A 57,671-nucleotide genomic window follows, 5' to 3' on the forward strand; every position below is an offset into this window, starting at 1 on the left:
GCATATAAGTGTGAAACTGTAGTGCTTTCCTTTTGAATAGTAGTAACTGTGGTATTCACTTGAGTAACTTCATTGAGTTTTGGTTCTTGAACTGTAACAATATCTTTTGTTTTAATAGGCGCTTCTGATTTTACTTCAGCTTGCTCAACTATATCAACAGGTGAGACTGTTTCTATTGACACCTTAGAGGAGCCATTGTACGCATAATCAAATGTTGAGAATGAACTTAAGGCATCATTAATTGCCTCAGCATAACTTGCATTAAATTCTTTTAATTTGCTTGTTCCCTCTTTAGTCCTGTATATTTCAACAGAATTACAATCTTTAAAAACAACAGTTGCTTTAGTTGTAAACATATTAGAATCATCTACTAATTCTGCCACAACAGCTAAACATCTATTAGATTTAATTTCTGAAGGTAATTTATCACTATACACTACATTCATTCCCTTTTCTGAAAGTAGAAATTTTATTAATGTACTGGTTTTATATTGATTAGGAGATTTAAATGCCTCAAATTGCACAGGCACTATAATATATTTGTACTGATTTATTTCTTGTTGCGCATAAATAAAAGAGCAAAACAGTAAGAGTAGTATTGATGATAATTTTCTCATGAGGTAATTTATTAATTCTTACCCCAAGATATAATATTTATTCCAAACTGAAATGATGCATACTTACTATTAGCAAGATTAGTGTATCCAATTAAATTATCCGTCATTAAATACATATTTACAGGTCCTGCCTGAATACTGGCGCCTAGCCCTAAATTGGCAAAAGAATACTTATCAATTGTATAAGTAGATTTAAGCGACATGAAATTTCCCAAACGATGTTGATAAAAAGCAGTTAAGGCTACTTGAGGTCCGCGAGGACGATTAATTGCGTATAATTGTGCTCCATAGCTATTTTTGAAAATACTTCCATTAGAATTTCCACCTACACTACTTGTACAATAACAATCTTTCAGTGAACCTATTTGCTTACCAAAATCTCTGCGCAAAGAGGCATATAACTTTGTGGAACGAAAAGTCACAAAGTTTTTACTCTCCACTTCATAAGGAACCAATGCCTTTAAATCATCAACAAAAGTACGCCATTGACCTGTACCATTAATTATGTCTTCTGGCAAGATTACTTCTAGGCCTTCTGTACTTGCTGATCCTTTAAGTGAGTATGTTCTAACATCTTTACTATGATAAATAAAACCAACATCTAAAACACTTGCAGTTAATACGGTTCTATCGTCAAGGTTGTAGGTAAATCCTAAATCTAAACCAAGACCCAAATTACCGCCAAATAATGCCCTTTTAGTTAAAATACCTGGTACACTTGATCCATTGGATTGGTCATCTATGGCATCTTTAAGTTCAAAAACACCTGATGTTCTAATTTCAATATCTGCATCTAAAGTAGCGTTAAGTAAATTACGATCTCCTTCAGTAGTTACAAAATATCCTTTATTATTTGTTGAATTAAAATTTAGAAAACTAGAATACACTTTACCTCTAAACCCAACTGAAAGTTGATTAGAAACTTGTTTGTTTATTCCAAAATGATATACATTTAAAATTTCCCCTCGGGTTTTCAAATGACTTAAATCGTACTTTTTATTTAATTCATTTGTATTTCCTACATAGGCCAATAAAGCATAGTCTTGAAAATAATAACCAATAGCATCTCCTTCATTATATGCACCAAAAGAATAAAAAACTCTATCATTTTTTTTACTTCTGTACCCTACGTTAATAAGTTCAATTTGATAGGTTCCACTTAATTCATCTTTATAGTCCATTCCGTTGATTATTTTATCTCGGAATTTAGTATTGAAATCAATTCCATCATTAGCAAATAAATCGTTAGAAACAAATCCGCTATTACCTGCTTGAAAAGATACGCCTGATAAAACCGGAACACCTGTATACCATTTAAAATTAGTGGTCATACCTGGGTTCAGCAACAAGGCCTGTGGCACTTCATTAAAATCATACAACAATTGCTTGTTCTGACTTTGACTCATAGTAGCTCCTAGCATTAAAATGCATAATAAAAAATATCTTAATCTCATTCTAAAACTCTTAGCTTAAAACTAGCACTTGATCTAAAAATGAGTTTAGGATCAGGCAAAGATGAAACACTTGTATTGCCGCTATTATTAAGGATACTTATTTGAAAACTTGAAGTGTTTTTTAATATATCGATACTTTTCCCAGATGGTGGTCCATAGAATACCTCGTAATCCGAAATTACTGTTGGCGGAGCCGGATTCAAAGAAAACAATTCAAAATCTAGAGTATTGCCGCCTTCATCTAAAAAATCTATTCTAATATCTAGTTGTTTACTAGTGCTATTTTCTAATTGAAAAATTATGGATCCAGATATTACTCTATCAGCAAATAAATCTACATTAAATCCATTAAAATCTATGTTCTGAGATACTCCTCCGGTTGTATTTATCAAATCTTCTGTGGTCTCTAAATAAACCATAGGACCTGTTGCCTCTGTGATGACTTCTAAATCTTTAGCTTGATCGAAATTCTGAGCATCGGAGCAAGCCAGAATAGTAAGCAACCAAAAAAAGTAAAAAAGATTAGGGGAATTTTTCATTGTAAATAATTCAACTCTTAGTGTGTCAAACTCTTATCAAAATAGAGTTCTTATTAAAACGCTATAAATAAGATTTTATTTCATCTAATTCTGTAATTATATCACAAATATTATGCCTTTCTTCATTATGCGCATTAAAATGTAGTACATGAAAACCTAATGCTTTAGCGCCTAGAATATCTGCCTCTAAACTATCTCCAATCATTAAAGATTTTTCAGGAATTGTGTTTGCTTTATTCAATGCTAATTCAAAAATTACAGGATTCGGTTTTTTAACTCCTGCCATTTCAGAATTTATTACATGGGTAAAAAAGCTATCTATATTGGAATTTCTAATTTTCCTATCTTGAACCTCTTGAAACCCATTAGTAATTATATGTAATTGGTATTTGGGTTTTAAATATTTTAGCACTTCCATAGCATTAGGAAATAGATGATTAAAGCTTGACAAATTAGCTATATATTCTTCGGATAAATGGTTAATAACCGCATCACTGACATTTATTCCTAAACTATCGAATGTTACTTTTAAACGCTGGTATCTTAGATCTATCTTAGAAATTTTATCTTCTCTAAATAATCGCCAAAATATTAAATTATTAGGGACATAAACTTTCAGAAAATCATCCAAGTCCACCGTTACTTGATTCTCTGAAAGTATTTTTTCAAAGGTAAGGGCAGAGTTTTTTTCAAAATCCCAAAGTGTATGGTCTAAATCAAAAAAAACATCGGTTACTATTTTATTATACATGGTATTTTCTTAAAACATTTTCATAAAGTTGTTTCCAGTCGACAACACCTTGTTCGCCTAATAATTCGTTGGAAAAAACGGTATTAAATTTGCCATTTACATTTTTAATTTGTCCATACACAAAATCCAATTTTGCATTAATTTCCTCAATACTCTTAAGTTTACTCAATGCATAATCATGCACAGCAAAAGGGTGTATTTTTATAGGCTGCTGTACTTCTAAATTAATATCATAAAAATAAAACGGGAAGCTAGTACTAGCTCTAAATCCCATTTCATGTGTATATCCCATGGTGTAATCGTCTGTAAATTCAGCTTCTACTAAATTTCTATATGTTAACGGAATATCTACCCTATTATAGCGTAATCGCGAATAATTAATTGGTCTATTAATAACATTAGACAAACTCTTTTTTTCTTTTTTAAGCAAATCTGTATTATGAAAAGAACTATAGGATGCACATAGAGATACAATGCTATAATCTGAAATGGACTTTATTAGAAACTGAAATCGATTATTATTTGTTGATACATTCTTATCAAACGTAGAGTAATCAGCAAATTGAAAAAAGAATAGACTTGTGATATTATATTTTTTATGACAATCTATTAACCAAGAAAAATTATTATATGGATCTTTTTCAGGATTAAACCAAACAGCTATACGCTGTAGAACTCTTTTAAATTTTAACGAGGTTATATCTAAAATAAATCCGGCAAAACTCCGAACTATACCTCTATGTGCATAACAATGAGATGTTGTAACATCTATAATAGAATTATAGGTATACTTATTATCCCTTGATTTTAAATCAGGAAAGCGCTCTTTGAGTTTAATTAATAATTTATTTGCCCAAATATCTACTACTGGCAACTGCAAAAAATTGTTTTTATAGGCTAAACTCTCCAAAGGAGGAAACCTATCATGAATATCTTTTACATGTGGTAAATACTCTTCATACCTACTCAATAAATAAAAGCTGGCGGAGAAAATATCAAAAGGAATTGTACTGCGTTCTCCAGCATTAAAAAAACAAGGCACTCCATCCCAATCATGAACTTTTATTTGAATATCATTAATTCCTTGCTCAAAAAGTAGGTCATTACTTCTTACAAAAAACTCGTTCTGAAGTGGTAATTTAGTATACGTAATCTTGGCGCCAGAATGCTTTATAAAATCTTCTACTTTCGCTGTAAACTGAACATTTATCCCCAATATTCGCTCAAAAATCTGCTTCATTACGAAACTAAACCTTGGCGTTATCTTATGGGTATATATTAGAAGCATACATTTTAAATATCATTATAATAAAACATAACATATTAGGCTACATTATATTTTCATCTGCAAAGCTAAAATATTCTGTCTGAGTGATGATCAAATGATCCAAAACTTTTATATCTAATCCTTCTGCTGCATTTTTTATTTTCAGTGTAATTTGTTTATCTGCCGCGCTAGGTTTAAGCGTGCCAGATGGATGGTTATGCGCAAGAATTATGGCCACCGCTCCTATTTCTAATGCTTCTTTCATAATTAATCGCACATCTACCAAAGTACCGGTAATGCTACCCTTACTCTGTTGCGAACAATGCAGAACTTTATTAGAATTATTTAAGAAAACTACCCAGAACTCTTCGTGTGGTAATTCTCCCATGGAAGGTTGTAACAATTCAAAAACGCTTTTACTACTTGTTATTTTCGTGATTTTTTCTGCATCTTCTCCTCTTCTACGTCGTCCAATTTCTAAGGCAGCAGCAATAGTAACGGCTTTGGCTTCTCCAATACCTTTAAATTGCATTAATTTTTTAACTGATAATTTTCCTAAATCATTTAGATTATTGTTTACTGACGCAAGAATTCTTTTTGAGAGTTCTACTGCGCTTTCATCTCTGCTTCCGGATCCTATCAATATCGCAATTAGTTCTGCATCTGATAATACAGATCGCCCTTTTAGAATTAGTTTTTCTCTAGGCTTATCATCATCTGCCCAGTTTTTAATGGAAAAAGAAGTTGAATTTTCTGGCATTTGATAAAGATAAGGAACTAATTTTTTTATTGTAATTTTCAAGTAGATTTAAAACACACCAATATGAAAAGCATATTTGACGAAAGCATTAAAAACGAACTCATTTCCCGTATAGACAAACTCCAAGAAAATTCTGAAAGAAAATGGGGTAAAATGACAGTTGGACAAATGGCTTGGCATTGCCAATATCCTTTAAAAATAGCTGTAGACAATAAGCCTAGTACTAAAAAAGGTAGCCTATTGGCGAAATTGTTTTTTAAAAAATCTATGTATAACGACAAACCTTGGCGAAAAAATTTACCCACAGCTCCGCAATTAAAAGCAAGAGAACCAAAAAATTTTAACGATGAAGTAAAACTCTTACGCCAACTTACTTTAGAAGCTCATGAAACTAAATCTAGGGATCATTGGAACCCGCATCCAGCTTTTGGAAATTTTACAAAAGAACAATGGGGCCAAATGGAATACAAACATTTAGACCATCATTTAAGACAATTTGGTGTATAGCCTAATAATTTTCTAAATGTATTTTTAAAGCATTTAAATCTAAACCTCCGTAATTACCAGAACTCATAAAAAGCACCACAGAATTATTATAATCTTGTTGGTAAACCAAATCTTTAAAAGTATTTGCATCGGTAACAATTGTTAAATCATTTCGCTCAAATGCCTCTGAAATTTGACTTTCGCTTACAGGGGCTAATTTTTTAATAGCCACCGATTCTGGCAAATAAAACACAACAGGAATATCAGCCGCATCTAAAGCGCCTTTATATTCTTTTAAAAATTCAGGATTAAAACTGCTATAGGTATGTAATTCTAGAAAAGCTATTAATTTACGATCAGGAAATTGTTCTTTTACTGCTTTAGTTGTTGCAGCCACTTTACTTGGGGAATGTGCAAAATCTTTATATGCAACACAGGTTTTACCATTTGCAATTTTCTCTAAGCGTTTAGAAGCACCTTTAAATGTAGCTATAGCTTCATAAAAATCGTCTTCATCAACTCCCATATTTTGACAGATCCATTTAGCACCTGCCAAATTACTTAGATTGTGTTTGCCAAAAACCTCTATTGGCATAGGACCTTCTGGAGTTTCTAAAAGTGTAACTCCATTTTCAACCGTATATTCTGGTGTATGATATGGTAATTTACGAATGGCATTTTCAGAAGCTTCCACTACCTTTCGTACATTTTCATCTTCTTCATTGTACGTAATACTACCACCTTTTACAATGCCATCAACAAAAATTTGAAATTGTTCTACATAGTTTTCAAAAGTGGGGAATACATTTATATGATCCCAGGCAATACCACTTAAAAGTGCAATATTTGGTTTATATAAATGAAATTTTGGTCTTCTATCAATCGGGGAAGACAAATACTCATCACCCTCTAACACTATAAAATCGTTATCTGTTGTTAAATGCACCATTCTATCAAATCCGTCTAATTGCGCACCAACCATATAATCCACATCACGTCCATGGTAATTAAGCACATGTAATATCATTGATGTAATTGTAGTTTTTCCATGACTACCACCAATTACAACTCTTGTTTTATCTTTGGACTGTTCATATAAAAATTCAGGATAAGAATAAATTTCCAATCCTAATTCTTGTGCTTTTAAAAGTTCTGGATTATCAGCTTTTGCATGCATTCCCAATATAACTGCATCTAAATCCGAGGAGATTTTCTCCGGAAACCATCCAAATTCTACAGGTAGCAAGTTTTTCTCGGCTAATCTTGTTTTAGAAGGTTCAAAAATAACATCATCACTCCCGGTTATTTTATATCCTTTATGGTTTAGCGCCAGAGCTAAATTATGCATAGCACTTCCTCCGATAGCAATAAAATGTATTTTCATGAAAAGTAAATTATGGCGTAAAGATAGCAATTGGTATAGCTATTTTCAAACTTGAAAAAGTATCATTCTTTATTTTTATCTTAGAGAAAAAAAACAAATGAATCTTAAACTATCAGAAATTCCCTCAAAAGAAATAATGCCAGGCTATCATGGCAAACTTATCCATACCAATACTATGAGTTTAGCATTTTGGGAGGTAGAAAAAGGCGCTATTGTTCCAGAACATTCTCATGTAAACGAACAAGTAATGCAGGTTTTAGAAGGGAAATTTGAATTTACTTTAAATGGAAAAACTAAGATTTATGAACCTGGCGAATTAGTGGTTATAGGATCTTATATTCCGCATAGTGGTAAGGCTATCACTAATTGTAAATTAATGGATGTTTTTAGTCCTACTAGAGAAGAATACAAATAAAATAGCCATTATGAATATTTCTTTAAAGGGTAAAAAAGCATTAGTTGGTGGTAGTAGCGACGGAATTGGAAAGGCGATAGCCTTGCAATTAGCAAATAGTGGAGCAAGTGTTACACTTGTTTCTCGAAATGAGGACAAATTAAAAAAAATTGTAGCTGCTTTACCTACCTCAGCAGGACAAAAACATCAATATTTAGTTGTAGACTATACCAATTTTAACGATTACAAAGATAAAGTTCAACATTTTTTTAAAATTAACACCATTGATATTCTCGTAAACAATACGCAAGGACCAAGCGCAGGGAATTCGCTTGAAAAAAATATTGATGATTATCAGAGTGCATTTGATTTATTGTTTAAGACCACTGTTTTAACAACGGATCTTGCCTTAAAAAACATGATAAAAAACAAATGGGGACGCGTTATAAATGTTGCCTCTGTTTCGGTAAAAGAACCTCTCTCCTATTTAGCTCTTTCTAATACTATTCGGGCAGCTGTGGTTACCTGGGGGAAATCTTTAGCTGCTGATGTTGGCCCACATCAAATTACGGTAAATAATATTTTAACAGGTTATTTTGATACCAATCGCATTACAAATTTAAATGAAGCTAAAGCCAAACAATTACATATTTCCGTTGATGAAGTACGCAACCAAATGGAAGCTAAGGTATCTTTACAGCGCATTGGCAAACCAGAAGAGTATGGATATCTCGTAACGTTTTTAGCGTCTGATAACGCTGCATATATTACGGGCACAGCAATACCTATTGATGGTGGTTTGTTAAAATCTATGTAAACCAAGTTTTAGTGGCATATTATTTGTTTACGATTTAATAACCTTTACTCACTGTAAACAGGGTTTTACTCAATTACTATTGTGCTTAAATTTACCATGTGGCATATTTGCCCAACAAACAAAAGATTATGAAAACAACAACTGTATTGATATTCATTATATTTTTCTCGCAAATGGCAAATGCCCAACAAAACAATGAATCGTATGAAACATTATGGAAAAAGATTCAGAAATATGAAAACGAGGGACTCACAAAATCTGCTTTAGGAGTTGCTGAAACTATATCTGAAAAAGCGAAAAAAGAAAAAAACAGTCCGCAAATAGTAAAATCCTTATTGTTTATTTCTAAATATGCGTTAACACTAGAAGAAGATGCGCAATTAAAAATTATTTCTGATTTTAAAACAGAAATCGCCAATACTACATCGCCAACCAAAAATTTACTAGAGAGCTACTTGGCTAATTTATATTGGCAGTATTACCAACAAAATAGATATCAATTTTACAATAGAACTGATACAGATGTAAAAGTAGATGCTACAGATTTTAGAACTTGGGATCTAAATACACTTTTTTACGAGATTAGCACCCATTTTGACGCTTCTTTACAGAACAATACAGTATTACAAAAAACACCGGTTTCTGACTATTACGAAATTCTGAACACGCAAAAAGGCTCCTCAAATTACAGACCTACATTGTTTGATTTACTTGCCAATACAGCACTTAATTTTTATAAGACTGATGAAAACAGTATTACAAGACCGGCAGATAAGTTTGAAATAGATTCACCCGAAATTTTATGCGAAGGGTATCAATTTATAAATCAAAAAATTAGCACCAATGACAAAACTTCCTTACAAGCAAAAGCGATAAAGGTCTATCAAGATTTATTAAAATTTCACAGCATAAATAAAGCTTCCGATGCTTATGTTACGGTAGATATTGAACGATTACAGTTTATTAAAAACAATGCCACTTTTGACAATAAAAATGAGTTTTATCAAAACATATTAAGTAATTCTGCAGCGAGTATAAAAGAAAATAAAAATTGGGGGCTTTATCAATACGAAATTGCACAATTATATCATGAATTAGGCAATAGCTACCAACCAAAATCAAATGAAGAATATCGTTGGAAGCAAAAAGAAGCTATCGAATTATGCGATAAAATAATTAGTGCTTTCCCTAAGAGCGATGGCGCTGAAAAGTGCAAGGTTCTAAAGGCTTCAATTTTAGCCAAAAGTGTTGACCTCACCAATGAACATTATATACCTACCAATGCTCCGTCTCGTTTATTAGTAACTTACAAAAACATAGAAAATATTAGTATCACCGCATTCCACTTAAGTAAAAATCAGTTTACAGAACTTCAAAAATTATATCCAGCCGATAAAAAATTGGATTTTATAAAAAAATTGAAGGTTGCAAAAAAATGGAATGCTACTTTAAAAAATGAAAATGATTATCAAAGCCATACCACAGAAATTCTTCTTCCAGAATTAAATAATGGTTATTATTTATTGGTTGCACAACCAGATCTTTTAAACGAAAATTCGTTTTCTTTTAGCCCTATTCAGGTTACCAACCTAGTGCTAACAGAAACTCAGACAAATGAAACACACACTTTTCAAGTAATCGATAGAAATAATGGTAAGCCAATTTCTGATGCTAAAGTAAATCTTAATTACAGAATTGATTACGACAATAATTATTTAAATAAAACCTTTGCTACAGACAAAAATGGGCAAGTTATCATTCAGAAATCAACAAAAAACTGGACTGACATTACGGCTGAAGTTAAAGCGAATAACGAAGTAGCTTTTTTTGGTGAGTTTTACATCAATAGAGATTATTCATCTTATAATCAACAAAAAAATAACATAAGTTATTCTTGTTTTCTATTTACGGATCGAAGTATTTACAGACCTGGGCAACCGCTTTATTTTAAAGGTATTGCCATTTCTAAACAAGAAAATAATAGCAATGTATTACCTAATACGGAAGTTGAAGTGCAATTATTCGATGCCAATTACCAAGAAGTTAGCTCACAGCGCTTAAAAACCAATGAATACGGTTCTTTTTCTGGAGAATTCATGCTTCCTTCTAATGGACTAACAGGAGGATTTAGCTTACAAGTAAAATCTAAACAAGTTGCTATAAACGGCACCACCTATTTTTCAGTCGAAGAATATAAAAGACCCAAATTCGAAGCTAATTTTACCCCTATTACAGAAACGTTTAGAGTAAATGACACCATTACCGTAAGCGGAAAAGCTATTGCATACGCAGGTAGTGCTATTTCTGATGCCAAAGTTAGTTACCGCGTAAAACGTGTGGTTTATTTTCCAAGATGGTACTACTGGTACAGATCTTATTTTAACAGTACTCCACAAGAAATAACTTTTGGCGAAACTACTACGGATGATGCTGGAAATTTTCAAGTAACATTTAATGCTATTCCTGATACCAAAACTTCGGCGAAAGACCTTCCAACTTTTAGTTATGAAGTTTCCGCCGATATAACCGATATTAATGGTGAAACGCATAGCACAACTACCACAGTAAATGTAGGTTACCATACTTTAAACGCAAATATTTCGGCATCAGAATTGATTAATAAAGATGCGAATGAAAATAAATTGCACATTAGCACAACCAACTTAAACGGACAGTTTGTTCCCACCCAAGGGACAATAAAAATTTATAAATTGGTAGCACCAACATTGGTTTTAAGACCACGACCTTGGACTGCTCCAGATTATGATAGTTTTGGTAAGGAAAAATTCAAAGCTCTTTTTCCACATGATGCTTATGGAAGTGAGCATGATGTAAATACATGGGAAAAAGGAAAACTGGTTTGGGAGTCGAATTTCGACACAAAAAAAGAGGATGTTATTTCATTTCCAGACATGAAAAAATGGGAATCCGGCGCCTATACTATAGAATTGGCAGCGGAAGATAAATTTGGCCAGCTAGTGCAAGACAGAGCACAAACAAATTTATTTAGCGATTTGGATAAAAGCTTAGCCGATAATCAGCTCTTTAGTATTCAAACAGATAAAACTAGTTATGCTATTGGTGATAAAGCAAAAGTAGTATTTAAATCTGCAGGCCAAGATTTGAATGTTACAGTAACCATTGAAAAGAATCATAAGATTATTGACACTCAAATAATTCGTTTATCTAATGATTCAAAAACAATTACCATCCCTGTGAACAAAGAAGATTTAGGAGGTTTTGCTGTAAATTATAGCTATGCCGCATACAATTCTTTTGCTTCAGGTTCTGTTCAACTATCGGTGCCTTACCCAGTTACAGATTTACAGATTGAAACCCTAACCTTTAGAGATAAATTACAACCTGGAACAGATGAAACCTGGTCATTTAAAATAAAAGGGCCTAAAGGCGATAAAGTAGCTGCAGAACTATTGGCTAGTATGTATGATGCTTCTTTAGATGCTTTTCAAGGGCATCACTGGAATTTTAGTCCGCTATATAAGCCTACCTACTATTCCAACCGCTATAGCAATGCCAATCAAAGTTTTGGAATTATTTCGTTTAACAATTATATGCATTTTAATAATGGATATAGCTATACACCACAGTATTTCGATTCCTTCAATTGGTTTGGATTTAATTTTGGTTATGAAAATTATCGCTATGCAACACGGAAAATGTCTGGCGTAATAATGTCCGTTGAAGCAGAAGCGGTAATGGAAGTCGCTGCCGATGATGCTGATTTCGCTTTCGCTTCTGGCGCACCTGCTCCTGAATTGAAAAAAGAGAAAAGTGATTCTATTTTGAATAAACCAAAGGATACATCAAAAGAAGCTGATTTTAGCGAGGTACAAATTCGTAAAAACTTACAGGAAACAGCCTTTTTCTTTCCAGATTTACATACCGATAAAGAAGGAAACGTTTCGTTCAGCTTTACAACACCAGAGGCATTAACTCAATGGAAATTACAGCTTTTAGCCCATACAAAAACACTTGAAAGCGCAACTACAACCTATACAACGGTCACTCAAAAAGAGTTGATGGTTTTGCCTAATGTGCCTAGATTTTTACGTGAAGGTGATGCTATAGTTGTAAGTAGTAAAATTGCTAACTTAACAGATAAACGTTTGTCTGGACAAGCAAAATTAGTGTTAACAGATGGTCTAACGAATGAAGATATCACAGCAACTATAACTTCTCAGATTCAGAAAGAATTTACTGTAGATGCTACGGGCAATACACAAGTTTCTTGGACACTTAACATTCCAAAAGGACTACAAGCAGTACAGTATCAAATTTTAGCTAAAGCTGGAAGTTTTAGTGATGGAGAACAAAACTTTTGGCCTGTTTTAACTAACAGAATGTTGGTAACAGAATCACTACCAATGTGGGTTCGAAGCAATCAGACTAAAACATTCTCTCTTGACAAATTAAAAAACAATAGCTCTAAAACACTTAGCAATCATAAACTAACCTTAGAAATAACGTCTAACCCAGCTTGGTATGCTGTGCAAGCACTCCCCTATTTAATGGAATATCCATACGAGTGTAATGAACAAACCTTCTCTAGGTACTATGCTAATACATTGGCAAGCTACATTGCAAATAGCAATCCTAAAATCCAAGAAGTGTTTAAACAATGGGCAAATTCTGATGCATTATTAAGCAATCTTGAAAAAAACCAAGAGTTAAAATCCTTATTAATTCAAGAAACACCTTGGTTACGTGATGCACAATCAGAAACAGAACAAAAAAAGCGAATTGCGCTGCTTTTTAATTTGAATAAAATGAAAAGTGAGCAAGAAGCTGCTTTAAATATATTACAGCAAAACCAGCTATCTAACGGGGCATGGTCTTGGTTTGCTGGCGGCAGAGAAAACAGATATATTACCCAGCATATTGTTACTGGATTAGGGCATTTGAATAAACTTACAACCGCTCCGCAAAAAGCGCAATTAGTGGGTGAGCAAAATCAAAGCCAAAATCAAATGATTGAAAATGCAATCTCTTATTTAGATGATGCTTTTGTATCGGAATATGAATACATGAAAAAGCATACTAAAAACATAAATAATGATCAATTAAGTTACACTCAAGTGCATTACTTATATATGCGTAGCTTTTTCCCATCCATAAAAAAATCTAAAAAAGTTAATGATATAACTGCATACTACAAAGGCCAGATTCAGAAATATTGGAATGCTAGAAATTTATATAGCAAAGGTATGTTAGCCTTGATTATGCATAGAATGGACGATGCTAAAACAGCTAACAAGATTTTAAAATCGTTAGAAGAAAATAGCATTACTAGTGAAGAATTGGGAATGTATTGGAAAGAGAATACGAGTTCATGGTATTGGTATCAAGCACCTATTGAAACTCAAGCTTTATTAATTGAGGCTTTTTCTGAAATTCAACAAAAGGTTGAAACCATAGATAATCTTAAAATTTGGTTGTTAAAAAACAAACAAACCAATCAATGGAAAACCACCAAAGCTACCACAGAAGCTGTTTACGCATTATTGCTTCAAGGGCGTAGTTGGTTGTCCGTAACCGATGCTGTTGATGTGCTTATTGGTGGAGAAAAAATAGCCCCTAAAAAACTAGAGAATGTAAAAATTGAAGCTGGTACAGGTTATTATAAAACTTCATGGAATACCAACGAAATAACTCCGAAGATGGGTGACGTTCAAATAAGCAAAAAAGGTGAAGGCATTGCTTGGGGTGCATTATACTGGCAGTATTTTGAAGATTTAGACAAAATAACTGCTGCCGAAACTCCTTTAAAATTAAAGAAAAAACTTTTCCTTAAAAAGAACACTTCCACCGGTGAGCAAATATCAGAAATAACGAATACTACGCATTTAAAAGTTGGCGATTTAGTTCGAGTTCGTATTGAATTACGATCAGATCGCGATATGGAATTTATTCACATGAAAGATATGCGTGCTGCAGGGTTTGAACCTATCAACGTTTTCTCGCAATATAAATGGCAAGATGGTTTAAGCTATTACGAAAGCACCAAAGATGCTAGTACAAACTTTTTCTTTGATTATCTACCAAAAGGTGTTTACGTATTTGAGTATGATTTAAGGGTGAATAATGCAGGTGATTTCAGTAACGGAATCACCACAATTCAAAGCATGTATGCTCCAGAATTTACCAGCCATAGTGAAGGAATTCGGGTTAAAGTGAGAGAATAATAATTCTATCGAGAACCATTCTAGAATCTAATGGTTCTCGATATTTTTTTGCATCATTCCATGTCGCAATAACAGATAAACTAACATCCTGTTTTACCACAATAATTAAAAATTGTGTAATTCTTTATACTACCAAAGGCGTTTTACATAACACTTTAAATTATAAAAGTAAAGTTCCCTCAATAAAAAGGGCTGTTCCCTAATTCTTGGTTTTTAATGGTAAACTATACATGTAGCTTTAAGGTATAATCTTAAAACCACGTATTATGAAAAATTCCATTAGCATTACCGTTAAAAAACCATGTTCAGAGAAATTTACTAACTTTAGTACAACAGACAATGGTGCATTTTGTTCCTCTTGTGAAAAAGAGGTAATAGATTTTACCACCATGTCGCAGACTGAAATTTTAAAGTTTTTATCTAAGAATAGCGCAACTACTTGCGGCAGATTTAAAACATCACAACTAGGAACCATTTCAGATCAACAAAATTATAATACGATGCAAAATTTTATTACTAAAGGAATCGGAGCACTGAGTTTTTCATTAGTATCCTTGTGTGCAATTTCAAGCCTAGAGGCACAAGAATTAGCTATAAATTCTAATGTTCAGACTGAAATTACTGCAACACCAATTGCTAACATCAATGAAGTGCAACAACAAAATAACTACAAGATAACAGGCACTGTTTTAGATGAAGAAAACATTCCTCTCCCTGGCGTATCTATTGTGCTCAAAGGCACTGCAGAAGGGGTCTCTACAGATATGGATGGTAAGTTTGAATTTCCTAGAACATTGGAAGCGAATAATGTTTTGGTTTTTAGCTATATTGGCTATGACACCAAAGAATATAAGATTGTAACTAGTGAAAAAGACACACAAGACATAACCATACAATTTAAATCTAGTGATATTGAATTAATGGGAGAAGTAGTTATTGAAGGACCTTTTAAATCTAAAAAAAACATTTTTCAAAGGTTTGCTGCCATCTTTAAATAATGAAATATCTTCTCCTCCTTTTTATATGTTGCAGCCTTTTAGGTTACGGACAACAAAGCGATTTTAAATCTATTAATTTTAACAAGGCGGATAGCATTGCTTTGAAATACAAAGGAGCAAGTTTAAAAAATTTACCGGTACTAACCCATAAATTAACTACACATTTGGCAACCGATGTTGAAAAATTCAGAGCTATTTATACATGGGTTAGTACTAATATTGAGAATGATTATAATTCTTACGTAAAAACAAAAAAGTATAGATCCAAATTTTCAAAAGATAGAGCCGCATTTCTTGAGTGGAATTACAACTATACTCCTGAAGTTTTTAAAAACCTTGTAGCGAATAAAAAAACTGCCTGTACTGGTTATGCTTATTTAATAAGAGAAATGGCAATTTTGGCAAATATTGAATGTGAAATTGTTGATGGTTATGGTAGAACAGCCACCGTTTCCTTATCCAAGGATAGCCAGCCAAATCACTCTTGGAACGCCGTAAAGCTAAATAATATTTGGTATTTATGCGATGCAACTTGGTCTGCTGGAAAAATTCTGCTAGATGACGGTATCCCTAAATTTAAAAGCGAATACTATGATGGTTATTTTTTAGGAGCTCCTGAATTATTTATCAAAAATCACTATCCATTGCAAAGCAAATGGTCCTTACTTAAAAACACTCCAACTTTTGCAGAATTTATAAGTGGTCCTTTGGTATATAAAGAGGCATATAATTGGAATATGGCACCAATTTATCCCGAATGCATGTATTTGGCAACTACTAAAAATGAGTCATTAACTTTCAATTTACAGATGCTGAACAATGAATTTCTTGAAAATCTGAGTCTTACTTTGAATTCAAAAACTAGTAAAGAAGAGGTGAAAATCGAAACAAATACAAATAACAAAACCTGCTCTTTAACCTATAGCTTTGAAAAAACAGGGTTGTATGATGTGCACTTAAGAATAAATGAAGACATCATAGCTACATATGTAGTAAAGGTGAAAAGAAACAAATAATATGTTTGTAAATATGACAATAATGTTCTCAGAATGTATGCTATCTACAAACTCATACGATCTTTAAAAATATACGATTGTCTTCTGGAAACCTCAACCTCTTCACCATTATTCATGGTTAACTTTAACTTACCATTAAACCAAGGTACGACATTTTTAATGTGATTCATATTGATTATCTGTTGACGGTTTACCCTAAAAAAGCTCTTCTCAGGTAATTTTTCTTCAACTTGATTTAACGATTTATACAACATAGGGCGCTGATCTTGAAAAAATACTCGTGAGTAGTTCCCCACAATTTCAAAAAGTATAATATCACCTATTTTCACAAGCCAACATTTTTCACCGTCTTTAATAAATATTTGACTGCTTTCTGTAAGTTGCTCTGTTTTAATTGCGGTTTCTTCTCCAGAAATAGTTACTTTTTCTTTCACCTTTTCAATGGCTTGTGAAAAACGTTTTTCATTAATGGGTTTCAATAAATAATCTAAGGCATTATACTCGAAAGACTTAATGGCGTATTCATCAAAAGCTGTGGTAAAAACAGTAATTGGCACTTCATCTAACATTTCTAAAAGTTCAAACCCATCTTTCTCTGGCATGTTAATATCGAGCAAAAGCAGCTCTGGTTTGGTCTTATTAATTAATTCAAAACCATCATCAACATTTTCGGCTTCACCTACCAATTCTAACTCTGGATGCTGTTTTAATAATTCTTTTATTTCATTTCTCGCCAAACGAGAATCTTCAACAATCACTGTTTTTATTTTTTTCATGTCAGTGGTATTTTAATTGTTGCTACAACTTCTTCATTAACTTCGTTCAATGAAAATTCGCCTTTGCCTCCGTAGAGCAATCGCAATCGCTGCTTAATATTTTTTATCCCCAATTTGGTAGAATTCTCATCGATACGTAACGAGCCTGTATTGCTGACTATAATTTGAAGTTCATTAGCTACAATAATAGTTTTTAAACGTATTATTCCACCACTTTTAAGGTTTGATATACCATGCTTTGCTGCGTTCTCGACCAATAACTGAATAATCATTGGAGGAATCATAATAGTTTCTGTTCCTGCACTAATTTCTTTTTCATATTGTAATCTATCTTCCATTTGAATTTTAGATAAGGCAATATAGTTGTCCACCATTTCTATTTCTTCACTTAAGGCAATAGCATCTACTGTATTTTTAGATAGCGCATATTGCAACATTTCAGATAGTTTGGTGATCATTTCACTAGATTTATCTACATCTTCCAACATTAAACCTCTAATATTATTAAGGCTATTAAACATAAAATGTGGATTAACTTGCCCTTTTAAAGTATTTAGTTGCGCGTCTTTTAATGTGGCGCTTAATTCTAAATTATCCAATCTATTTTTATTGGCATTCATTATAAATTTTACGGCAATATAAATCACGGTCCATCCTAAGATGGTGATGGCACTGTTTATAACACTTGTTATATATGAGAAATGTTCCTTGTAAAATGCTATTTCGCCTGGTGTGCGTTTCCAAATTTTAGCGTACAAAAAATCTGAACCCATGAAAACAAAATAATACACCGTAGTACACAATATAAAAGCAACCAGAATTTTAATAAAATGCTGATTAGTAAATCGCTCAAAATCTATGATTTTTTTTAAATAAAGTCTATATATAGCGGTTATAATAATACTAAAAATAGTAGCGGTAAAAAACGAGTATAATTTATATTCTTGACTTATTTCAGGAATAACAAACACCATAGCATTTATCATTGACCACCCCACAAACTGGAACAACCAAAATAATAAATTAGCATGTTTATCTTGAAAATCCATATTATGCAATTGCCTTTTTTATTGGGTTAATTGGTAGTAGCACTGTTAAGGTATTTTTATCAATTTCATAATTGGCCATAAAACTTGCATTTGCGCCATAAAGCAACTTAAGTCGTTGTTTTAAGGTATTCTCCAAAACTTGTCTTGGTTTGCTAATAAGGGCTTTAGCATTGTGTATAAGTGCTATTCTCAAGCTGTCATTTTTAATTTCAGTACCTAAAAATATTTCGCCTCCTTCTTTAGAATTCAGCACGCCAAATCTTGTAGCCAATTCTATTAAATTTGTCAATAGTAATGGTGGTATTTGCAATTGTAATGTTTCTGGTGCAATTTCAAAATTCATTTTTAGTCGCTCTCTACCCTCTATTTCTAATATTGCTATGTAGTTTTTGGCTATTTCTAATTCTTCCGATAAAGCCACAGCATTAATATTGTTTTTAGTGAGTGAATATCGCAGCATTTCAGAAAGAGTCGTTAACATAGCCCTAGATTTGGAAACATCCTCCAACATTAATCCTTTAATATTATTTAATGAACTAAAAATAAATTGCGGATTTATATGTCCCTTTAAAGTATTTAGCTGTGCCTGTCTTACTTGATCTTTAAGTTTTAATCGGTTTAAACGCTCATCATTAGATTGCCGTAACAATTTAATAATGTAGTAAAAAATGGTCCATCCAGTAACAATAACAAAATAGACTAAATATTTTCCGAATCCAGTAGCTTCCTTAGGTTTTTTACTAAATAAATTAAAGGAATCGTCAAATAAAAGCTTGGTGAGTTTACCTATTAAATACCCAAAATAATAGGCTACTGTTGGAAAAATTAAAGTAGTAATGAGTATGGCTATAACTATTTTTAGTACAGAAAAACTATTAAACCCTTGTAATGGAACAAATTTCTTTAACACCAAGCGCAACAAAGAAGATACGCCTACAAACACAACCAAATTACCTAAAGTTAATATGAATAAGCCTATTGGCTTTTCACTTAAATTTGCAGCATAAGCAAAGAAAAATGATAATCCTCCCCAACCTAAAAGTTGCAATACCCAAAATAAGTTTTTCGATAAAAATTTAAGCATTATATAGCTATTGGATGGTACTTAACTAAGATATATATCTTGTTTTTTGGTTACAAAAATGCTTTAATAAAGACTGTTCCTTGTACAAATTTAAATGAGAAGTTTTATAAAAATTTTAAACTCATTTAAATACGAACTAATTAAGCAATTATCAAAGATATTATTATTTCTAAAATTATTTTTACTAATGCAATCATGGTTGTACTAATTTAAAATTTGTGCTAGTTGTTTGTTGTATTAAAGATATTTATTTGCGCCCGTATGATACTACGAAATATGACCAACGGTAAAAATGAATAACCGAACGGTTACTTATTTGCAAATTGTAATAAATGCTGTTGGCATCCACCACATATTTACCCCAAATGAAACTGTGGTAATTTCGTAACCTTCTCTTGATTTTTGATTTATCAACTGCTCTACATCTGCACGAAGTGTATCTGTAGACCAACAAGTACTTAATTTAATTATGGTGAAATTTTTCATTAGATAGAGTTTTTGGTTTGATTTATTTTTTCTGTGGAACTAACCTATTAATGGGCTAAATGATATAATAATTTACCTAATGCATATCCAGCCTGGTACAATGCATAACCTAGAATTATGATTGAAAAAATGACAACTTTTACGATCTCTTTTTGTTTGATACTACTTTGGTTAATTGAAACTTTCATAATGGTATATTTTAATTGTTATTTTATTACTATACTATAAATTTAGGTTGATTATCAGCGATTTAAAACCTATTTATGACCAGCGGTAAATTTTTAATTATGAGCGGAAAGAGGAAATATCACACCGTATGTAACACAAAAAAAGGGAGCCAAATGGCTCCCTTTTTACTTCACTTTTCTTGCTATTCTAAAATAGCTGCAGCATCTTCTGCACCTGCCAATTCTGCATATTGTTTAGCGGTAAATCCCATTTTTGAAGTTGCCGAAACATCGGCTCCATTCGCTATTAATAGCTTAATCATTTCTACATTATTATAACGAGCAGCATACATTAATGGTGTCATTCCGTTTACTTCAGTTTTAACCTCGATATCTGCACCAAACTCTAAAAACTTTTTTACGGTGTTAAGATCACTTTTTGCTACTGCAATGCTAATTGGAGCAACATCTTTAATAGCAGTAGTTGTAATTTTTGCTGTTTTTTCTTTTGGATTTACATTTGCATTTGCAAAGTTACTTAAGGTCATAGTTGCGATAATTCCGAATACTAAAATTGATTTTTTCATGATATAAAATTTAAATTAATTTGTTATTTGTTTTATTATTATGATATAAATTTACGCTGATTATCAGCGATTTAAAACCAATATATGACCAGCGGTAAATTTTTAATTATGAGCGGAAAGAGGAAATTATAGCTACTTTTTTAAAAACTTCACGCACAAGTAAAAACAAAAAAAAGGAGCCAATTGGCTCCTTTTAATACTATTATTTATGATCTAAAAGTTAGTCCTTGATTTGCTTAACTTCTGTTTTCTGACCTAAGTGTTTTGCATAAAAACCTAACATTGCTTCATACAATTCTATACGGTTTTCCTCTTTTGCAAAACCATGCCCTTCATCATATTTTACCATATAAGGTACATCTACTCCTTTTGCTCTTAATGCACTTACAATTTGATCCGACTCGTCAATATTTACTCTTGGATCATTAGCGCCTTGGATAACAAAAAGTGGTTTTTTAATTTTATCTATGTGAAATACCGGAGATACTTCTTCCATCACAATTTTTTCTTCCGGAATAGCTTCGTCATACCAAATTTCTTTAATAATTTTTACATAAGGCTTCCAGTATGGAGGCATAGTGTTCATGAAAGTAAAAATGTTAGACACCCCAACGTAATCTACACCACAAGCATATAAGTCTGGTGTCTTAGTTAAGCCTCTTAGAACAGCATATCCACCATGACTTCCACCATAAATTGCCGCCTTATTTTTGTCTACCCAACCTTGCTCAATAACATATTGCAAACCATCTTCTACATCATCCATAGCTTTTCTACCAATTTGCTTAAATCCGGACTCTAAAAACTCTTTACCGTAACCTCCAGATATTCTAAAATTAACCTGCAATGTTGCATAGCCTCTACTTGCAAAAAGCTGTGCTTCTGGTCCAAATCCCCAAGAATCTCTTATCCCTTGTGGTCCTCCATGTGGGTTTACAATTACTGGTACTTTCTCTCCGTTTATAGCTGCTTTTGGTAACGTTATATAGCCATGAATGGTTAAGCCATCTCTACTTTTAAAAGTAATAGGTCGCATTTCGGCCATATCCTCTTCTTTTAATTGTGGCATTAAGCTGTAAACTAACTTAAACTCATCTTTCTTAACATCATAAGAATAATAAACGCCATATAATTTATCACTGCTTACCACTAATAAATAACTATTTTCATCATCAGTAGCATCTGCAATTCCAAACTGTTTTCCAGCAAATTGCTTCTCAAATTTTTGATGTAATTTTTTGTAATATGCACTTACAGGAACAATAATAGACTTTTCCCCTTCATACTGAAAATAGTCTAATTCGTAATTACGCTTTCTAGATAATGCTAAGTTTGATACATCATAATCTTTGTTCGCAAAAACTTTCTTAATCTCTTTATTAAGTTTAAAATCATATAAAATAATTTCGGACTTATCACTGTTTAAGTTAGAAACCACATAAGCATCATCTGGATTCTCGGATGCATAGTTAAAACTTAATATAGAAAAAGCATCTTTCCAGCTTAAACTTTTAATTACTTCAAAAGCACCATCATTCTTAGCATAATACAAATCTTGTTCTACGCCATCACGTAATCTTGTAAAGGCTTTTAATTTTCCGTCTTTATCAAAATTATAGCCCATAATTGGGTTTGCTATATCTTCATTTTTATATAACTGCTCCATTTCACCAGTTACAATATTTACTTTATAAGGGTCAAAAACCTGTGGGTTATTCTTATTTAATGATATAATGATATGATCTTTATCCTCTTTTAATAATTCTAAGAAATTTGCCTGAACGCCTTCAAATGGCGTTAAATCTTTTTGATTGCTTCCGTCTAAATCCGCAGCATACAAATGATAGTTTTCGTCACCACCCTGATCCATTAAATAAACCAACCTATTATTGTTTACCCAACCATAGCCACGTATTAATTCTTCTTTTTCTTCTATTGCTCTAGTTACTTTTTCAGTAGCAATTTCTTTCACATACACATGGCGTTTTCCATTTTTATCTTTCTCCATATACGATATATACTTTCCGTTTGGAGAATAATTAAAAGAAGAAGCATTAGGCTTAGCAAAATAATCCGCAACTGAATATTTAAAATTACCACTATCGGCAGCCGCTAATGTTTTTAAGGCTTCGTCTGAACTAGGTAAGGCCGTATTTCCAGGAATCATTTTTACAGTTTTCTCCAAAACTAAAGGAAATTCCATTCCTGCTTGGTAAAAAGTACCTGAAATTTTATCACCATCAATAATACCTACATACTTAATTCCTGCTTGCTTAAAAACAATCGTTAGCTCTTTATCTACTAAAGTAGTTTCATCCATGGGCAAACCTGTTGCTCCTTGTGACGGACTATCCATAGTTGCCGATAATACATTTGCTTCTTCCGATACATTAAATAGCAATGGAACTTCCATCCCTTGCACGGCTAGTGTTCCTTTCCAGCTTCCTGTGGCATCTTGAGCAGTGGCAAATTGCATACCTAAAGCAACAAAAGCCAGCATTAAAATTGATTGAATTTTGAATTTGATTTTTTTCATGTTAGTTTATTTTAAGATTATAGTGTTATTATATTTAGCTGATTACAAGTGTAATACTTATAATATTTGTTACATAAAAACCCTAATTGATTTCTATCTGAAACAAATATATACACGTGACTCTTAATAAAGATCCAAATTATGCCGAACGGCAAAAACCAAATTGCAAGCGGTAAATGGGTTTATTCAAATAAGAAAAAAGAATGATCAACTCGTTTAGCTATCGCCCCTATTGACTAAAAAACACTGTTTTTGTTTATGCTGAATTACTCCACGCAATTTTGCGCAGTAAAATTTTGTAACACTTATGGAACAACAAATTGTAGCGTAATTAGTTTAAAGGTAACTACAGCTTAAAAAGAACTTTTAACCCCAAATAGCGGCATATAGATTTACGCCAATTAAGAAACCAAGCCAAACACCAGCAACTATTACTAAAAATAATAACGCTCTTGAACTATGCACAATGGAGTTTTCTAAATTTAGCGGAACGCTATTCTTTTGCACCTTTAAGCTTTTTTTTATTGGCTTGATAAAGTTAGACGAGAATCTTAAATTGTAATTGTTACCATTTAGACTAAAATAATGCTCCGAATTCAAAAAGCCAAACTCTTCTGAAATTCTTTTACCATTCAAATGAACAAAATGTTTCACTAACGAATGAAAAACTTCTACCTTATTATTTTCAATATAAAATTCCGCACGTTTAACCATAAAAAACGACATGTTCTTGCTCTTAATAAACTATTTATAAACTTCTAGATTGTGCTTTCGGGGGAACTCTACATAGATACGCTACAGATCACAAAAAAGACTTCGTGAGAATCATAAAAAAAGTTTAAAATAATTTATGCTGATTAAATGACCTTAAAACTTAATAGGAATTAATTGCTATTTGGCGGATACTTCTCAAAAACTTTGTTGGCAATCTCGCGTAGATTTTTTTCACGAGCCTCTGGAGTACCGTTTTCTTTAAAACCACTAGAGCTTGTGGCTTGCCAAAACAATTCATTTTTTTGAGTATCAACAAAATCAAATTGTATCTGGCGCTCTAATTTAGCCTGCCCGATAGGAAGACCAATAGATATGCCACCACCTACGTTACCACCTCCTCCTCCAACACCTACACCAACGTTGTTATTTTGAGGTGCCTTAAAAGAAGAACTTTGTATATTAATATAAAAATCTGGTTCCTCAGAATATAGAATACCTTTGACTTGCATAATAGAATCTACGATAATGAGCATTCGTTTTTCATCTAAACCGCTTAAGCCAGTTTCCATATCTGGATAATAACTATAGGTCGTATAACCTGCAAAATCAGTTGCTTTATCATAGTCATAATTTACACGAACAGTGGCGCATGAGACTATTAAAAGTAAGCCTATTAAAACTGATATTGTTTTCATTTCTATGGATTTATATAAAAATAAACAAAAAGAATAGGGGTGTCAAACAAATTAGAACTTAATCGTTCAACATCTTCCAAAGCTTATCTTTAAGCTCTGTAAGTCCTAATTGAGCCACCGATGATATAAACATAAAAGGCACATCATGTAGTTCTTTTTTAAGCACAACACTCATTTCATCTTTTAACTCCTGATCTAGCATATCACTTTTAGATATAACCACCATGCGTTCTTTATCTAGCATTTCAGGATTAAACTTACGCAACTCCCCCAATAAAATATCATACTCATTTTTAATATCCTTACTATCTGCAGGAATTAAAAAAAGTAAGGTAGAATTACGTTCTATATGTCTTAAAAAATAATAACCTAAGCCTTTACCTTCAGCAGCTCCTTCTATAATACCAGGAATATCTGCCATTACAAAACTCTGAAACTCGCGATATTTTACAATACCAAGGTTTGGTTTTAAAGTAGTAAACTCATAGTCGGCAATTTTAGGTTTTGCCGTTGTTAATACAGATAATAATGTAGATTTTCCTGCATTTGGAAAACCAACAAGTCCAACATCTGCTAATAATTTTAATTCTAATATTACCGATAGCTCCTGCCCAGGAATTCCAGGTTGTGCGTATCGTGGGGTTTGATTGGTCGCCGTTCTAAAATGCCAGTTACCACGACCTCCTAAACCACCTGGTAAAATAATTTTTTCTTCGCCGTCCTCGGTAATTTCCATAATTACTTCTTCGGTTTCGGCATCTTTTATAACCGTTCCTAACGGTACGTCTAAATACACATCTTCGCCATCTGCACCAGTACTTCTACTCTTAGCACCATGTTCCCCATGACCAGCAGCAAATTTACGCTTGAATTTAAAGTTTAAAAGTGTCCATAAATCTTTACTTCCACGAATAATTATATGTCCACCACGACCACCGTCACCACCATCAGGACCTCCTTTGGTAATAAATTTTTCGCGATGTAAATGCACAGAACCTTTACCGCCATTACCCGATTCTAACTGTACTTTTACGTAATCTACAAAATTGCCTTCCGTCATTGTGTTCTATATCTATTATATCGCGTAAAAAACCATTAAAGTGTTTCTATCACAGCTTTTAGGCGCTTGGTAATTTCAGCGATTTCGCCAATACCGTTAACGCTATAAAATTTATTCTTACCCTCGTAATACGTAATTAACGGAGCTGTTTTTAAATTGTATTCTTCAAAACGATTACGGATTTTATTTTCATCTTGATCGTCTGGTCTACCACTAATTTTTCCACGTTCCAACAAACGATTTATCAAAACTTCATCATTCGCTTCTAATGCAATAGTTGCATTTATTTTCATGTCTTTAGAATCTAAAAAAGCATCTAAAGCTTCAGCTTGTGCCGTAGTTCTTGGGAAACCATCAAAAATAAACCCTTTTGCTTGTGGATTTTTCTCTACTTCATCTTGCAACATTTTTATCGTAACCTCATCCGGAACTAAATCGCCCTTATCCATATACGATTTTGCTAACTGCCCTAACTCCGTATTATTTTTGATATTATATCGAAAAACATCACCTGTAGAAATATGCTTTAAATTGTATTCAGATTTTAAAAATTCTGCTTGTGTGCCCTTGCCAGCACCAGGTTTTCCGAAAATCACAAGATTAATCATAGTATTTTGGTTTAGTTGGTATACTTCTTTTAAATTTCTTCCTAGTTCGTTATAATCTAATCCATACCCCACAATAAATTTATCGGGTATTTCCATGCCTATATAATCTATTTTATATTCTCCATTATACACCGATGGTTTATGGAACAAAGTGGCTATTTTAAACTCTTTTACATGGGTATTAGAGAATAAATGCACCAATTCTTTTAAAGTTCTTCCGGTATCGATAATATCTTCAAGAATAATAACACTTTTACCTTTTATATTCACCGGAATATCTAAAAGCGTTTCTACAATTCCGGTAGAGGTTAAACCACTGTACGAACTCAATTTTACAAACGATACTTCGCAAGGGTGTTGGTATTCCTTTAAAAAATCTGCCACAAACATAAAAGCACCATTCAAAACCCCAACAAAAATTGGCGTTTCGTCTTTATAATCAGCGGCAATTTTATCAGCAACATTTTTTACAGCTGCCTGTACTTGTGCCTGACTTAAGAAGGGTTTAAAATGTTTATCGTGGAGCTTTATCACGGTTAATTTTTTTAAAGTGACAAATATAGCGTTTTGATTTCTCTTTTTACTCGTAAGCGCGTTGGTTTTAAGAAATCGGTGTATTTTTGTAGTTCATTCAGAATTCGTAATACATCATGTCAAATCAAAATTCAAAAAACTATTTTTCTTCGGACTTTAAACTCGGAATTTTAGGCGGTGGACAATTGGGCAAAATGTTGCTTTATGAAACCCGAAAATTTGATATTCAGACCAAGGTTTTAGAAGCCTCAAAAGATGCGCCTTGCCGAATTGCTTGCGATGAATTTATTATTGGCGATTTAATGAATTTTGATGACGTTTATAATTTTGGTAAAAAAGTAGATGTTTTAACCATTGAAATTGAAAACGTAAACCTTGCTGCCTTAGAAAAACTAGAGCAAGAAGGTTTAAAAGTGTATCCACCTACAAAAACCTTAAAAACTATTCAGAATAAGGCAAAGCAAAAATTATTTTATGTAGATAATGATTTGCCAACTGCCGAATTTTCGCGTTTTGCGTATGCTAGCGAAATAGAAGATAGTATAGAAAATGGCGGGTTAGAATTTCCGTTTGTTTGGAAAGCTGCCCAGTTTGGGTACGACGGACAAGGCGTAAAAGTAGTTCGCAATTTTGACGATTTAAAAGGCCTGCCAGAAGGGGAATGTATTGCAGAAGAAATGGTGCCTTTTAAAAATGAATTAGCTGTAATTGTGGTGCGTAATCCTTCTGGTGAAGTAGTAACGTATCCGGTGGTAGAAATGGAATTTCATCCAGAAGCCAATCAAGTAGAATATGTTATTTGTCCGGCGCGAATTGATGCTAAAGTGGCAGCAAAAGCTACAGAAATAGCCTTGAAAGTATCGGAAAAAATGAAGCATATAGGCATTCTAGCCGTAGAAATGTTCCAAACAAAAGACGATCAAATATTAATAAACGAAGTTGCACCTCGCCCACATAATAGTGGCCATTACAGTATTGAAGCCAGTTATACCAATCAGTTCGAGCAACATATTAGAGCCATTCTAGATCTTCCCTTAGGGAGCACAGAAAGTAAAGTTGCCGGCATTATGGTAAATTTAGTAGGTGCTGAAGGTTATACAGGCAATGTGGTGTATGAAAACATGGAAGATATTCTAAAATTAGAAGGCGTAACACCACATATTTATGGTAAAAAACAAACCCGACCTTTCCGGAAAATGGGCCATGTAACTATTGTAAATAAAGATATTGCCCTTGCGCGAATAATTGCACAACAAGTAAAAGAAACGATTAAAGTTATTAGTAAATAAAAATAAGATGAGTAAAGTAGCCGTAGTCATGGGTAGCACAAGTGACCTCCCAGTAATGCAAGACGCCATAGATATTTTAAAAGGTTTTGATATTGAAGTTGATGTAGATATTGTTTCTGCACACCGTACTCCTGAAAAGCTTTACGATTTTAGTAAAAATGCGCACCTTAACGGATATACTGTAATTATTGCAGGTGCTGGCGGAGCAGCGCATTTACCAGGTATGGTGGCTTCTATGTCACCGCTTCCTGTTATTGGCGTTCCTGTAAAAAGTAGCAATTCTATTGATGGTTGGGATTCGGTTTTATCCATTCTACAAATGCCTGGCGGCGTTCCAGTAGCCACTGTTGCGCTAAATGGTGCAAAAAATGCAGGGATTCTTGCAGCTCAAATTATCGGCGCATCAGACAAATGCGTACTCGATAAAATTATTCTTTACAAAGAAGGACTTAAAGCCAAGGTTATTGAAGGTGCAAAGTCGGTGAACGGAAAAAAGTAATCAGTTTATAGTGTTCAGTGAACAGTTAGCAGTGAACATTTTTGTACGTGATTCTTAAAGTTGGCTCTTGTACATTTTATAACATTACATCATTAACTTTTTACGAAGCTATACTTTGTACTAAATACGCAGTACTATTTAACATTAAACAAAAACATGAATCCACTTTTATCCCCATTTGATACGGCCCCTTTTTCAAAACTTAAAAACGAGCATTTTATGCCTGCATTTACGCAAGCTATTGCCGATGCCCGTGCAGAAATAGATGCCATTACTAATAATCCAGAAGCACCTACCTTTGAAAATACAATTGCAGCCTTAGATTTTTCTGGGAAGCAATTAGATCGAATTTCGAGTGTGTTTTTTAATCTGAATTCTGCCGAAACTAATGACGAGATTCAGAAAATAGCACAGGAAATTTCTCCTATCTTGTCGGAATTTGGGAATGACATCACCTTAAATGAAGCCTTGTTTAAACGCGTAAAAGCAGTGTATGATCAAAAAGATAGTTTAACTACGCTTACTACAGAAGAACAAACACTGTTAGATAAAAAATACAAAAGCTTTAGCCGTAATGGTGCCAATTTAAATGATGACAAGAAAAAACGTCTCAGAGAAATTGATGCTGAACTTTCTAAACTGAAGCTGAAATTTGGTGAAAATGTATTGGCAGAAACCAATAAATTTGAAATGCATTTAACCAATGAAGCTGATCTAGACGGACTCCCAGAAGGTGAGAAAGAAGCAGCAGCACAAATGGCAAAAGCCAAGGATAAAGACGGTTGGTTAATTACTCTTGATTACCCAAGCTATATTCCCTTTATGAAATATGCTAAAAATAGAGCACTCCGTAAAGAACTCTCTATAGCTTTTGGCGGCAAAGCTTTTCATAATGACGCCTTAGACAATCAAGAAAACGTACTTAAAATTGCCAAACTGCGTCATGAACGTGCTAATTTGTTAGGCTACAAAACACATGCACATTTTGTTTTGGAAGAGCGTATGGCAGAAACGCCTGAAAAAGTACAGGAGTTTTTAAACGAATTGCTAGAAAAAGCAAAACCAGCTGCTGAAAGAGAATTTAAACAATTAGAAGATTTCGCAAAAGAATTAGATGGCATTGACCGCTTAGAAAAATGGGATGCATCATACTATTCAGAGAAGTTAAAACAGAAACTTTTTAATCTAGATGATGAAAAGTTGAAGCCTTATTTTAAATTAGAAAACGTCATAGCAGGCGTTTTTAAAGTGGCTGAAAAATTATACGGTTTACAATTCGAAGAGGTATTTGATTTGGATAAATACCATGCCGATGTAAAAACCTACCGTATTTATGATGAAAATCGTGATTTGGTTTCTTTATTCTATGCCGATTTTCATCCTAGAGCTGGAAAACGTGGTGGCGCTTGGATGACCTCTTTCAAATCGCAATATGTAGAAAATGGCACCAATGTGCGTCCGCATATCTCTAATGTGTGCAACTTTACCAAACCTACCGCTAGTAAGCCTTCGCTACTAACGTTTAATGAAGTAACCACACTTTTCCATGAATTTGGCCACGGATTGCATGGCATGCTTGCCAATACGGTGTATCCAGGATTATCAGGCACGTCGGTGTATTGGGATTTTGTGGAATTACCAAGTCAGATTTTAGAAAACTGGTGTTACGAAAAAGAAGCATTAGAGCTATTTGCTACGCATTACGAAACTGGCGAAGTGATCCCGATGGAATTAGTAACTAAAATAAAAGAATCGGCTACGTTCCAAGAAGGGATGCAAACCTTGCGTCAATTGAGTTTTGGCCTGTTAGATATGTCGTGGCATGGGGCAGACCCAACAGGGATTACCAATGTAAAAGCGCATGAAGACAAAGCCTTTGAAGGCACCGATTTATACCCTGCTACAGCAGAAACATGTATGAGCACTTCGTTCTCACATATTTTTCAAGGAGGCTATTCTTCTGGATATTACAGCTACAAATGGGCAGAAGTATTAGATGCTGATGCCTTTGCGTATTTTAAAGAAAAAGGCATTTTTAACAAAGAAGTAGCCACCAAGTTTAAAGACAACGTACTCTCTAAAGGTGGTACCGAAAACCCAATGGATTTATACAAAAAATTCCGTGGTGCCGAGCCAAAAATAGAACCGCTTTTAGAGCGCGCTGGTTTGCTGTAACAAACAGCATTACAAATAATACATCAGGAAAGGGCTTAGTTCCTATCCTGATTTTTTTTGCTTACAAATGTCAGTTCGAATGATTTTCGCAATGCAGTGAAAAAAATGCACATCGACTGCGCTCAGCAGAACTATCGAGAACTCTCGCTAAGACAAACGCTTCTCAACCCTAAATTGTCAGTTCGAGTGTTTTTGGCGTAATAGAATGAAGCTAAAAATGTGCTTCGACCGCGCTCAGCAGAACTATCGAGAACCATTAGGAACACAGAACGCTTCTCAACCCTAAAATGTCAGTTCGAGTGATTTTCGTAACGTAGTGAAGAAAATAGTATCGAGAACCCTTGTGTAAACCATTGCTTCTCGATACAAATTATTCCTCCGCTACCGCTCCAAAATAATTCACTCGAAGTGACAACATAGTGGTTTTGGCCATTTAGAAATTTAATTAATTAAACTTTTTCTTCGCCAAATTTGGTAGTGCATCATAATCCCCATTAATCAAAGCCTCCTTTTTAGCCTTGGACCATTTTTTGATTTGCTTTTCAGTATCTATTGCAAGTTCAACATTAGTAAACTCGGAATAATAAGCAAGATGTAAAGGTCTTCTAGAAAACGTGTAGCTATCTAAGTTTTTTCCTGAATTATGCTCAAATAATCTTCCGGTTAAATTGGAAGTAAAACCAGTGTAATAAGTTTTATCAGAACATTCTAAGATATACACAAAGTAGATTTTCATTTTATAAATCTAATAAAACTTATCTAAAATGTCAGTTCGAGTGATTTTCGCAGCGCAGTAAAGAAAATAGTATCGAGAACCCTCGCAACGACAAATGCTTCTCAAACCTAAAATGTCAGTTCGAGTGATTTTCAAAACGCAGTGAAGAAAATAATATCGAGATCCATTAGGAACACAAAACGCTTCTCGATACAAATTATTTCTCCGCTAACGCTACAAAATAATTCACTCGAAGTGACAACACGTTTTCAAAACCAATATAGCAACATAACAGCAACAATGTCAGTTCGAGTGATTTTCGAAACACAGTGAAGAAAATAGTATCGAGAACCTTCGCAAGAACAAACGCTTCTAAAACCTCAAATGTCAGTTCGAGTGATTTTCAAAACGCAGTGAAGAAAATAATATCGAGAACCATTAGGAACACAGAACGCTTCTCAACCCTAAAATGTCAGTTCGAGTGATTTTCAAAACGCAGTGCAGAAAATAGTATCGAGAAACATTTGGAACACGGAACGCTTCTTCAACCCTCAATTGTCAGTTCGAGTGATTTTCGTAACGCAGTGAAGAAAATAATATCGAGAACCATTAGGAACACAGAACGCTTCTCAACCCTAAAATGTCAGTTCGAGTGATTTTCGCAACGCAGTGAAGAAAATAGTATCGAGAACCTTCACGTGTACCTAACGCTTCTCGATACTAATTATTCCTCCGCTAACGCTCCAAAATAATTCACTCGAAGTGACAACATTGTGGTTAGTTAAAAACATAAAAAAAAACATGCCATTCACCGTTAATAATTAACACTTGGTAGAATTGTATGAAAAATTGTACACCAATTGCGGAAAAGCACGCGCGCGTATAAAAAATTGCGCTTATTTTAGAGGGCAGTAATCTCCCCCACAAAATAAAAATAACCGTATACATACGTATATCCGTACGTTATGGTTTATATTGACCAAAACAATGAACATTTTGACTAACATTAAAATCTTTAACGAATCATGAAAAAACTCAAACAATGTTTAAAAAAAATAAATTTGTTGCTAGCATTCTCAATAATAATATTGAGTTGCCAACAAGAAGGGTTATATAATGAATTTCCTCAAAATGTGGCTGAAGCTAAAAATTGGCTCGAGCAAAACCCAAATTTACCAATAAATAAAAACAGTTTCTATAAAGGTAATTTAGATTGGAGTAATTCTTTTTCAAAAAATGAAAATCTTTATGTTCCTATTTCAAGCCCTAATTTGTCTTTAGCGGAGAATAAGAAAAAACAATCCACGAATAAACTACCTTATCCATTTCTAGTATTTGGGAAAAGCAGAAACGAGCCATATTCAGTAAATTTAAAGGTTTTTATATCAAATTATTCCAACAAAAAAGAAATTTCTGAAATATTGAAATTACCTTCTATTTCATTTGACCAAGAAAATCAATTAATTTCAAATAGATCAAAAAATAAACCTAATTCAATAGCATATAAATTAGATGAAGCCCCTGAACCTGTTTGTGAATGGTACGGAGTGTATGAACACTCTTATGACCCAAATACAGGAGAAACTGAAACAACTTTATTATATACGTTCCAAGTTTGTAGTGATGATTGGGATTGGGACGATGCAGGAGGAGATTATGGCGGTGGAAGTGGAACAGGCGGCAATTCCAATGCAACAATAGATGATAAAATTGACACAGATAATTTAGACCCTTGCTCAAAAGCAATTTTGGAAGCTATTCAAGATGGTAAAGCCATTGAAGATATTGTTAATCAATTTGCCGACGAAAATTCTGATTTTAATTGGACGATTGAAACTAGTAATACAACTGACGCTGCGAATACAGATTGGAATAATCAAACAGCAAATAATTATCTAACAAAAATCAATCCTAATTTTGTAAATTCTGCAACAACAACAGCTATTGCACGCACAATAGTGCACGAAGCCATTCATGCTTATATTTTAAGTTATGTGGATTCTAATGTAGATGATTTCATTAAAACGTTTCCAGAACTTTGGAATGATTTGGTTGCTAAAAAATATGGAGACCCTAATAGTGGTGTAGCATGGAATCAATATCACCATGAAGAAATGGCAAGAAACTATGTCAACACTATTTCGAATGCTCTATCAATTTGGGATAATAACCAAAATACCGACCAGTATTATAACGATTTGGCTTGGGGGGGATTATTACATACTCAAATATTTCAATCGACAACGGATTTAAGCGATGCGGACAGAACAAGAATTGAAAACATTAATCTTGCAGAAGACACAAATTCATCAACAGCCAAAGGAACCCCATGTAACTAAAAATACAATATTATGAAAATTATACAAAACCATCTTTTAATAATTTTAGTTATACTTTTATTTTGTACCTCTTGTAAAAGTCAAACAGGTATATTGAATAAGGATACTCAAGAAATTGTCAACGTTATTTTGAAAGAATATGATTCTGTCTCGTTAATTAGAGAAACTTATTATAATGATACTACTTTTAAGCCTATAAATGTTTTAAACCCTTACTATAGAGCCTATAATTCCAAAAAGAATACTGTTGCCTATGAAATTTTATATCAAAAAGTCTTAGGTATTATATCTTTAAAAGAGCTAGATGAAATAAATGAAAAATATAATTCATGGTTCATTAAAAATTGGAAGAAATCAAATATAAAAAACAATAAAGTCAATCTTATTTCACTTAACGACATAGAACAATATAGAGATTCAATACCTTTAATTAGGTTTTCCGAACCCTTATTTACAAAAGACATGAAAAAGGCTATTATTCATGAAACATACTCAAAAAATAAAACAGGAGGAAATGGTATTCGAATTTTAGTTAAAGAGAATGGGAAATGGGTTATTAAGGGAGGAATTCCAAACGGGACATCTGGTTAAGAAAAATAAATACAAACCATAACATTGGCTATAAGTAATTGCTTGTTCTCGCCTACTTCTGAAAATCCTCGCGGATTTTCAGTTTGGCACGTGCATTTTCGGGGTTAAAATATACTATGCAAATACTTATTTACAAGACTATTAGAAATTTAAATGACTAAAGAAAATGTAAAAAAATATTATACCTTTTTCAGTTATATCAATCTGATATTAAGTATAGTCTTTATAATTGTTTCAACAAAAAGTGGATTTTTTGAACGTGTTGTGGCTGCTCTTGTTATAAATAATTTTTACCACATTTTATATTCATTTTTTTCTTCCATAAATCAAGAGTCGAGAAATTCACAAACCAATATTAAGTTTATCAACTTTTTTGCTGAAAATATGATGAAAGTTTTTTCCTTATTCGGAATACTATGTTCATTTTTTATCTTCTTTATTATTATTTTTATAGCAATTCCCTATGACAATTCTGCTTTTCTTTTTCTTTGTTTACCCATAGGAACTCTATTCGGAGCCTACTCATTGTGGCTAGATAGTAAGAAAAAATTAAAACACTAAGTAACAACATTGAGAAATAAAAATCATCATGAAAAACCACCTTACTCTAACCGCGCTCCTATTTTTAATAGCAACCAGTAGCTTTGCTCAAAATAAAACTCCTGAAGAGTTTATCCCAGAGGGTTACGCTTTATTTGAAAAATCTTTTGGAGATTTAAATACTGATGGGGTTGAAGATTGCATTTTATTAATTAAAAAAATAGATAGTACCAATATTGTTCAAGATGAATACAGAGGCGAGTTAGACCGAAACAGAAGAGGTATTATACTTTTATTCAAAAACAAAGACACGTATACGGTTGCGGTAAAAAATTACGATTGTTTTTCATCAGAAAATGAAGATGGTGGTGTGTACTACGCGCCAGAATTATCGGTTTACCCACGCAACAACAAACTATATGTGGAGTATTCCCATGGTAGATATGGCTATTGGAAATACACTTTTAGATACCAAAACTCCGATTTTGAACTTATTGGTTACGACGCTAGCAGTAATTACGGACCTGTAATCAATACTGAAACTAGCATTAATTTTTCTACCAAAAAGAAACGCACCAGAAAAAACACAAATGAAGATGCTGATTCTGGAGAGGAGGTTTTTGAGGAAACGTGGAGCACAGTAGCCATTAACAAGTTGTTAAAGCTGTCAGAAATACAAGATTTTGACGAACTTAATATGTACGATTACTAGAAAATGCTCACGCTAATACCTTAAGATATGACTGACAATAAAAATAGAGGATGGCAAAGAGTATTATTACTTATTTTCCCTTATGTAATTATTGTTGGTGTTTTTCAACTAATTGGAGTTATTTGTGCAGGAGTTGATATAAATAATCCGAATCCAGACTACACTACGCTTCAACATACAATTATTAGCGTATTTAATGTTTTAGGTACTTGCTTATTGCTATGGCTTTTTATGGAGTTTGCAGATAAAGAAAAATTTATAAATCTTGGATTTCAGATAAAAAACAGAGGAAAAGACATAATAATAGGCATTATTCTTGGCTTAGTAATTATTAGCCTTGGTTATTTCTCTCTTTTATTTCTAAAGGAAATAAATTATACCAAAATCACTTTCAACTTTAAAGAAGTACTACTTTCTATACTATTATTTACCCTTGTCTCCGCTGGAGAAGAGATGCTTTTTCGAGGATATATCTTAAAAAATTTAATGATCTCTTTTCATAAATATACGGCGCTATTGGTCACTTCTCTATTATTCGCTTTAATGCATGGCTTTAATCCAAATATTGACCTTTTTTCGCTTCTAAATTTATTCTTGGGAGGAATAGTATTAGGCATTACTTATATACACACTAAAAATTTATGGTTTCCAATGGCGCTTCATTTAAGCTGGAACCTATTTCAAACCTTCTACGGCTTTAAAGTAAGTGAACAAAAAAGTTATTCGATAATTGAATTTACAATCCAAAATCCAAACAAATTAAATGGAGGAGAATTTGGATTCGAAGGGTCTATTTTGGCAGTGATTGCTCAAATTATAACAATCTCAATAATTGCTTTTTATTATTACAGGAAATCAAATAATAATTCATCAGGAAAAACACAATTAGTCCAAACCGTAAATAAAAAATAATCATAACCAATTATGGTATATTATTTGTGTTACTAAAAAGAAAACCAAAAGTTTAGACAGTTTTAAACCATACTTTCAATGAAAACACTGCTATATAGTTTCATCTTGCTTATACTTTTGTTTTCCTGCGAACAACTACCAAATCAAGAAAATATTGATAACGCATTACCTGAAGTAAGTTCTTACCAATTTTTAGAATTTAAAAAAGAGTCGAATTTTGAAACTATAGCTATAGACACGCTACAGAATTTTGGAGCAGTCATAAAAAATATGGAACGGCTATCTTGTGAAGACAAATATTTTGGACTTAGCTTCACGGAAAACGACACTATTTTTAACCTTACCGGCTATTCGGGTTGTCCTGATGATACTAGTATAAGTTGCTATTTTAATGTCAATAGAATCTATATAAAAAACGACTCCCTACAAAGCTATTCTGGGGCCATTGAAAAAATGATACCTATTCAACATTTAGGAGCAGAATTAGAACAAATAAGTAATAACGAACTTAGTTTTCGATGGGATAGAAATGTGCTTAAACCTGCTATGATTCATCTGTTTATAGATGACAAATTCGGTATTGAAAAAACTAAATCAGTATTAAAAGAAATTACTAGAGAATTCAATAAAATAAATTCAGTGCACGGAGCCGAAAACTATTTTCCATACTTCATTCATTTTGAAAGTTACAGCTGGCTCGATATTCCTGCACCTCCTCCTCCACCTGCGCTTCCAGAAATTTTTCCCGTGGAAGAAATTGATTAGACATCAAGACTTTTTTAAGTTTGACTATCTTCCAATCCCCATGTATCCAAACTTCTTAAAATAGATTCTAGCGATCTACCCCTTTTTGTTAAACTGTATTCCACTTTAGGCGGCACTACCGGAAAAACTTTTCTTGCTATGAGTCCATCATTTTCTAAATCTCTTACGGTTTGCGTGAACATTTTGTTAGAAATGCCTGGGATTTTCTTTTGCAATATGCCTGAACGCAAATCGCCTTCTAGCAAATGAAATAAGAGTAATGGTTTCCATTTAGTACCTATTAAATTCATCGTATAATTTAACGGGCAATGATTTTCTTTATTCAAAATTATATTTATATCTAATTGATTTTTAGCATTATACTCGTTTAGGTAACTATACCACTTTTTGGTAAGTTATTTCCAATCAGGTAAATATAGCCTAATTTTGCAATCTAAAATATAACTTATGTCAACTATTAAAAATTATCCCAAATCATTTTCCCATATTGGAATAACCGTACCGAATATAAAAGAAGCCGTAAAATTCTATTCAGAAGTAATGGGCTGGTACATAATTATGGAACCTTCAAAGGTTAAAAAAGAAAAAGAAACGGCCATTGGCCAAATGTGTATTGACGTATTTGGTGACGATTGGACCGAATTTGAAATTGCGCATTTAGCCACTTCTGATGGTATTGGCGTTGAATTATTTTCTTTCCCAAATGGCATTAAAGAAGCTCCAGAATTTAATCCGTTTAATACAGGATTATTTCATTTTTGTGTGCAAGACCCAAATATCGAAGAACTGATTGAAAAAATTATTTCCTATGGTGGAAAACAAAGAATGCCTATTAGAGCTTATTACCCAGAGGACAAGCCTTTTAAAATGTGCTACGTGGAAGATCCCTTTGGTATTGTATTCGAAATTTATACGCATAGTTACGAACTGACGTATTCTTCGGGTGCCTACTCAAAATAAAAATTAAGTACCTAGAGACCGCAATAATTAGATTGTATTACTATTTATTGAGATTACTAGAATTTTTTTATCGCACTGTAACAATTTGCACATGACATAATCTATAAAGAAAAAAATAAGTCATGAATAAATTAGTTGTAGTGCTTTTTGCTTTTGTATGTTTTATCATGTACCCACAATCAAAAACAGATTATTTAAAAAATAACCGATTTGATGTAACCTCTGAGACCTTTACATTCCCTGAAACCAATTTTACTATTATTGGTTTTGGCGCTTACCATGGAAGTGCAAAAACATATGAAGCTGAAATTAATATTCTTAAAAGTTTAAAAGCACAAAGCAACCTAGATTACTATTTTCCAGAAGTAAATTTTAGTCAGGCTTTTTTCTATCAGAAATATTTAGAAACTGGTGATGAAAACCTGTTAAAAGAACTGGTTTTGGCATTCCAAACTATAGTAAATCAAGAAGGGACAATAGAAACCTTTGAGCATTGGAAAAAACTAAGAGCGCTAAACCAAGCATATCCAAAAAATCCTATAAAAATTTTAGGATGCGATGTAGTTAGCGAGTACAAATTTCCGATCATGCATATACTACAACTTACAGAAACTATTGAAAACTGGCCGTTAAAAGATGAATTAGCAGCTCAAATCCAAGATTCTTCCACTAATCTGAGCACAAATAACGAAGTCGTAAAAAATCTGCTTAAAAACTTTGTAATAGATTATGAAACCAACAAAACGCAATATGCACCGCAAATAAAGGATACGGTTAGCCTTCATCATATTTTAAAAAATATCCAATACACTTTTGAGCGTAAAATACCACGCGAGCAACTAATTTTTGATAATTATGTTACTTTAAAAGAGGTCTATAGCTTAGCGGACAAAAAGCAATTTTTTAAATATGGATTTTTTCATATTGAAAAAGAACGCGAAGAAAACTTTCCATCATTCTTTACTAGATTAATTGAAGAAAAGGTTTACCCTAGAGCTAAAATTATTACCGTAATGGGGTACTTTTCTAAAAGCGAAGTACTTTGGAATAAAGTCTATGACGAGAACGGTGACTATGTAAGTTTTAAAACCGAAAAAGGTTTTGGTATTGGTGATTATTGGAAGGAATATTTTAAAGGAATTCGTTATTTAAAAAAGAATAAACTATCCGATATGACCTTGTACAAACTGAATAACAACAACACGCCATACGCTGTGGGAACGGATTTAATTGAAGTAAAACTGTTTTTAAAAACAAGCAACAGAAAAGTATTAAAAGGGAAAAGCACTACAAATTTTATTGACTACGCAGTATTAATAGAAAATTCGAAAAACCAAACGCCAATTGAAGAGCTGCGCTAATGTAATTAGTGCGGTAGCACAAGGAGTTATTTTAAAACCAAGTGGAGCTCTTATTTATTAGGGCAAATCATTGCTATTAAAAGCAGGAAGTGGTCTAAAGAAAAAAGTGTAATTTCATAGTAAAAAAGTTTTATGACCTATTCTAGTGCTGCAAGTTCCGTATCAAAAACAAGTGCCACAATACAAATTAAACAATCGGCTATAGATTTTGGAATCATACCTGCCACTGAATCTAGCTTACCAAATCCTGCCGAGCTATTTTTAGGATCACTATGTGCCTGTATTTTAAAAAATGTAGAACGCTTTTCTACTTTTATGAATTTTACCTATACCCATGCAGAAATTGTGGTTAATGCTACGCGTTTAGAAAAACCACCTCGCATGGACAATATTGAATATGTGCTAAAAATTTATAGTCCAGACAAAAACATCAATCTAGAACTGCTCAAAAAAAATATTGAAAAACACGGTACTATTTACAATACGGTAAAAGAAGTTTGCACCATCACAGGTACTATTACTATTGTTTAAGAATACTAAACAAGCTACCGGAGTTTTTTTAACTTAGCGCTTATGAATAAGATTGATATTCGGACCGTAAATGTGGTGCAGTATATAAAACCACTGCGTGAAGGTGGCTCCATGCCTGCTATTGTTAAAGCAGATGATGGTTTTTTATATGTATTAAAATTTCGAGGTGCAGGGCAAGGTAAAAAAGCACTGATTGCTGAACTTTTAGGAGGAGAATTAGCGCGTGCAATAGGCTTAAAAATGCCCGAATTGGTTTTTATGAACCTTGATGATACGTTTAGTAAAACCGAACCAGACGAGGAAATTCAAGATTTACTAAAATTTAGTGTAGGCCTTAATTTGGGTTTACACTTTCTCTCAAGTGCCATAACTTACGATCCATTGGTGTCTAAAATTGATGCGCTAACCGCATCTAAAGTGGTGGTGTTAGACAGTATAATGAGCAATATAGATCGTACGGCAAAAAACACCAACTTACTCGATTGGAATAATGAACTTTGGGTAATTGACAATGGCGCTAGTTTTTATTTTCATCATAATTGGAGCACTTATAAAAATCATTTAACCAGAACATTTCCGCTTATTAAAGACCACGTACTTTTAGATAAGGCAACACAATTAAACGAAGCATCAAAACAAATACAAGCTGCCTTAACCGAGGAAAAAATAGCGGAGATTATTGCATTAATCCCCGAAGAGTGGTTGCAAAATGATACTGATGACTTGTCGCCTGCGCAAATGCGAGCAGCTTATTTGGAATATCTAAAGGCGAAACTTGCGATGATAGATTCACTAGTAAAAGAAGCGGAAGATGCAAGATAGAGTCAAATACGAATACGCCATAATAAGACTTGTGCCAAAAGTGGAGCGTGAGGAATTTTTTAATGTTGGGGTGATTTTGTTTTCCAGACCTAAAAAATTCTTAGGCATGAAATTTCATATTGATGTTGATAAATTACGAAGTTTTTGTTGCGAGAAAGAATTAGATGATTTGAATGAATATTTAAAGGGTTGGGAAATGGTGTGCAAAGGCGAACCTTTTGGTGGCGCCATCGGAAAACTAGAAGCTGTTGACCGATTCAGATGGTTAACCGCATCGCGCAGCACCATAATACAAAGTTCCATAACCCATTCTGGATTGTGCCTAGAGCCTGAAAAAGAACTCGAAGCTATTTTTAAAGCCTGTGTTTTATAAGTTCTAAAAGTGTGCTTAACGGCTTCGCTACATGAAGAGCATTACAAAACTACAATGTCAGTTCGAGTGATTTTCGCAACGAAATGAAGAAAAAAGCATAAAGAACCATTAGGAACACGAAACACTTCTCGATACAAATTATTGCTCCGCTATCGCTCCAAAATAATTCACTCGAAGTGACAACACGTTTTCAAATTAACTGCAATATCAGTGCAAGTGCCGGTTGTGTAACGCATAGAAAAGAGTCCCTAGATTTTATAATCGTATTATATTTTTTGATGCTATATGCCTCCTTTAGTTAATAGCCATGTTCGGAAATTACATTCGCTATTTTATTATGAATACCGTTTACACGTAAAGAATCATTACACAGCGCAACCACGATGTCGAATTCACCACTAATTATATCCTTTAATTTATCTTAAATCTTTATATACCTCAAACTACAAATATTTTTTTGCTTTTAAAAAACGTACCATTTTAGGGTGAATTTCAAATCGCCTAAGTTTTCGTATAGGTTTGGTCTTAGCTCCCATTTTCACTAGGTATTCCACCATTTCAGTATCATTCATTTCCACTGCTGCACAAATAGGGGTTTTATCATATACCAAAGAATTAGAACCCGATTTAATTTCCACATCAGCACCCGCTTCCAGTAGCTTTGCAACTATTTCTCTATTCCCAGTGGCTACTGCAACTTCTAAAATACTTTTGCCTGCACCAGATACCATATTTACTTTTGCGCCCAATGAAATCAGGTAATCTACCATGTGAAAATTTTTATCTTTACAGGCCACCTCCAACGGAAACCTTTCAAATAAAGAGTCGCTATCAGAAAAATTTAGATCGGCACCATGACTCAAAAGGAGCTCCAAGAGTACTAGGTTGTTTCTTAATACGGCTACAGAAAGTGGTGATCCAGAAATATAACAGAAATTGGGTGACACTCCTTTCTCTAAAATCTCTATTACCAACTCTTCATTACCCGATAGACAAGCTATTTCAAGGTCTTTCTGTAGTTGGTTGGGCTCATTTTGCTTGTTCATACTATAACCTTAAAATTTTATTTACGAAACAGAAAATCAAACACATGACTCACAACCTACTCTACAATAATTGCTGTATGAGCCGTTAGTTTGGCATCACTATTTTTATCCCAAATAGTCACATGAAAATTCACAGGATTCTTAAGTCTGCCTTTGTTTATTACTAATTGTGCTCCTACACCTGCTTTAATTTCATCCTCACTAATTGGCCTTCCATTAAAAGCATCCTCCATATTTAAAATTACCGTATCGGCAGCATCAACAACCCTAATTTTAAGTCCTAAGGATACATTTCCATTGGTGGATTTATAACCATAAAGATCTTGAAAATCCATTAATATTTTTTCGTCAAACGCAATTTTACCATTAGTGATGATATTATTTTTAGATAATGACATTAAGTAACCTTCTTTAAAGTCTAGACCTTTTTTTTCTACCTTAATTAACGGATCATGAAGCACATCAAATTTTAATTCTGAACTAAATTTTCCATCTCCTTTTTTATCAGTGATGCTATAATACATAGTATAGTCTTCACCGGAATAAATGGGTCTGGCAAGAATCATATTCCCGGTTAAAGTTTTTAATGAAGCATCAAAACCTGAGTCTGCTTTAAGCAAATCTGGTTCGTACATTATGGTATCTCCTTTTTTAGAAACCAAAACTACTTGCATCATAGGAAAATAAGTGTTATTCTCTGTAACAAATCCATCCATGTTCTCAAAATTGGTAATAATATCTTGTCCGTAATAAAACGCATTATCACTAACTTTTTCATTATTAATAGTTACATAAACATGCTCTGCAGACAAGCCGTCTCCTTTAGTGGTTATTCCTAATATTAAATCTTTACTCGCCGACTTACTAAAATTACAAGAAGTAATTCCAGAAAAAATAATCCCTACTAAAAGTGCCCTTTTACCTAATTTCATAATTAATTTTTTATTTTTCATAATAACTAACATATAACCCAGCCATTTTTTGATAGTAATCGGCATCTTTGGTTACAGATTGCGCAAATTTTTTAAAAAGCACATATATTTTTTGATATTTTTCTTCTGTGGTATTATAGGTATAAGCCCCTGTTAATAAATACTGATTAGCAGCTACCATCCAATCTTCTCCACCTTCTGGTAATTCTAAGCCTTTTTCTAAATAAGGTTCAGATAAAAAATATTTGCCTTGTTGGTTGTACAATAAACCCAACATAATATTTGCCCTGCCGTGGCAATCACAATCCCTAATAGCATCACGATACGCCTCTTCGGATTCTGCTGCGATTTTTTTACCTGCATCTGATAATTCTTTTTCGGTTGCGGTTGCTAATCCAGGTTGTAACACCGCGGTTAAAATGCGACCATAATCAAAAACTCTATTTGGATCATCCGGATTGACCACCACATCATTATACTCTGCATCCAGTTTTTGTAATTGCGATATATCAATTTCATTATGCTCCTTAGCTTCAGCAATCCAGCCATCGAGCGTAGTTTTATCAGTTGGTTTGTATTGCAATTGTGCGTTGGCAAATACGGCAGAGAATAGTGCTAAAAAAAATAATTTTTTAAACATTTTTGCTTTATTTAAATATCATATTGTAAAACTACTACTACTCGAGATACTACAGCTCCCTGTTTTCAGGGAATATTGCTACTATTATCGCCCACTCTTTTCTTCAGGCAATAAATCATTCTTAAATGGATTTTTAATAAACGGATAGGTAAATTGTTTCATGAATCCCTTCGGAAAAGATGCATCTACAAGTCCTGTACCTTCTGGCCATTCATTGCCCGGTAAGTAGTATGTGCCAAATAGTTTGTCTATAAAAGGAAAAACAACAGCAAAGTTATTGCCGTAATGTTCAGGTTCTTTGCAATGGTGCCAATGGTGATATTGTGGTGTGGTGATTACATACTTTAATAATCCAAAATTAAGCCTAGTGTTGGCATGTATAAATACCGCATGAATAGCAATAAAAACTATATATACATTAAAAGTTAGGGTTGAAAAACCTAATATGTATAATGGCAAATAAGACATGCTACGAGTAAAAAATATATCTATAAAATGGGTTCGCGAACCGGCAAGCCAATCCATATTTTCTGTTGAATGATGGATGGAGTGAAAACGCCATAAAAAATAGTGCGAATGAAAAATACGATGTGCCGCATATTGAAATAAATCTGTTACCACCAACGCTATAAAAAGCTCAATTACAAATGGCAAATCATTCACCCACTGTTGAACACCATCTAAATTCATCCAACCAAAAAAAGCAACGGCCGGTTTTTTTGTTAATACCCCAAATAGTTGAATTGCCAAGTGACTAATACCAAAATAAATAAGATCTGTTTTCCACTCCGGATGAAATTTAGATTGCAATTTATTTTTAGGAAAAACCAATTCAATAGGGACAAAAATAAGAACCATTACCAGTAAATCTAATATAAGCCAATCCAAACCCAAACTCCAATTCGTTTTTTCTACTGCTCTACCTTCCACAGTCATACCTCCCAATAGCACCGACAAAGCACCCAGCACTACCCCGACTACGGCATACTTTTTATTCTTGGCTAACAGAATACTCAATAAAGCAAAAAGAAACGTTGAGATAATGCCGCCTAATATTAAGTTTTCTGCCATAGCAGCAGTATACACTTCTCTAAATTCTGGTGTGGTAAATTGCTCTGGAAACTTAAAACACAAGATACTGGCTAATGACGATACCCCAAGAAAAATGGATATTGCACCGCTAATTCTACCTTCTCCAATACGCATTCGGTTATTTTCTGATTTCATATGATTTCTTCGGTTGGTTTATTTGAGTATCAAAGTTGTAAATAGTTCTTTTATTGTCAGGCCAAAACCAAAATGAAAAGGACTTAAAAAAATAGATTTGTAACCCTCTTAAAGGAATTTCCTTTTTATTTTAAAGCAAATCTAAAAGTTGTTGTTTTTTGGTTTGATATTCTGATTCTGAAATTAAATCGTCTTCGAATAACGCTTTCAAATCTTTTAGTTTTGATCTTACATCGTTAGATGGCGTATGGCTTGCTGCGTTACTTTGCTGCATAGTTTTTCCCATTTCCATACCCGCAAACATACCCATACTTGCTCCAGCCATACCTTCGTTTTTGGCAGCATCGCGCATGGCTTTTAGTTTTTGTAATTCAGCAAAATCTACCCCTGCAATATTCGCAGATTTTACATCGGCTTGTACATCACTAATTTCTCCTATTCTTTTATTGGTTTCTGGATCAAAAGAAGAACCTTCGATTCTAAAATCTGTTAATTCAAAACCTAGTTTTTGAAAAATAGCAACAGTTTTTACTTGTGCTTCTGCAGCGATTGTTTCTATATGGCTATCTATTTCGGCATACGAAAATTTAGCATTTGCCAAATATGACGATATAGGTTGGGTTATTCTTGACAGGAATATTTCTTGTAATTGATCTACAAAATAATCTAATTGACCCGCCATTATGTTTACAAAAAACTCTTTGGCATTTGAAATTCGTAAAGAATAATTACCATAAGCTCTGAGCTGCACTGGAAAACCATACACAGGATCTGTATATGTAATAGGAATTCTGGTTCCCCAACGAATATTCAACATTTCAGATGTTCTATAAAACCAAATACCAGTTTTATGCTCACTTTCAAAAGCATTCATAAACTTTTTTAAGGTGGTAAAAAAAGGCTTATTTGCCGTTTCTAAATCATACAACCCTTCTTCTTCAAACACCCCTTCAATTTTGCCTTCATAGGTAAAAATACAACCTTGTCCTGGTTGTAGAATTAATTTAGAAGCATTTTTTAATTCGTCGCCACGATCTATAAATTTGTAAAATAATTGATATTCTTTGGGGTTTTCCCATTGCAATACCGAACGCATTTGATTTTTTAAATTCATAATTCTGCTTTTTTAAAAGTCGATATCCTCGCCTAAATTAGCTGCGTTTTCTTTATAAAACTCGTTCCAATGGTTCGTCCATTTATTGCCAATAGCACTTAGTTCATGAAAGCGTTTGTTATCCTGCTCCGTTCCTGTTCGTTTTGTATACTCATGGTACCAATTGCTATAATGCATCCCCACTTGTGACCAAGTTTGATGATTAAAACCATTCTCCTCAATAATACTAACAGGATCAATTCCATGTTGTGCAGCAATAGATTGTTGCCAGAATATTTTCTGATACGCATCATAATCTGGCACTTTTTCTAAGAGGCTTTTAATATCTGGCACATTAGAAGCAACATCTGCAAATTTACCCACTTTTGGATTGGTAAAAAACCCACTATAAATTGTAGCATTATTCATATCTTCTGTCATTAAATCTCCTAATTTAGAAGTCCAAGCAGAATTGGTTTGTTGCCATACCGGCATTTCTAATCCTAGAACTTTAATAACTTCTTCCTCAGACATTCCTGCTGCTAAATTGCCACAAGCTGCTCCCCAATCTTCAAATGTAACTCCGTTTATACTTTCCATATTTTTTATAATTAATGATTTGTGTTTAATTTCTTTGTATTTGTTCGTAGGAATTAAATTCCTTTTTTTTACGTGCTAAATCTGCCTCTAATCTATCCGCTGCTTCGGCATTTAATTTAATACGCTCATGAAAATATTTCTCCCAATAGGCGTTGTATGTTTTCTTGTAAGCGTCCCAATAGTCTGCTGGTGCCTGACCTCTATAACTACCTATTAACTCTAACGCATTGTTCATAGCATCATATTCTTTTTGCGCCCTTACGGTGGCAATATTATCCACCACACTCCAGCCTAACATTTGAAAATTAATTTCGGGCTCAAAGGTGTTTACAGTATTGCAAAATTTACAGGTTAAGTATTGCGCTCTAAAAATATCTAATCGTACCGCAACTTCTGCATTACATTGTGCGCAATTAATATATTTAGTAGCTTTAAGCATCATATTATCGTAAGAAAGTATTGATAGCTTATATTCTAGATTTCGATTAAACTTAGTATGCACAGCATAAAGTTTTTCATTTAACTCAATTCCCTTATGGTATTCATTGATCCAAAAATCTCCAACAAAACGCATTTCGGGTTGTACTGTGGAATGCCAAGTTTCGTCAATTTTTTTTATCAGATTTCTAAGTTGTGCATCTATACCTTGCATGGACCCCATAACGGTATATAGATTATAATCTGTTGCCTGCAACTGTTCTAAACATGCCGCTTCAGCTTGCTCTAAAGATTCATTAAAGCGATTCTCAATTTTGGTGAGAAAATTATCCCAGCGTTGTATAAGTTCTTCTTTGGTTGGCATCTTTATTTAACTATCGGCATTAATAACTGTATTGGTATTCATAAAAGGAGCCTTGCAATAATCGCAAGTAGCTAAATTACTTTTTTTAGGTCTCGGCGCGCCACAAGATGCACAAGCCAATGCATATGATGATGCTGTTTTCTCTTCAGAAGCATATAACGTGCTTTTGGTATTTTGAGCGTTTGTTGTAATCTTCTTAAATGGATTCGACATGTTATGATTGACTTATATACGCTTAAACTTAGCGCAAGTTAGTTGGATGTTTTTATGTCCCATACCCTGTTTTCAGGTATTTTAAAAAGTAAAACGCATATATCACTACGAATCGTACATTTGGCTCTGCCAATGAAAAGAAAAAGATTATAATAATAAACTTTCAAAAATTATTGAAAGTTTAAAAATATTAAACTATATTTGTCTTATGGAATACAACGAAGCAAAAAATAAGTTTATAAGTACATGGGGCAGTCTAGGTACGCTTTGGGGCATTAATAAGGCCATGGCTCAAATACAAGCTTTGCTTTTTATTTCGACCAAGCCGCTGTCTACCGAAGAAATAATGGAAGAATTGCAAATTTCTAGAGGTAACACCAGTATGAATGTGCGACAGCTTATGGATTGGGGAATTGTTACCAAAGAATTGGTGCCTGGGGAACGCAAAGAATATTTTACTACCGAAAAAGATGTGCAAGAATTGGCACGTGTAATTGCTAAAGAACGGAGCCGAAGAGAAATACAGCCGGTAATAAAAACGCTAAAAGAAGTTTGTTCAATAAAAGATGATGGCACTGAAAAAACTAAAGAGTTAATAAAACAAACAAAAGCTTTACACGATTTAGCTGATACTGCAGATACTATGTTGAATAAATTAGTAAATCAAAATCAGAACTGGTTAACAAAATCTTTATTAAAACTATTTAGCTAAAAAAATTTAAATAATACTTTCAATATTTTCTGAAAGTTCTAAATACACAAGTTGTGAAAAAATCGTATAAGAGTTATAAAATCTTAAATATCCTTGCATTATTCTGTTTACTAGGTGGGCCATGGGGACTACCATTTACTGGCTTACTTCAAATTATAGCAGCGATCTTCTTTTTGATTTCTTTTCCAAAGGATAAATGGATTTATGCATATTTTTTAATAACCGCCTCATATCTTATCATTATTAAAATTTATATCAACTTTTTTGACCTGCGGTTCTTTATTATACCCATTTTGTTAGTTTTTTATTTAACCTATGTTCTTCATTTTAAAAAAGTAAATCATGAATTATAACGTACCCAATTGGTTAATTATACTCGGAGGTATAGGCCAAATATTCACTGCTCTTATTTACCCTTATATTCGTCATCAAGTTTTTGATTGGTATACTGATGTTAAAAAACTCAAGCCATTAAATCAAGAAATTGCAAAAACCTACGGTCGTTATATACAAGGATTAAATTTTTCTTTTGGATTCATCGCAATTCTTTTAACCAACGATTTACAAAACGGAAGTAAACTAGCCATAGCCATTACGGCATTAATTGCTGCGTACTGGACTGGTAAAGTGGCTACGCAAATTGCCTATTATCCCATGTATGAAATTCCTAAAAAAGCCATCTTTAAAATAGGAGGATATTTTATGAATACCTTATTTGTTTTGTTTGCCGTTGTTTTTACGTGGTTACTAATTACCAACGTAATCACCTACTATCAATCTTAAAATTAATTATTATGAATCAAAACCTTCTAGGCTATTTATTATTTGCAATCATAATGGCTTATATAATTATAAAAGTTGGCTATAAATGCTATAAAAATGGAATTGTATTCATAGACACCCTTATTCCTGATGACCCAAAATTTGGTTTGCAAATTAACAGACTTTTACTTGTCGGTTACTACTTAACAAATATTGGATATACGGTGTTTTCCCTTTCACAGTGGGAAAATATTGCCACAACAACAGAGCTTATCGAAGTACTGAGTATTAAATCTGGCATAATTATAATTGGCTTATCAGTACTTCATTACATCAATATAATAAGCTTAACAATTGTATTGAAAAATAGAACAATTAAAATTTAAAATTTTTACATATGAAAACTTCAAAAATTATACTTGGTTATTTTATTTATTTACCTATTGCCTTAGTATTAACCTATTACGTTGCTAAAACTTTATTTAAAAATAGCACTGTATTTATGATTGAAATTTTTAAAGGCAAAGAAGAAATTGCAAATGCAACAAATACATTGTTTAAAGTAGGCTTTTACCTATTAAACATAGGCTTTGCATTACTAATTCTAAAAATAAACGCACATGAAATTAATGAAACCTATCAAAGTTTAATTGAAATATTAAGTAAAAAAATAGGTGGATTTAGCATCTATCTTGGATTTATGCTTTTTTTAAATATGTTTCTATTTTTCAGAGGCAGAAAAAAATCAAAAACTATGCAAGTCCCAACTAATTTGGTGGTTAAGGATTGAACTTACTAGCGTAGGAAAATCAAAGAGCTTGATCGTTTGATACGCTAGCTTATGAATATTTTTACAGCTTTGCTATTAGAAACATATCTGAAATCAACCATGATTTCAGATATGTTTATTCGTTTTTATACGCAAATGATGTATTACTTTTGAGCATTTATATACGCATCATAACCTCCTTCAAGGTTTACAACCGTATACCCTAGAGCATTTAATTTTTCGGCAGCTTTAGCACTTCTGCCGCCAACTTTACAGTAAACATAAACCGTTTTATCTTTGGGAACAGCTGCCTCTATTTTATTTTGAAACGCTGCATCAAACCAATCTATATTTAGCGCATTATGTACATGTCCTGCATTGAATTCATCAGGCGTGCGCACATCTACAAGAACTACATTATCTAGTTCTTTTTGTGATACTTCTGTGATTGATTTTGACTTAGTTTGTGAACAGCTTAAGTTTAAAAAAACCAAAAAAAATGCGAAAATGGAGTACTTCATAAGTATTTTATTATTATGCTAAAATTACAACAATTTGTTCTTAAAAAAATCTCGTAACTTTGAAATCTCTAAATACGTATATGACTTCATATTCATTGCATCCTGATACATGGGTAGACCAATATGCGGATTACCTATTTAATTACGCCGTAACGCGAGTTAGTGATGCCGAAATAGCTAAAGATATTGTACAAGAAACCTTTTTAGCAGGACTCAAATCGGCAAAGAATTTTAAAGGTGATGCGGCAGAACGTACTTGGCTAATTGCCATTCTAAAGCGTAAAGTAATTGATCATTACCGGAAAATAAATTCTAATAAAGGTAAAGCAGAAGTGCGCATGTCTTATAATTCCAGTAGTGATGAAGATGGCGATTGGCTTGAGGAGCAAGTTGCCGACCCGTTTAGCGTACTGGAAAATGATGAAATTGAAAATGAAGAATTAGGGCTAGCTATCCAAAATTGTATCGATAAATTACCCAAAAAACAAGCACGGGTTTTTAAAATGAAAACAATTCAAGGAATTAGTACTGAAGATATTTGTAATGAGTTAGGAATTAATCCGTCAAATTTATGGGTGATGATTCATAGATCTAGAACAGCATTGATGGATTGCCTTAATCAAAATTGGTTTAACGTATGATTTCATGTGATAAAGCAGCGCTTATTTGTGATAAGGCGCAATACAATGAAGCTTCTTTTTTTGACAAAGCAAAGCTTAAGTTGCATATGCTTATTTGTAAAGCTTGCACTACGCATGCGAAAAAAAATGCAACACTTACTTCGCTTTGCAAAGAAGCTAAGCTAAAAAGTCTTACTGAAAACGAAAAGAATGTTATGAAAAAGCAAATCGAAAATCAACTTTAGTAAAAAGTACCAATAAGCACCAAAACTCCCCACCAAAATATCGGTATTGCCTCTACCCAAAACGATGCAAAATACCTTTGCTGATGTTTTTCAGTAAAAAGCATGGTAAAGCCTAGACATAGAAACAATATTCCTTTTCCAATAACTTCTATCGGCTGTAAATCATCTTTTAAAAAAGTTAGGGCAAAAAAAACAGTTGTTCCAAAAGATCCTATTATCCGGGTTGTACTTACGCCAAACCGTTGTGGTAGCGTTTTTAATGCCGGACTATCATAAGCCAAATCACGAATTTCAAAAGGAACCAGTAAAATTAATACGAGCACAAAGCGCTGAATAGTTTCGATAACTACATCCCAAGAAATAACACTATTTATTTGATATACAGGTAATAAAACCGTAGTTCCAGCCCAAACTAGTGCAACAATAAATATTTTTAATCCTCCTAAATTTCTTAGATTTTTGGTATGTGGCAAAACAGGTACTGCATACAATCCGGTCATAAAAATCATAACACAAAGAAAAATCAAGGCATTGTTACTCAAATAAAAAGCATTATACAATGCAATGAATAGGGCAACAATACTAAAAAACTGAATGTTTTTATGATAGCGTGTAGCAACCAAAATATACTTCTCTGCCTCTACTCCATATTTTACAAAATTATAGGCGCTTATGGTTCCAAAAAAAACAAACAAATCTAAATGAATACCCGACGGAATGTTTAACAATATGAAGGTGGCTTCTAAAAGTGCAAGCACCGCGAAAGCAACATGTACGCTGGCATCAATATAAAAATCGTAAAGTTGCTTCATAAACTTCATTAAACAAAAATAACTAAACTGTTTATAACCTTTGTTTTTGGTTAAAAACTTTAGCTTCAGAATGTTTTAAATCACCCATATTGAGATAATTAATCGTTATTTTTGCGTGACTAATTTTAAGAAAACTACGTAATGAAGACAGACGTGTTTGCATCGCGCCATATCGGGATAAGAGAGGAAGATTTACCACATATGTTTAAAACTGTTGGGGTTGAAAATCTACAGCAACTAATTAACGAAACGATACCGGACGATATCCGTTTAAAAAATCCGCTTGCCTTAGACAAGGCTATGAGTGAGAATCAATTTTTAAATCACCTTCAAAAGTTATCGGAGAAAAACAAAGTGTTTTCATCGTACATAGGTTTAGGGTATCATGAAAGTCTTACGCCTTCGGTAATTAAAAGAAACATTCTTGAAAATCCAGGGTGGTATACTGCGTATACTCCATACCAAGCGGAAATTGCACAAGGTAGATTAGAAGCCTTGTTAAATTATCAAACCATGATTTGCGATTTAACCGGAATGGAATTGGCAAACGCATCATTACTTGACGAAAGTACGGCAGCTGCAGAAGCCATGACCATGCTTTTTGAAGTAAGAGAAAGAGACCAGAAAAAAAACGAAGTAATTAAATTCTTTGTTTCTGCAGAAGTACTTCCACAAACCATATCCGTTTTAAAAACGAGAGCTATTCCATTAGGCATTGAGCTTGTGATTGGCAATCATGAAACCTTTGAATTCAGTACAGAATTCTTTGGCGCCATGCTACAATACCCAGGCAAATATGGTCAGGTTTATGACTATGCTGCTTTTGTTGCCAGTGCCAAAGCAAAAGATATAAAAGTAGCCGTTGCTGCAGATATTTTAAGCTTAGTACTTTTAACTCCTCCTGGAGAATTTGGTGCTGATGTTGTTGTAGGAACTACGCAGCGTTTTGGTATTCCGTTAGGTTATGGCGGACCACACGCCGCATTTTTTGCCACTAAAGAAGATTATAAGCGTAGCATTCCTGGCCGAATTATCGGTGTCACCAAAGATACCGATGGCAATCCTGCATTACGTATGGCATTACAGACCAGAGAGCAACATATAAAACGTGATAAAGCAACCTCTAACATTTGTACGGCGCAAGTATTATTGGCGGTAATGGCGGGTATGTATGCTGTGTATCACGGTCCAAAAGGATTAAAATATATTGCAAACAAAGTACATAATTCTGCGGTTACACTAACCGAAGCATTAGAACAATTAGGTCTTTACCAAACCAATACTTCATATTTTGATACTATTACCGTTAAAACAGATGCTGCTGCAGTAAAAGACATTGCTGAACAACATGAAATTAACTTTTTATATAGCGACGATCAATCGGTAACTATTGCTTTAAATGAAGCGACATCAATTGAAAACTTAGAAGAAATTGTTCAAGTATTCGCAAAAGCCTTACATAAAAAAGGTGCTAAAATTGACGAGTTAAAAAGCACCTCAACCATACCAAGTGCATTACAAAGAGCTACACCTTTCTTAGAAAACAAAGTCTTTAATTCGTATCATTCTGAAACTGAAATGATGCGTTATATTAAAAAATTAGAACGTAAAGATTTAGCTTTAAATCATTCTATGATTTCTTTAGGCTCGTGTACCATGAAATTAAATGCAGCCTCTGAAATGTTGCCTTTAAGTTCTGCAAATTGGGGAAATATTCATCCTTTTGCTCCTATTGAGCAAGCAGAAGGCTACCAAATAATGCTAAAAGAATTAGAGCGAAGCTTAAATGTAATAACTGGTTTTGCTGGAACCTCGTTGCAACCAAATTCTGGTGCACAAGGAGAATATGCGGGATTAATGGTGATTAGAGCGTATCACGAATCACGTAACGAAACACATAGAAACATTTGTTTGATACCTGCTTCGGCACACGGTACTAACCCTGCATCGGCTGTTATGGCTGGTATGCAAGTAGTAGTTACTAAAACCGATGAAAGAGGCAATATTGATGTTGCAGATTTAGAAGAGAAAGTCGCTTTACATTCCGAGAATCTTGCTGCTTTAATGGTAACATACCCATCAACCCACGGGGTTTTTGAATCCTCCATAAAACACATTACCAAGCTCATTCATGACAATGGCGGCCAAGTATATATGGACGGTGCCAATATGAATGCCCAAGTAGGACTTACAAATCCTGCAACCATTGGCGCCGATGTTTGTCACTTGAATTTACACAAAACCTTTGCCATCCCTCACGGTGGTGGTGGCCCTGGCGTTGGTCCTATTTGTGTTGCAGAACAACTAGTACCATTTTTACCTGGTAATCCTGTAATAAAAACTGGCGGCGATAAAGCTATTACTGCAATATCTGCAGCACCATGGGGAAGCTCATTAGTCTGTTTAATTTCTTACGGCTATATAAAAATGTTAGGCGAAAAGGGATTAACACGTTCCACTGAAATTGCAATTTTAAATGCTAATTATATAAAACACCGCTTGAGTGGTAATTATGAAGTTTTATATACCGGCGAAAAAGGAAGAGCAGCACATGAAATGATTCTTGATTGCAGACCTTTTAAACAAAATGGCATTGAAGTAACAGATATTGCAAAGCGTTTAATGGATTACGGATTCCATGCGCCTACGGTATCCTTCCCAGTAGCAGGAACGGTGATGATTGAACCAACAGAAAGTGAAGGCTTGGCAGAATTAGATCGTTTTTGCGATGCTATGATTTCCATTAAAAAAGAAATAAATGCAGCATCTGCCAACGAAACAAACAATGTACTGAAGAATGCACCGCATACTTTAAAAATGGTGACTAGCGATACTTGGGATTTTCCTTATAGTCGCGAAAAAGCAGCATTCCCATTAGCCTTTGTATCTGAAAACAAATTCTGGCCTTCGGTTAGACGTGTGGATGATGCGTATGGAGATCGTAATTTAATTTGTACTTGCGCTCCTATTGAAGCGTACATGGAAGCTTAGAAACATCAATAAAATCAATACTTTAAAGCCTTTTCAAAATTTTGAAAAGGCTTTTTTTGTACCCAATATTTAAAGAAATAAATCCTTGAACATCATCTTATTTATTATGCATGCATAATACAATATTCCATTTTTGTTAACTTAGCACTGATTAAACCAAGACCAGCATAATGAAAATCGGAATAACAGGAACAGGTTCATATATCCCATCTGTTTTAACAAAAAATAGCAGCTTTTCTAAACATGAATTTTTGAATGAAGATGGCTCGCCTTTTGCCTATGAAAATGATGTTATTATAGAAAAGTTTAAAGCCATTACCGGTATTGAAGAACGCCGGTATGTAACCAATGATTTAAACACTTCGGACATAGCTTTTCTTGCCGCAGAAAAAGCGATTGCCAATGCTGAAATAGATAAAGAAACCTTAGATTATATCATCTTTGCCCATAATTTTGGCGATGTAAAACATGGTCAATCTCAAGGAGATACCCTGCCCAGTTTAGCCACTAGAGTTAAACATCTTTTAAAAATTAAAAATCCTAAATGTGTAGCTTACGATATTCTTTTTGGTTGCCCAGGATGGATAGAAGGTGTTATCCAAGCCAATGCATTTATTAAAAGTGGTATTGCTAAAAAATGTTTGGTTATTGGTGCAGAAACACTCTCTAGAGTGGTTGATGCTTACGATCGTGATTCTATGATTTATGCCGATGGCGCTGGAGCTACAATTATTGAAGCTTCTGACAAGAATGGTGAAATTCTCGCGCACGCTTCGGCAACTTATGCGTATGATGAAGCTAACTATTTATTCTTTGGCCCATCGTACTCCGAAAAAGATAAAAGTGGCAATAATTATATAAAAATGCATGGCCGTAAAATCTACGAGTTTGCAGTGACCAATGTTCCTGCAGCCATGAAAGAATGCCTTGACAGTAGCGGACTTGCCATAACCGATGTTAAAAAAATATTCATTCACCAAGCCAATGAAAAAATGGACGAGGCTATAGTAAAACGATTCTATAAAGCCTACGGAATGCAAATGCCTGAGGGTATTATGCCTATGAATATTAAGGAGAATGGTAATAGTTCGGTAGCGACTATTCCTACCCTATTTGATATGGTAAAGAACGGAAAATTAGAAAATCACAGTATTACAAAAGGAGATGTTGTTATATTTGCAAGTGTTGGCGCAGGAATGAACATAAACGCCATTATTTACAGACATTAAGAGCATTTTTACATGTACGAAAATAGTTTTCCGAATAAGCGATTTGAGCATACCTTATATTTTCTTCAAAAGCATATAGCCACTTCGCAGCCTATTTTAGATTTAGGCGTTGAGAATCCGTTTTCGAAAATAATGACAGCACACGGCTACCAGATAGAAAACACCAAGGGAGAAGATCTAGACCTTGATTTTTCTACGGTACTATCTTCAAAAGCCGAAGTAGTTACTGCCTTCGAGATTTTTGAGCATTTACTAGCTCCTTTTAATGTATTACGAGAAATAAAAGCTGATAAATTGGTGGCTAGTATTCCCATGCGTTTGTGGTTTTCACCGGCATACCAGAGTAAAACCGACCCATGGGATCGTCATTATCATGAGTTTGAAGATTGGCAGTTTGATTGGCTTTTAGAAAAAGCTGGTTGGAAAATAGTAGACCGTACAAAATTTACCAACCCCGTTAACAAACTAGGGTTTAGACCCTTATTGCGAAAATTTACGCCACGCTACTATTTGGTGTACGCAGAACGCTTGTAAGTTTTATCTTCAATTTATTCAAAGAATTCTTATCTTAGACCTATAGTGTAGGTATACGGAATGCGTATATTCAATTGTTGTGCTGCATTTGACAAAAAAAATGGAAATAGGAAATAAAACGACTAAAATGAATTGGAAGTTTCGAGTAATTTTTGCGCTCGGAACGGGAGTTTCATATACTTTAATGCTTTGGTTGTTTGATTATTTTTTTGATAAGAATTTATATTCAACAGGAAGCTTAATATTTCAAGGTGTTGGTTTTGGAGTATTGTTTGGAATTGGATTTCCATACATTAATCAAAAACTTGCTGAAAAATTTTCAAATAAAATCGGAACGAAAATAAAACCGAATTTAAA

At 33.5% G+C, this 57,671-nt stretch carries 59 protein-coding genes (2 of these 59 running past the window's edge); 29 read left to right on the top strand and 30 right to left on the bottom strand.

Annotation, left to right across the window (positions count from 1 at the left end):
- The 6 genes from B8963_RS10995 to radC all read right to left on the bottom strand — a co-directional run.
- On the bottom strand, positions 1 to 617 hold the 5' portion of the coding sequence (locus tag B8963_RS10995) for a hypothetical protein (protein ID WP_084061566.1). 205 nt of this gene lie to the left of the window's left edge; only the first 617 of its 822 coding nucleotides appear in the window; it begins with the start codon at positions 615 to 617; the stop codon falls past the left edge of the window.
- A gap of 11 nt (positions 618 to 628) precedes the next feature.
- Entirely contained in the window at positions 629 to 2,071 is a 1,443-nt protein-coding gene (locus tag B8963_RS11000; RefSeq protein ID WP_084061567.1) for a DUF5723 family protein, read from the bottom strand.
- On the bottom strand, positions 2,068 to 2,610 hold the full coding sequence (locus B8963_RS11005; RefSeq protein ID WP_084061568.1) for a hypothetical protein: 543 nt from the start codon (positions 2,608 to 2,610) through the stop codon (positions 2,068 to 2,070). The genes B8963_RS11000 and B8963_RS11005 overlap by 4 nt, the downstream gene beginning before the upstream one ends.
- A 61-nt stretch (positions 2,611 to 2,671) precedes the next feature.
- Positions 2,672 to 3,361: a YjjG family noncanonical pyrimidine nucleotidase gene (locus B8963_RS11010; RefSeq protein WP_084061569.1), complete on the bottom strand. Its 690-nt coding sequence runs from the start codon at positions 3,359 to 3,361 to the stop codon at positions 2,672 to 2,674.
- Positions 3,354 to 4,601 carry a polysaccharide deacetylase family protein gene (locus tag B8963_RS11015; RefSeq protein ID WP_317043716.1) on the bottom strand — a complete coding sequence of 416 codons (1,248 nt, stop codon included), beginning with the start codon at positions 4,599 to 4,601 and terminating at the stop codon, positions 3,354 to 3,356. Before B8963_RS11015 ends, B8963_RS11010 begins: the two co-directional genes overlap by 8 nt.
- A gap of 88 nt (positions 4,602 to 4,689) precedes the next feature.
- Positions 4,690 to 5,388 (bottom strand): RadC family protein, encoded by a 699-nt coding sequence (gene radC / locus B8963_RS11020; protein ID WP_084061676.1) that lies wholly within the window; start codon positions 5,386 to 5,388, stop codon positions 4,690 to 4,692.
- A 63-nt stretch (positions 5,389 to 5,451) separates the two neighbouring features.
- On the opposite strand from radC, the gene B8963_RS11025 reads away from it, so the two are divergent.
- On the top strand, positions 5,452 to 5,895 hold the full coding sequence (locus B8963_RS11025) for a DUF1569 domain-containing protein (protein ID WP_084061571.1): 444 nt from the start codon (positions 5,452 to 5,454) through the stop codon (positions 5,893 to 5,895).
- Position 5,896: 1 nt separating this feature from the next.
- On the opposite strand, the gene B8963_RS11030 is transcribed toward B8963_RS11025, so the two are convergent.
- On the bottom strand, positions 5,897 to 7,258 hold the full coding sequence (locus B8963_RS11030; RefSeq protein WP_084061572.1) for a UDP-N-acetylmuramate--L-alanine ligase: 1,362 nt from the start codon (positions 7,256 to 7,258) through the stop codon (positions 5,897 to 5,899).
- A 97-nt stretch (positions 7,259 to 7,355) separates the two neighbouring features.
- On the opposite strand from B8963_RS11030, the gene B8963_RS11035 reads away from it, so the two are divergent.
- The 5 genes from B8963_RS11035 to B8963_RS11055 all read left to right on the top strand — a co-directional run bounded on the left by B8963_RS11035 (position 7,356) and on the right by B8963_RS11055 (position 16,686).
- Positions 7,356 to 7,673, top strand: a complete 318-nt coding sequence (locus B8963_RS11035; RefSeq protein WP_084061573.1) for a cupin domain-containing protein — start codon at positions 7,356 to 7,358, stop codon at positions 7,671 to 7,673.
- Positions 7,674 to 7,683: 10 nt separating this feature from the next.
- The gene (locus B8963_RS11040; protein ID WP_084061574.1) at positions 7,684 to 8,469 is read left to right on the top strand and encodes an SDR family oxidoreductase; all 786 of its coding nucleotides are present in this window, start codon (positions 7,684 to 7,686) and stop codon (positions 8,467 to 8,469) included.
- Between the two features lie 128 nt (positions 8,470 to 8,597).
- Entirely contained in the window at positions 8,598 to 14,672 is a 6,075-nt protein-coding gene (locus B8963_RS11045; protein WP_084061575.1) for an alpha-2-macroglobulin family protein, read from the top strand.
- 266 nt (positions 14,673 to 14,938) lie between these two features.
- On the top strand, positions 14,939 to 15,670 hold the full coding sequence (locus B8963_RS11050) for a carboxypeptidase-like regulatory domain-containing protein (RefSeq protein WP_084061576.1): 732 nt from the start codon (positions 14,939 to 14,941) through the stop codon (positions 15,668 to 15,670).
- Positions 15,670 to 16,686, top strand: coding sequence for a transglutaminase domain-containing protein (locus B8963_RS11055; RefSeq protein WP_084061577.1), 1,017 nt, complete (start codon positions 15,670 to 15,672; stop codon positions 16,684 to 16,686). The genes B8963_RS11050 and B8963_RS11055 overlap by 1 nt, the downstream gene beginning before the upstream one ends.
- 44 nt (positions 16,687 to 16,730) lie before the next feature.
- Here B8963_RS11055 and B8963_RS11060 read toward each other — a convergent pair whose 3' ends face one another.
- The 11 genes from B8963_RS11060 to B8963_RS11100 form a co-directional block, all read right to left on the bottom strand.
- Complete coding sequence (locus B8963_RS11060; RefSeq protein WP_084061578.1) at positions 16,731 to 17,462, bottom strand: LytR/AlgR family response regulator transcription factor; 732 nt, start codon at positions 17,460 to 17,462, stop codon at positions 16,731 to 16,733.
- On the bottom strand, positions 17,459 to 18,511 hold the full coding sequence (locus tag B8963_RS11065) for a sensor histidine kinase (protein WP_084061579.1): 1,053 nt from the start codon (positions 18,509 to 18,511) through the stop codon (positions 17,459 to 17,461). Before B8963_RS11065 ends, B8963_RS11060 begins: the two co-directional genes overlap by 4 nt.
- 1 nt (position 18,512) lies before the next feature.
- The gene (locus tag B8963_RS11070; protein WP_084061580.1) at positions 18,513 to 19,595 is read right to left on the bottom strand and encodes a sensor histidine kinase; all 1,083 of its coding nucleotides are present in this window, start codon (positions 19,593 to 19,595) and stop codon (positions 18,513 to 18,515) included.
- Between the two features lie 312 nt (positions 19,596 to 19,907).
- Positions 19,908 to 20,081, bottom strand: coding sequence for a hypothetical protein (locus B8963_RS15955; RefSeq protein WP_159447293.1), 174 nt, complete (start codon positions 20,079 to 20,081; stop codon positions 19,908 to 19,910).
- Positions 20,082 to 20,128: 47 nt separating this feature from the next.
- Positions 20,129 to 20,269, bottom strand: a complete 141-nt coding sequence (locus tag B8963_RS15960; RefSeq protein WP_159447294.1) for a hypothetical protein — start codon at positions 20,267 to 20,269, stop codon at positions 20,129 to 20,131.
- A 182-nt stretch (positions 20,270 to 20,451) separates the two neighbouring features.
- Positions 20,452 to 20,835 (bottom strand): ankyrin repeat domain-containing protein, encoded by a 384-nt coding sequence (locus B8963_RS11075; protein ID WP_084061581.1) that lies wholly within the window; start codon positions 20,833 to 20,835, stop codon positions 20,452 to 20,454.
- A gap of 220 nt (positions 20,836 to 21,055) precedes the next feature.
- Entirely contained in the window at positions 21,056 to 23,371 is a 2,316-nt protein-coding gene (locus tag B8963_RS11080; protein WP_084061582.1) for a S9 family peptidase, read from the bottom strand.
- A gap of 366 nt (positions 23,372 to 23,737) precedes the next feature.
- Entirely contained in the window at positions 23,738 to 24,097 is a 360-nt protein-coding gene (locus B8963_RS11085; protein WP_143312517.1) for a hypothetical protein, read from the bottom strand.
- Between the two features lie 158 nt (positions 24,098 to 24,255).
- Positions 24,256 to 24,780, bottom strand: a complete 525-nt coding sequence (locus tag B8963_RS11090) for a DUF4136 domain-containing protein (RefSeq protein WP_084061584.1) — start codon at positions 24,778 to 24,780, stop codon at positions 24,256 to 24,258.
- Positions 24,781 to 24,838: 58 nt separating this feature from the next.
- Positions 24,839 to 25,840 carry a GTPase ObgE gene (gene obgE, locus B8963_RS11095; RefSeq protein WP_084061585.1) on the bottom strand — a complete coding sequence of 334 codons (1,002 nt, stop codon included), beginning with the start codon at positions 25,838 to 25,840 and terminating at the stop codon, positions 24,839 to 24,841.
- A gap of 35 nt (positions 25,841 to 25,875) precedes the next feature.
- The gene (locus B8963_RS11100; RefSeq protein WP_084061586.1) at positions 25,876 to 26,982 is read right to left on the bottom strand and encodes an adenylate kinase; all 1,107 of its coding nucleotides are present in this window, start codon (positions 26,980 to 26,982) and stop codon (positions 25,876 to 25,878) included.
- 116 nt (positions 26,983 to 27,098) lie between these two features.
- Here B8963_RS11100 and B8963_RS11105 point away from each other — a divergent pair, with 116 nt between their 5' ends.
- The 3 genes from B8963_RS11105 (at position 27,099) to B8963_RS11115 (ending at position 30,945) form a co-directional block, all read left to right on the top strand.
- Positions 27,099 to 28,271 (top strand): 5-(carboxyamino)imidazole ribonucleotide synthase, encoded by a 1,173-nt coding sequence (locus B8963_RS11105; RefSeq protein ID WP_084061587.1) that lies wholly within the window; start codon positions 27,099 to 27,101, stop codon positions 28,269 to 28,271.
- A 7-nt stretch (positions 28,272 to 28,278) separates the two neighbouring features.
- Complete coding sequence (purE, locus tag B8963_RS11110) at positions 28,279 to 28,770, top strand: 5-(carboxyamino)imidazole ribonucleotide mutase (protein ID WP_084061588.1); 492 nt, start codon at positions 28,279 to 28,281, stop codon at positions 28,768 to 28,770.
- A 156-nt stretch (positions 28,771 to 28,926) separates the two neighbouring features.
- A complete protein-coding gene (locus B8963_RS11115; protein WP_084061589.1) occupies positions 28,927 to 30,945 on the top strand; it encodes a M3 family metallopeptidase in 2,019 nt (672 codons plus the stop codon).
- 445 nt (positions 30,946 to 31,390) lie between these two features.
- Here B8963_RS11115 and B8963_RS11120 read toward each other — a convergent pair whose 3' ends face one another.
- Positions 31,391 to 31,681, bottom strand: a complete 291-nt coding sequence (locus B8963_RS11120) for a GIY-YIG nuclease family protein (protein WP_084061590.1) — start codon at positions 31,679 to 31,681, stop codon at positions 31,391 to 31,393.
- A 1,004-nt stretch (positions 31,682 to 32,685) separates the two neighbouring features.
- Between B8963_RS11120 and B8963_RS11125 the strand changes: the two genes are divergently transcribed.
- From B8963_RS11125 to B8963_RS11150, 5 genes are all read left to right on the top strand, one after another.
- The gene (locus B8963_RS11125) at positions 32,686 to 33,999 is read left to right on the top strand and encodes a hypothetical protein (RefSeq protein ID WP_084061591.1); all 1,314 of its coding nucleotides are present in this window, start codon (positions 32,686 to 32,688) and stop codon (positions 33,997 to 33,999) included.
- A 12-nt stretch (positions 34,000 to 34,011) separates the two neighbouring features.
- Complete coding sequence (locus B8963_RS11130; protein WP_143312518.1) at positions 34,012 to 34,590, top strand: hypothetical protein; 579 nt, start codon at positions 34,012 to 34,014, stop codon at positions 34,588 to 34,590.
- A 589-nt stretch (positions 34,591 to 35,179) separates the two neighbouring features.
- On the top strand, positions 35,180 to 35,842 hold the full coding sequence (locus B8963_RS11140; RefSeq protein ID WP_084061594.1) for a hypothetical protein: 663 nt from the start codon (positions 35,180 to 35,182) through the stop codon (positions 35,840 to 35,842).
- A 27-nt stretch (positions 35,843 to 35,869) separates the two neighbouring features.
- The gene (locus B8963_RS11145; protein ID WP_084061595.1) at positions 35,870 to 36,754 is read left to right on the top strand and encodes a CPBP family intramembrane glutamic endopeptidase; all 885 of its coding nucleotides are present in this window, start codon (positions 35,870 to 35,872) and stop codon (positions 36,752 to 36,754) included.
- Positions 36,755 to 36,832: 78 nt separating this feature from the next.
- On the top strand, positions 36,833 to 37,519 hold the full coding sequence (locus B8963_RS11150; RefSeq protein WP_084061596.1) for a hypothetical protein: 687 nt from the start codon (positions 36,833 to 36,835) through the stop codon (positions 37,517 to 37,519).
- A gap of 14 nt (positions 37,520 to 37,533) precedes the next feature.
- On the opposite strand, the gene B8963_RS11155 is transcribed toward B8963_RS11150, so the two are convergent.
- A complete protein-coding gene (locus tag B8963_RS11155; protein WP_084061597.1) occupies positions 37,534 to 37,809 on the bottom strand; it encodes a winged helix-turn-helix transcriptional regulator in 276 nt (91 codons plus the stop codon).
- Between the two features lie 157 nt (positions 37,810 to 37,966).
- Here B8963_RS11155 and B8963_RS11160 point away from each other — a divergent pair, with 157 nt between their 5' ends.
- The 5 genes from B8963_RS11160 (at position 37,967) to B8963_RS11180 (ending at position 41,566) form a co-directional block, all read left to right on the top strand.
- Complete coding sequence (locus tag B8963_RS11160) at positions 37,967 to 38,479, top strand: VOC family protein (protein ID WP_084061598.1); 513 nt, start codon at positions 37,967 to 37,969, stop codon at positions 38,477 to 38,479.
- 122 nt (positions 38,480 to 38,601) lie between these two features.
- Positions 38,602 to 39,840, top strand: a complete 1,239-nt coding sequence (locus tag B8963_RS11165) for a hypothetical protein (RefSeq protein ID WP_084061599.1) — start codon at positions 38,602 to 38,604, stop codon at positions 39,838 to 39,840.
- A 132-nt stretch (positions 39,841 to 39,972) separates the two neighbouring features.
- The gene (locus tag B8963_RS11170) at positions 39,973 to 40,371 is read left to right on the top strand and encodes an OsmC family protein (protein ID WP_084061600.1); all 399 of its coding nucleotides are present in this window, start codon (positions 39,973 to 39,975) and stop codon (positions 40,369 to 40,371) included.
- 42 nt (positions 40,372 to 40,413) lie between these two features.
- Positions 40,414 to 41,193 (top strand): HipA family kinase, encoded by a 780-nt coding sequence (locus B8963_RS11175; protein WP_084061601.1) that lies wholly within the window; start codon positions 40,414 to 40,416, stop codon positions 41,191 to 41,193.
- Positions 41,183 to 41,566, top strand: coding sequence for a DUF3037 domain-containing protein (locus B8963_RS11180; protein WP_084061602.1), 384 nt, complete (start codon positions 41,183 to 41,185; stop codon positions 41,564 to 41,566). Before B8963_RS11175 ends, B8963_RS11180 begins: the two co-directional genes overlap by 11 nt.
- Positions 41,567 to 42,009: 443 nt before the next feature.
- Here the strand turns inward: B8963_RS11180 and B8963_RS11185 are convergent, their stop codons facing one another.
- The 8 genes from B8963_RS11185 to B8963_RS11220 form a co-directional block, all read right to left on the bottom strand.
- Positions 42,010 to 42,612 (bottom strand): ankyrin repeat domain-containing protein, encoded by a 603-nt coding sequence (locus B8963_RS11185; RefSeq protein ID WP_084061603.1) that lies wholly within the window; start codon positions 42,610 to 42,612, stop codon positions 42,010 to 42,012.
- A 56-nt stretch (positions 42,613 to 42,668) separates the two neighbouring features.
- Positions 42,669 to 43,544 (bottom strand): hypothetical protein, encoded by an 876-nt coding sequence (locus B8963_RS11190; RefSeq protein WP_143312519.1) that lies wholly within the window; start codon positions 43,542 to 43,544, stop codon positions 42,669 to 42,671.
- A gap of 10 nt (positions 43,545 to 43,554) precedes the next feature.
- Positions 43,555 to 44,184: a hypothetical protein gene (locus B8963_RS11195; RefSeq protein ID WP_084061605.1), complete on the bottom strand. Its 630-nt coding sequence runs from the start codon at positions 44,182 to 44,184 to the stop codon at positions 43,555 to 43,557.
- 84 nt (positions 44,185 to 44,268) lie between these two features.
- Positions 44,269 to 45,411 (bottom strand): sterol desaturase family protein, encoded by a 1,143-nt coding sequence (locus B8963_RS11200; RefSeq protein WP_084061606.1) that lies wholly within the window; start codon positions 45,409 to 45,411, stop codon positions 44,269 to 44,271.
- 130 nt (positions 45,412 to 45,541) lie between these two features.
- Positions 45,542 to 46,525 carry an SPFH domain-containing protein gene (locus B8963_RS11205; protein WP_084061607.1) on the bottom strand — a complete coding sequence of 328 codons (984 nt, stop codon included), beginning with the start codon at positions 46,523 to 46,525 and terminating at the stop codon, positions 45,542 to 45,544.
- Between the two features lie 12 nt (positions 46,526 to 46,537).
- A complete protein-coding gene (locus B8963_RS11210; RefSeq protein WP_084061608.1) occupies positions 46,538 to 47,104 on the bottom strand; it encodes a hypothetical protein in 567 nt (188 codons plus the stop codon).
- 25 nt (positions 47,105 to 47,129) lie between these two features.
- A complete protein-coding gene (locus B8963_RS11215) occupies positions 47,130 to 47,906 on the bottom strand; it encodes a hypothetical protein (RefSeq protein ID WP_084061609.1) in 777 nt (258 codons plus the stop codon).
- A gap of 6 nt (positions 47,907 to 47,912) precedes the next feature.
- The gene (locus B8963_RS11220) at positions 47,913 to 48,119 is read right to left on the bottom strand and encodes a hypothetical protein (protein ID WP_084061610.1); all 207 of its coding nucleotides are present in this window, start codon (positions 48,117 to 48,119) and stop codon (positions 47,913 to 47,915) included.
- 208 nt (positions 48,120 to 48,327) lie between these two features.
- Here B8963_RS11220 and B8963_RS11225 point away from each other — a divergent pair, with 208 nt between their 5' ends.
- The 4 genes from B8963_RS11225 (at position 48,328) to B8963_RS11245 (ending at position 50,383) form a co-directional block, all read left to right on the top strand.
- The gene (locus tag B8963_RS11225) at positions 48,328 to 48,831 is read left to right on the top strand and encodes a GbsR/MarR family transcriptional regulator (RefSeq protein WP_084061611.1); all 504 of its coding nucleotides are present in this window, start codon (positions 48,328 to 48,330) and stop codon (positions 48,829 to 48,831) included.
- 342 nt (positions 48,832 to 49,173) lie between these two features.
- Positions 49,174 to 49,614 (top strand): hypothetical protein, encoded by a 441-nt coding sequence (locus tag B8963_RS11235; RefSeq protein ID WP_084061613.1) that lies wholly within the window; start codon positions 49,174 to 49,176, stop codon positions 49,612 to 49,614.
- Positions 49,615 to 49,625: 11 nt separating this feature from the next.
- Positions 49,626 to 49,979 (top strand): hypothetical protein, encoded by a 354-nt coding sequence (locus B8963_RS11240; protein ID WP_234989654.1) that lies wholly within the window; start codon positions 49,626 to 49,628, stop codon positions 49,977 to 49,979.
- An 11-nt stretch (positions 49,980 to 49,990) separates the two neighbouring features.
- On the top strand, positions 49,991 to 50,383 hold the full coding sequence (locus B8963_RS11245; protein WP_084061614.1) for a hypothetical protein: 393 nt from the start codon (positions 49,991 to 49,993) through the stop codon (positions 50,381 to 50,383).
- 143 nt (positions 50,384 to 50,526) lie between these two features.
- Here the strand turns inward: B8963_RS11245 and B8963_RS11250 are convergent, their stop codons facing one another.
- Complete coding sequence (locus tag B8963_RS11250; protein ID WP_084061615.1) at positions 50,527 to 50,883, bottom strand: rhodanese-like domain-containing protein; 357 nt, start codon at positions 50,881 to 50,883, stop codon at positions 50,527 to 50,529.
- 80 nt (positions 50,884 to 50,963) lie between these two features.
- Here B8963_RS11250 and B8963_RS11255 point away from each other — a divergent pair, with 80 nt between their 5' ends.
- Together B8963_RS11255 and B8963_RS11260 are read left to right on the top strand one after the other, a co-directional pair.
- A complete protein-coding gene (locus tag B8963_RS11255) occupies positions 50,964 to 51,524 on the top strand; it encodes a sigma-70 family RNA polymerase sigma factor (RefSeq protein WP_084061616.1) in 561 nt (186 codons plus the stop codon).
- Positions 51,521 to 51,748 (top strand): hypothetical protein, encoded by a 228-nt coding sequence (locus tag B8963_RS11260; RefSeq protein WP_084061617.1) that lies wholly within the window; start codon positions 51,521 to 51,523, stop codon positions 51,746 to 51,748. Before B8963_RS11255 ends, B8963_RS11260 begins: the two co-directional genes overlap by 4 nt.
- Here the strand turns inward: B8963_RS11260 and B8963_RS11265 are convergent.
- Positions 51,745 to 52,560, bottom strand: coding sequence for a UbiA prenyltransferase family protein (locus B8963_RS11265; RefSeq protein WP_234989655.1), 816 nt, complete (start codon positions 52,558 to 52,560; stop codon positions 51,745 to 51,747). The genes B8963_RS11260 and B8963_RS11265 overlap by 4 nt on opposite strands.
- A gap of 141 nt (positions 52,561 to 52,701) precedes the next feature.
- On the opposite strand from B8963_RS11265, the gene gcvP reads away from it, so the two are divergent.
- The 4 genes from gcvP to B8963_RS11285 form a co-directional block, all read left to right on the top strand.
- Positions 52,702 to 55,551, top strand: coding sequence for an aminomethyl-transferring glycine dehydrogenase (gene gcvP / locus B8963_RS11270; RefSeq protein WP_084061619.1), 2,850 nt, complete (start codon positions 52,702 to 52,704; stop codon positions 55,549 to 55,551).
- 170 nt (positions 55,552 to 55,721) lie between these two features.
- A complete protein-coding gene (locus B8963_RS11275) occupies positions 55,722 to 56,780 on the top strand; it encodes a 3-oxoacyl-ACP synthase III family protein (protein WP_084061620.1) in 1,059 nt (352 codons plus the stop codon).
- Between the two features lie 12 nt (positions 56,781 to 56,792).
- Positions 56,793 to 57,314: a methyltransferase gene (locus tag B8963_RS11280; RefSeq protein ID WP_084061621.1), complete on the top strand. Its 522-nt coding sequence runs from the start codon at positions 56,793 to 56,795 to the stop codon at positions 57,312 to 57,314.
- Between the two features lie 100 nt (positions 57,315 to 57,414).
- On the top strand, positions 57,415 to 57,671 hold the beginning of the coding sequence (locus tag B8963_RS11285; RefSeq protein WP_084061622.1) for a GRAM domain-containing protein. 295 nt of this gene lie beyond the right edge of the window; the window shows 257 of its 552 coding nt (coding positions 1–257); its start codon is at positions 57,415 to 57,417; its stop codon lies off the right edge, out of view.

The sequence above is a fragment of the Cellulophaga tyrosinoxydans genome (genome assembly GCF_900176415.1).
Classification (GTDB): Bacteria; Bacteroidota; Bacteroidia; order Flavobacteriales; family Flavobacteriaceae; genus Cellulophaga; species Cellulophaga tyrosinoxydans.

What these genes read in the sequence shown, in the direction of transcription:
- B8963_RS11045 (WP_084061575.1), top strand. Translation starts at nt 8,598, where the DNA reads ATGAAAACAACAACTGTATTGATATTCATTATATTTTTCTCGCAAATG.
- B8963_RS11220 (WP_084061610.1), bottom strand. Translation starts at nt 48,119, where the DNA reads ATGTCGAATCCATTTAAGAAGATTACAACAAACGCTCAAAATACCAAA.
- obgE (WP_084061585.1), bottom strand. Translation starts at nt 25,840, where the DNA reads ATGACGGAAGGCAATTTTGTAGATTACGTAAAAGTACAGTTAGAATCG.
- B8963_RS11190 (WP_143312519.1), bottom strand. Translation starts at nt 43,544, where the DNA reads ATGAAATTAGGTAAAAGGGCACTTTTAGTAGGGATTATTTTTTCTGGA.
- B8963_RS11215 (WP_084061609.1), bottom strand. Translation starts at nt 47,906, where the DNA reads ATGCCAACCAAAGAAGAACTTATACAACGCTGGGATAATTTTCTCACC.
- B8963_RS11080 (WP_084061582.1), bottom strand. Translation starts at nt 23,371, where the DNA reads ATGAAAAAAATCAAATTCAAAATTCAATCAATTTTAATGCTGGCTTTT.
- B8963_RS11160 (WP_084061598.1), top strand. Translation starts at nt 37,967, where the DNA reads ATGTCAACTATTAAAAATTATCCCAAATCATTTTCCCATATTGGAATA.
- B8963_RS11210 (WP_084061608.1), bottom strand. Translation starts at nt 47,104, where the DNA reads ATGGAAAGTATAAACGGAGTTACATTTGAAGATTGGGGAGCAGCTTGT.
- B8963_RS11060 (WP_084061578.1), bottom strand. Translation starts at nt 17,462, where the DNA reads ATGAAAAAAATAAAAACAGTGATTGTTGAAGATTCTCGTTTGGCGAGA.
- B8963_RS11195 (WP_084061605.1), bottom strand. Translation starts at nt 44,184, where the DNA reads ATGTTTAAAAAATTATTTTTTTTAGCACTATTCTCTGCCGTATTTGCC.
- B8963_RS11030 (WP_084061572.1), bottom strand. Translation starts at nt 7,258, where the DNA reads ATGAAAATACATTTTATTGCTATCGGAGGAAGTGCTATGCATAATTTA.
- B8963_RS11105 (WP_084061587.1), top strand. Translation starts at nt 27,099, where the DNA reads ATGTCAAATCAAAATTCAAAAAACTATTTTTCTTCGGACTTTAAACTC.
- B8963_RS11245 (WP_084061614.1), top strand. Translation starts at nt 49,991, where the DNA reads ATGAAAACTTCAAAAATTATACTTGGTTATTTTATTTATTTACCTATT.
- B8963_RS11260 (WP_084061617.1), top strand. Translation starts at nt 51,521, where the DNA reads ATGATTTCATGTGATAAAGCAGCGCTTATTTGTGATAAGGCGCAATAC.
- B8963_RS11235 (WP_084061613.1), top strand. Translation starts at nt 49,174, where the DNA reads ATGAATTATAACGTACCCAATTGGTTAATTATACTCGGAGGTATAGGC.
- B8963_RS11035 (WP_084061573.1), top strand. Translation starts at nt 7,356, where the DNA reads ATGAATCTTAAACTATCAGAAATTCCCTCAAAAGAAATAATGCCAGGC.
- B8963_RS11250 (WP_084061615.1), bottom strand. Translation starts at nt 50,883, where the DNA reads ATGAAGTACTCCATTTTCGCATTTTTTTTGGTTTTTTTAAACTTAAGC.
- B8963_RS11165 (WP_084061599.1), top strand. Translation starts at nt 38,602, where the DNA reads ATGAATAAATTAGTTGTAGTGCTTTTTGCTTTTGTATGTTTTATCATG.
- B8963_RS11185 (WP_084061603.1), bottom strand. Translation starts at nt 42,612, where the DNA reads ATGAACAAGCAAAATGAGCCCAACCAACTACAGAAAGACCTTGAAATA.
- B8963_RS11155 (WP_084061597.1), bottom strand. Translation starts at nt 37,809, where the DNA reads ATGAATTTAATAGGTACTAAATGGAAACCATTACTCTTATTTCATTTG.
- B8963_RS11065 (WP_084061579.1), bottom strand. Translation starts at nt 18,511, where the DNA reads ATGGATTTTCAAGATAAACATGCTAATTTATTATTTTGGTTGTTCCAG.
- B8963_RS11170 (WP_084061600.1), top strand. Translation starts at nt 39,973, where the DNA reads ATGACCTATTCTAGTGCTGCAAGTTCCGTATCAAAAACAAGTGCCACA.
- B8963_RS15960 (WP_159447294.1), bottom strand. Translation starts at nt 20,269, where the DNA reads ATGAAAGTTTCAATTAACCAAAGTAGTATCAAACAAAAAGAGATCGTA.
- B8963_RS11040 (WP_084061574.1), top strand. Translation starts at nt 7,684, where the DNA reads ATGAATATTTCTTTAAAGGGTAAAAAAGCATTAGTTGGTGGTAGTAGC.
- B8963_RS11255 (WP_084061616.1), top strand. Translation starts at nt 50,964, where the DNA reads ATGACTTCATATTCATTGCATCCTGATACATGGGTAGACCAATATGCG.
- B8963_RS11125 (WP_084061591.1), top strand. Translation starts at nt 32,686, where the DNA reads ATGAAAAAACTCAAACAATGTTTAAAAAAAATAAATTTGTTGCTAGCA.
- B8963_RS11010 (WP_084061569.1), bottom strand. Translation starts at nt 3,361, where the DNA reads ATGTATAATAAAATAGTAACCGATGTTTTTTTTGATTTAGACCATACA.
- radC (WP_084061676.1), bottom strand. Translation starts at nt 5,388, where the DNA reads ATGCCAGAAAATTCAACTTCTTTTTCCATTAAAAACTGGGCAGATGAT.
- B8963_RS11000 (WP_084061567.1), bottom strand. Translation starts at nt 2,071, where the DNA reads ATGAGATTAAGATATTTTTTATTATGCATTTTAATGCTAGGAGCTACT.
- B8963_RS11055 (WP_084061577.1), top strand. Translation starts at nt 15,670, where the DNA reads ATGAAATATCTTCTCCTCCTTTTTATATGTTGCAGCCTTTTAGGTTAC.
- B8963_RS11120 (WP_084061590.1), bottom strand. Translation starts at nt 31,681, where the DNA reads ATGAAAATCTACTTTGTGTATATCTTAGAATGTTCTGATAAAACTTAT.
- B8963_RS11275 (WP_084061620.1), top strand. Translation starts at nt 55,722, where the DNA reads ATGAAAATCGGAATAACAGGAACAGGTTCATATATCCCATCTGTTTTA.
- B8963_RS11265 (WP_234989655.1), bottom strand. Translation starts at nt 52,560, where the DNA reads ATGAAGCAACTTTACGATTTTTATATTGATGCCAGCGTACATGTTGCT.
- gcvP (WP_084061619.1), top strand. Translation starts at nt 52,702, where the DNA reads ATGAAGACAGACGTGTTTGCATCGCGCCATATCGGGATAAGAGAGGAA.
- purE (WP_084061588.1), top strand. Translation starts at nt 28,279, where the DNA reads ATGAGTAAAGTAGCCGTAGTCATGGGTAGCACAAGTGACCTCCCAGTA.
- B8963_RS11240 (WP_234989654.1), top strand. Translation starts at nt 49,626, where the DNA reads ATGAATCAAAACCTTCTAGGCTATTTATTATTTGCAATCATAATGGCT.
- B8963_RS11150 (WP_084061596.1), top strand. Translation starts at nt 36,833, where the DNA reads ATGAAAACACTGCTATATAGTTTCATCTTGCTTATACTTTTGTTTTCC.
- B8963_RS11090 (WP_084061584.1), bottom strand. Translation starts at nt 24,780, where the DNA reads ATGAAAACAATATCAGTTTTAATAGGCTTACTTTTAATAGTCTCATGC.
- B8963_RS11070 (WP_084061580.1), bottom strand. Translation starts at nt 19,595, where the DNA reads ATGCTTAAATTTTTATCGAAAAACTTATTTTGGGTATTGCAACTTTTA.
- B8963_RS11015 (WP_317043716.1), bottom strand. Translation starts at nt 4,601, where the DNA reads ATGAAGCAGATTTTTGAGCGAATATTGGGGATAAATGTTCAGTTTACA.
- B8963_RS11025 (WP_084061571.1), top strand. Translation starts at nt 5,452, where the DNA reads ATGAAAAGCATATTTGACGAAAGCATTAAAAACGAACTCATTTCCCGT.
- B8963_RS11115 (WP_084061589.1), top strand. Translation starts at nt 28,927, where the DNA reads ATGAATCCACTTTTATCCCCATTTGATACGGCCCCTTTTTCAAAACTT.
- B8963_RS11200 (WP_084061606.1), bottom strand. Translation starts at nt 45,411, where the DNA reads ATGAAATCAGAAAATAACCGAATGCGTATTGGAGAAGGTAGAATTAGC.
- B8963_RS11280 (WP_084061621.1), top strand. Translation starts at nt 56,793, where the DNA reads ATGTACGAAAATAGTTTTCCGAATAAGCGATTTGAGCATACCTTATAT.
- B8963_RS11175 (WP_084061601.1), top strand. Translation starts at nt 40,414, where the DNA reads ATGAATAAGATTGATATTCGGACCGTAAATGTGGTGCAGTATATAAAA.
- B8963_RS11180 (WP_084061602.1), top strand. Translation starts at nt 41,183, where the DNA reads ATGCAAGATAGAGTCAAATACGAATACGCCATAATAAGACTTGTGCCA.
- B8963_RS11075 (WP_084061581.1), bottom strand. Translation starts at nt 20,835, where the DNA reads ATGAAAAAATCAATTTTAGTATTCGGAATTATCGCAACTATGACCTTA.
- B8963_RS11225 (WP_084061611.1), top strand. Translation starts at nt 48,328, where the DNA reads ATGGAATACAACGAAGCAAAAAATAAGTTTATAAGTACATGGGGCAGT.
- B8963_RS15955 (WP_159447293.1), bottom strand. Translation starts at nt 20,081, where the DNA reads ATGAAAAATTTCACCATAATTAAATTAAGTACTTGTTGGTCTACAGAT.
- B8963_RS11085 (WP_143312517.1), bottom strand. Translation starts at nt 24,097, where the DNA reads ATGTCGTTTTTTATGGTTAAACGTGCGGAATTTTATATTGAAAATAAT.
- B8963_RS11005 (WP_084061568.1), bottom strand. Translation starts at nt 2,610, where the DNA reads ATGAAAAATTCCCCTAATCTTTTTTACTTTTTTTGGTTGCTTACTATT.
- B8963_RS11140 (WP_084061594.1), top strand. Translation starts at nt 35,180, where the DNA reads ATGAAAAACCACCTTACTCTAACCGCGCTCCTATTTTTAATAGCAACC.
- B8963_RS11050 (WP_084061576.1), top strand. Translation starts at nt 14,939, where the DNA reads ATGAAAAATTCCATTAGCATTACCGTTAAAAAACCATGTTCAGAGAAA.
- B8963_RS11145 (WP_084061595.1), top strand. Translation starts at nt 35,870, where the DNA reads ATGACTGACAATAAAAATAGAGGATGGCAAAGAGTATTATTACTTATT.
- B8963_RS11130 (WP_143312518.1), top strand. Translation starts at nt 34,012, where the DNA reads ATGAAAATTATACAAAACCATCTTTTAATAATTTTAGTTATACTTTTA.
- B8963_RS11205 (WP_084061607.1), bottom strand. Translation starts at nt 46,525, where the DNA reads ATGAATTTAAAAAATCAAATGCGTTCGGTATTGCAATGGGAAAACCCC.